43 protein-coding genes, 1 pseudogene and 1 riboswitch (1 of these 45 only partly in view) are annotated in these 54,820 nt (G+C 42.4%); of the genes and pseudogenes, 12 read left to right on the forward strand and 32 right to left on the reverse strand.

Annotated elements, in window-relative coordinates; all coding sequences use genetic code 11:
- Positions 1-794, reverse strand: the 5' portion of a protein-coding gene (gene blaOXA / locus E0H87_RS14055; RefSeq protein WP_413773128.1) for an OXA-1036 family carbapenem-hydrolyzing class D beta-lactamase. 46 nt of this gene lie to the left of the window's left edge; 794 of the gene's 840 nt are visible here — the first part of the coding sequence; its start codon is at positions 792-794; the stop codon falls past the left edge of the window.
- Positions 795-1,863: 1,069 nt separating this feature from the next.
- On the opposite strand from blaOXA, the gene omp33-36 reads away from it, so the two are divergent.
- On the forward strand, positions 1,864-2,742 hold the full coding sequence (gene omp33-36 / locus E0H87_RS14060; protein WP_131324156.1) for a porin Omp33-36: 879 nt from the start codon (positions 1,864-1,866) through the stop codon (positions 2,740-2,742).
- 52 nt (positions 2,743-2,794) lie between these two features.
- On the opposite strand, the gene E0H87_RS14065 is transcribed toward omp33-36, so the two are convergent.
- From E0H87_RS14065 to E0H87_RS14080, 4 genes are all read right to left on the reverse strand, one after another.
- Complete coding sequence (locus E0H87_RS14065) at positions 2,795-4,768, reverse strand: BCCT family transporter (RefSeq protein WP_131324157.1); 1,974 nt, start codon at positions 4,766-4,768, stop codon at positions 2,795-2,797.
- Positions 4,769-4,948: 180 nt separating this feature from the next.
- Positions 4,949-5,620, reverse strand: coding sequence for an ion channel (locus E0H87_RS14070; RefSeq protein WP_131324158.1), 672 nt, complete (start codon positions 5,618-5,620; stop codon positions 4,949-4,951).
- 203 nt (positions 5,621-5,823) lie between these two features.
- Positions 5,824-7,539 (reverse strand): cation acetate symporter, encoded by a 1,716-nt coding sequence (locus E0H87_RS14075; protein WP_131324159.1) that lies wholly within the window; start codon positions 7,537-7,539, stop codon positions 5,824-5,826.
- Positions 7,539-7,871 (reverse strand): DUF485 domain-containing protein, encoded by a 333-nt coding sequence (locus tag E0H87_RS14080; RefSeq protein WP_131324160.1) that lies wholly within the window; start codon positions 7,869-7,871, stop codon positions 7,539-7,541. Before E0H87_RS14080 ends, E0H87_RS14075 begins: the two co-directional genes overlap by 1 nt.
- Positions 7,872-8,056: 185 nt before the next feature.
- On the opposite strand from E0H87_RS14080, the gene E0H87_RS14085 reads away from it, so the two are divergent.
- Positions 8,057-11,548, forward strand: a complete 3,492-nt coding sequence (locus E0H87_RS14085; protein WP_131324161.1) for a PAS domain-containing hybrid sensor histidine kinase/response regulator — start codon at positions 8,057-8,059, stop codon at positions 11,546-11,548.
- Positions 11,549-11,984: 436 nt separating this feature from the next.
- Entirely contained in the window at positions 11,985-12,752 is a 768-nt protein-coding gene (locus tag E0H87_RS14090; RefSeq protein WP_131324162.1) for a hypothetical protein, read from the forward strand.
- A gap of 64 nt (positions 12,753-12,816) precedes the next feature.
- Here the strand turns inward: E0H87_RS14090 and E0H87_RS14095 are convergent, their stop codons facing one another.
- Entirely contained in the window at positions 12,817-13,467 is a 651-nt protein-coding gene (locus tag E0H87_RS14095; RefSeq protein ID WP_131324163.1) for a response regulator, read from the reverse strand.
- Between the two features lie 368 nt (positions 13,468-13,835).
- Here E0H87_RS14095 and msuE point away from each other — a divergent pair, with 368 nt between their 5' ends.
- Positions 13,836-14,570: an FMN reductase gene (msuE, locus tag E0H87_RS14100; RefSeq protein WP_131324164.1), complete on the forward strand. Its 735-nt coding sequence runs from the start codon at positions 13,836-13,838 to the stop codon at positions 14,568-14,570.
- 27 nt (positions 14,571-14,597) lie between these two features.
- Complete coding sequence (gene sfnG / locus E0H87_RS14105) at positions 14,598-15,695, forward strand: dimethylsulfone monooxygenase SfnG (RefSeq protein WP_131324165.1); 1,098 nt, start codon at positions 14,598-14,600, stop codon at positions 15,693-15,695.
- Positions 15,696-15,853: 158 nt separating this feature from the next.
- On the opposite strand, the gene E0H87_RS14110 is transcribed toward sfnG, so the two are convergent.
- The gene (locus tag E0H87_RS14110; RefSeq protein ID WP_131324166.1) at positions 15,854-16,189 is read right to left on the reverse strand and encodes a hypothetical protein; all 336 of its coding nucleotides are present in this window, start codon (positions 16,187-16,189) and stop codon (positions 15,854-15,856) included.
- 212 nt (positions 16,190-16,401) lie between these two features.
- Positions 16,402-18,351 carry an acetate--CoA ligase gene (gene acs, locus E0H87_RS14115; protein ID WP_131324167.1) on the reverse strand — a complete coding sequence of 650 codons (1,950 nt, stop codon included), beginning with the start codon at positions 18,349-18,351 and terminating at the stop codon, positions 16,402-16,404.
- A 290-nt stretch (positions 18,352-18,641) separates the two neighbouring features.
- Between acs and E0H87_RS14120 the strand changes: the two genes are divergently transcribed.
- Both E0H87_RS14120 and E0H87_RS14125 read left to right on the forward strand, forming a co-directional pair.
- A complete protein-coding gene (locus tag E0H87_RS14120) occupies positions 18,642-19,223 on the forward strand; it encodes a DUF805 domain-containing protein (protein ID WP_131324168.1) in 582 nt (193 codons plus the stop codon).
- A gap of 156 nt (positions 19,224-19,379) precedes the next feature.
- Positions 19,380-20,315 carry a mechanosensitive ion channel family protein gene (locus E0H87_RS14125; protein WP_413773129.1) on the forward strand — a complete coding sequence of 312 codons (936 nt, stop codon included), beginning with the start codon at positions 19,380-19,382 and terminating at the stop codon, positions 20,313-20,315.
- Here the strand turns inward: E0H87_RS14125 and E0H87_RS14130 are convergent.
- The 5 genes from E0H87_RS14130 to prfB form a co-directional block, all read right to left on the reverse strand.
- Positions 20,295-21,002: a 16S rRNA (uracil(1498)-N(3))-methyltransferase gene (locus tag E0H87_RS14130; RefSeq protein WP_131324170.1), complete on the reverse strand. Its 708-nt coding sequence runs from the start codon at positions 21,000-21,002 to the stop codon at positions 20,295-20,297. The genes E0H87_RS14125 and E0H87_RS14130 overlap by 21 nt on opposite strands.
- A gap of 214 nt (positions 21,003-21,216) precedes the next feature.
- A complete protein-coding gene (locus tag E0H87_RS14135; RefSeq protein WP_131324171.1) occupies positions 21,217-22,497 on the reverse strand; it encodes a 3-deoxy-D-manno-octulosonic acid transferase in 1,281 nt (426 codons plus the stop codon).
- A 99-nt stretch (positions 22,498-22,596) separates the two neighbouring features.
- A complete protein-coding gene (locus E0H87_RS14140; RefSeq protein ID WP_131324172.1) occupies positions 22,597-23,676 on the reverse strand; it encodes an alkene reductase in 1,080 nt (359 codons plus the stop codon).
- 26 nt (positions 23,677-23,702) lie between these two features.
- Complete coding sequence (locus tag E0H87_RS14145) at positions 23,703-24,002, reverse strand: ArsR/SmtB family transcription factor (RefSeq protein ID WP_131324173.1); 300 nt, start codon at positions 24,000-24,002, stop codon at positions 23,703-23,705.
- A gap of 141 nt (positions 24,003-24,143) precedes the next feature.
- A protein-coding gene (gene prfB / locus E0H87_RS14150; protein ID WP_131324174.1) for a peptide chain release factor 2 occupies positions 24,144-25,239 on the reverse strand; the annotation gives its coding sequence in 2 pieces (ribosomal slippage) (positions 24,144-25,166 and positions 25,168-25,239; 1,095 coding nt in all).
- Between the two features lie 183 nt (positions 25,240-25,422).
- On the opposite strand from prfB, the gene E0H87_RS14155 reads away from it, so the two are divergent.
- Both E0H87_RS14155 and E0H87_RS14160 read left to right on the forward strand, forming a co-directional pair.
- Positions 25,423-26,262, forward strand: coding sequence for a putative porin (locus tag E0H87_RS14155; RefSeq protein WP_131324175.1), 840 nt, complete (start codon positions 25,423-25,425; stop codon positions 26,260-26,262).
- A 310-nt stretch (positions 26,263-26,572) separates the two neighbouring features.
- A complete protein-coding gene (locus E0H87_RS14160; protein WP_131324176.1) occupies positions 26,573-27,349 on the forward strand; it encodes a putative porin in 777 nt (258 codons plus the stop codon).
- Positions 27,350-27,413: 64 nt separating this feature from the next.
- Here the strand turns inward: E0H87_RS14160 and recJ are convergent, their stop codons facing one another.
- From recJ to E0H87_RS14210, 10 genes are all read right to left on the reverse strand, one after another.
- A complete protein-coding gene (recJ, locus tag E0H87_RS14165) occupies positions 27,414-29,114 on the reverse strand; it encodes a single-stranded-DNA-specific exonuclease RecJ (protein WP_131324177.1) in 1,701 nt (566 codons plus the stop codon).
- Entirely contained in the window at positions 29,115-29,771 is a 657-nt protein-coding gene (gene pdxH, locus E0H87_RS14170) for a pyridoxamine 5'-phosphate oxidase (protein WP_131324178.1), read from the reverse strand.
- Between the two features lie 11 nt (positions 29,772-29,782).
- A complete protein-coding gene (gene glmM, locus E0H87_RS14175) occupies positions 29,783-31,114 on the reverse strand; it encodes a phosphoglucosamine mutase (protein WP_131324179.1) in 1,332 nt (443 codons plus the stop codon).
- A gap of 123 nt (positions 31,115-31,237) precedes the next feature.
- Entirely contained in the window at positions 31,238-32,704 is a 1,467-nt protein-coding gene (guaB, locus tag E0H87_RS14180) for an IMP dehydrogenase (RefSeq protein WP_044738887.1), read from the reverse strand.
- Between the two features lie 181 nt (positions 32,705-32,885).
- The gene (locus tag E0H87_RS14185; protein ID WP_131324180.1) at positions 32,886-33,683 is read right to left on the reverse strand and encodes an MBL fold metallo-hydrolase; all 798 of its coding nucleotides are present in this window, start codon (positions 33,681-33,683) and stop codon (positions 32,886-32,888) included.
- Positions 33,684-33,860: 177 nt separating this feature from the next.
- Complete coding sequence (locus E0H87_RS14190; RefSeq protein WP_131324181.1) at positions 33,861-34,436, reverse strand: TMEM165/GDT1 family protein; 576 nt, start codon at positions 34,434-34,436, stop codon at positions 33,861-33,863.
- Positions 34,437-34,521: 85 nt separating this feature from the next.
- A riboswitch (yybP-ykoY riboswitch) is annotated at positions 34,522-34,663 on the reverse strand.
- A 76-nt stretch (positions 34,664-34,739) separates the two neighbouring features.
- Positions 34,740-35,033, reverse strand: a complete 294-nt coding sequence (locus E0H87_RS14195; RefSeq protein ID WP_131324182.1) for a hypothetical protein — start codon at positions 35,031-35,033, stop codon at positions 34,740-34,742.
- Between the two features lie 155 nt (positions 35,034-35,188).
- Positions 35,189-37,156: a 2-oxo acid dehydrogenase subunit E2 gene (locus E0H87_RS14200; protein WP_131324183.1), complete on the reverse strand. Its 1,968-nt coding sequence runs from the start codon at positions 37,154-37,156 to the stop codon at positions 35,189-35,191.
- A 2-nt stretch (positions 37,157-37,158) separates the two neighbouring features.
- The gene (gene aceE, locus E0H87_RS14205) at positions 37,159-39,873 is read right to left on the reverse strand and encodes a pyruvate dehydrogenase (acetyl-transferring), homodimeric type (RefSeq protein ID WP_131324184.1); all 2,715 of its coding nucleotides are present in this window, start codon (positions 39,871-39,873) and stop codon (positions 37,159-37,161) included.
- 330 nt (positions 39,874-40,203) lie between these two features.
- Positions 40,204-40,893 (reverse strand): M23 family metallopeptidase, encoded by a 690-nt coding sequence (locus E0H87_RS14210; protein ID WP_131324185.1) that lies wholly within the window; start codon positions 40,891-40,893, stop codon positions 40,204-40,206.
- A gap of 108 nt (positions 40,894-41,001) precedes the next feature.
- Between E0H87_RS14210 and E0H87_RS14215 the strand changes: the two genes are divergently transcribed.
- Positions 41,002-41,442, forward strand: coding sequence for a DUF721 domain-containing protein (locus E0H87_RS14215; protein WP_131324186.1), 441 nt, complete (start codon positions 41,002-41,004; stop codon positions 41,440-41,442).
- 97 nt (positions 41,443-41,539) lie between these two features.
- On the opposite strand, the gene lpxC is transcribed toward E0H87_RS14215, so the two are convergent.
- From lpxC to gshB, 8 genes are all read right to left on the reverse strand, one after another.
- On the reverse strand, positions 41,540-42,442 hold the full coding sequence (lpxC, locus tag E0H87_RS14220; protein ID WP_131324187.1) for a UDP-3-O-acyl-N-acetylglucosamine deacetylase: 903 nt from the start codon (positions 42,440-42,442) through the stop codon (positions 41,540-41,542).
- Between the two features lie 124 nt (positions 42,443-42,566).
- A complete protein-coding gene (gene ftsZ, locus E0H87_RS14225) occupies positions 42,567-43,751 on the reverse strand; it encodes a cell division protein FtsZ (RefSeq protein ID WP_131324188.1) in 1,185 nt (394 codons plus the stop codon).
- A 161-nt stretch (positions 43,752-43,912) separates the two neighbouring features.
- Positions 43,913-45,175: a cell division protein FtsA gene (ftsA, locus tag E0H87_RS14230; protein ID WP_131264207.1), complete on the reverse strand. Its 1,263-nt coding sequence runs from the start codon at positions 45,173-45,175 to the stop codon at positions 43,913-43,915.
- 64 nt (positions 45,176-45,239) lie between these two features.
- Positions 45,240-46,094: a cell division protein FtsQ/DivIB gene (locus E0H87_RS14235; RefSeq protein ID WP_131324189.1), complete on the reverse strand. Its 855-nt coding sequence runs from the start codon at positions 46,092-46,094 to the stop codon at positions 45,240-45,242.
- A 3-nt stretch (positions 46,095-46,097) separates the two neighbouring features.
- A complete protein-coding gene (locus E0H87_RS14240) occupies positions 46,098-47,027 on the reverse strand; it encodes a D-alanine--D-alanine ligase (RefSeq protein ID WP_131324190.1) in 930 nt (309 codons plus the stop codon).
- 51 nt (positions 47,028-47,078) lie between these two features.
- Complete coding sequence (gene murC, locus E0H87_RS14245; RefSeq protein ID WP_131324191.1) at positions 47,079-48,527, reverse strand: UDP-N-acetylmuramate--L-alanine ligase; 1,449 nt, start codon at positions 48,525-48,527, stop codon at positions 47,079-47,081.
- A gap of 12 nt (positions 48,528-48,539) precedes the next feature.
- Positions 48,540-49,637: an undecaprenyldiphospho-muramoylpentapeptide beta-N-acetylglucosaminyltransferase gene (gene murG / locus E0H87_RS14250; protein WP_131324192.1), complete on the reverse strand. Its 1,098-nt coding sequence runs from the start codon at positions 49,635-49,637 to the stop codon at positions 48,540-48,542.
- A 306-nt stretch (positions 49,638-49,943) separates the two neighbouring features.
- Complete coding sequence (gene gshB, locus E0H87_RS14255; protein ID WP_131324193.1) at positions 49,944-50,891, reverse strand: glutathione synthase; 948 nt, start codon at positions 50,889-50,891, stop codon at positions 49,944-49,946.
- A gap of 122 nt (positions 50,892-51,013) precedes the next feature.
- Here gshB and E0H87_RS14260 point away from each other — a divergent pair, with 122 nt between their 5' ends.
- Both E0H87_RS14260 and E0H87_RS14265 read left to right on the forward strand, forming a co-directional pair.
- Positions 51,014-51,226: a DUF3565 domain-containing protein gene (locus E0H87_RS14260; protein WP_131324194.1), complete on the forward strand. Its 213-nt coding sequence runs from the start codon at positions 51,014-51,016 to the stop codon at positions 51,224-51,226.
- A 531-nt stretch (positions 51,227-51,757) separates the two neighbouring features.
- Positions 51,758-52,628: pseudogene (locus E0H87_RS14265) on the forward strand (IS982 family transposase).
- Positions 52,629-52,844: 216 nt separating this feature from the next.
- On the opposite strand, the gene E0H87_RS14275 reads toward E0H87_RS14265, so the two are convergent.
- Positions 52,845-54,692, reverse strand: coding sequence for a N,N-dimethylformamidase beta subunit family domain-containing protein (locus E0H87_RS14275; RefSeq protein ID WP_165493973.1), 1,848 nt, complete (start codon positions 54,690-54,692; stop codon positions 52,845-52,847).
- Positions 54,693-54,820: the final 128 nt, after the last annotated feature.

Below are 54,820 nucleotides of genomic sequence, written 5' to 3' on the forward strand. Positions count from 1 at the left end.
AGTTGTTTACGCATTGCCAATTGTAGCTCATTTTTTATTTGCATATTTAAGGCAAATGCCAAAATTTTGCCGTTGGGCTGTTCCACCCATCCTACATACCAACCTACCTGAGGCTGTACATGGGTACCCCATCCTGACTTGGCATACAATTTGGCAACACCGCGGTGCTCCACATAAAGCATTTCTTTCACCTCTTGTTGAACCTGTGCATCAAAAGGTAAAGTCTGGGTCGCAAGTCGGTAAGCAAACTCAGCTTCTTGTTGCGGTGTAATCTTTAAGGGTCCATCTAACCAAAAACGGTCGACCTGTGTTCCAATCTGAGCATTTCCATAACCGACACGACCAAGCTCCTTTTGCATCAACGGTAGACCAATACGACGGGCTAAGGTTTGATAGACAGGAACTGCTGACACTTGCATCGCCTCTGCCAAAGTCATGTCCTTTTCCCAGCTTTTCAATGCACGTGCTGTTCCATCCCATACAAATACTTCAGTAGTCGTGGTTTTATGCTGCTGCAAACCAATTAAAGCATTTAACATTTTAAAGGTCGAAGCAGGAATATAGGCTGTTTCGGCACGTTGCAAATCATTGCCAAAACGTTGCAATTTTTCCCCATCATAAGTCACAAAGACCACTGCGCTATCTACCGCTTGAAACATGTGATTTAGCTCAACCAATCGTGGTGGTTGCATTATCGACTGGTGCTGAGTTTGATCCTTAATAGCTTGCTGACTACATGCACTTAACAGCATCCAACTTAAAACCGAACAAGATAACCCTTTGAGCATCCACATCCTGACTCGCTCCCTCATTTTTAGACTTATCATAGCCAAGTTTTGACCAAATGGAATAAACTCAATGGAATTTGTTTACTTTTGATCCATTATGGTGCATAATGCACAACATTAGGGCGTTTTTAATTTCATCCTCAGCAGATATTTTTAAATTTCCCTGTTTTTTGGCGAAAAAATCCCAGTTTATTTATTTAAATTGGGATTTTTTTTGCCTATGCACTTTAATCTCAACATTAATTTCAAGCAAATTCAAAACATAAATGCACCATATTAGTGCATAAAATCAATATAAATTCGGGCTTACTCGGTCTATTTAAGATCGTATCACCCATCGCTAAAATGTCTTTAAACAAGCCGATTGGCTCGCTATAGCGCAATCTCTTACCAACATGCCCCAGCTTAGCCCCTCAATTTTATGTTGCTCTTTTTGAGTCAAAATTCATGTTTTTAAAGGCAAAAAAAAGCCCAACCTTGGGGAAAGCTGGGCGATAAACTAAAAACTTTTTGTGGAGAATCAGGCAGGTATCACACTATTCGCATGAAACATGATCTGATTACCCAATTATTATGTCTCTCTTTTTCTCAGAAGTAAAGCCGATTAAATTCCTTTGTTTTATATAAAAACACTTTTAATACACATTAAGAGAATCAAGTCACACTAATGAGAGAAAATCGCTTATTAAAAATCCAATTGTTACATTTTTTGCACTATTTAATTAAATTTTGAGCAATTATTTGGAGTGAATCACAAAATATTGCTACAATTGAATGAAATTTATCATTGTTTTTGACAATTATTATTAGATAATTAATTCCTTTTTACAATAAATAAGCCAGCTTGTTTTGCACCATTTTTGTACCAAAAAGTTAGAAAAGGAAGAACTTATTCAATTGTAATCGCTATCTTTTTTTAAAGGTTGACACGATTTTTTCTATTTGTCTACTTTCTGTACATCACTTTTCCCACGTCAATACTGATTGCAATCTGTAACACGCGCTTAATTGACTAAATAAATTGTTACAATACAATGCCACTTGTTTAATCCATTCTAACAAACTGGTAACACTCATGAAAAAACTCGGTTTAGCCACTGCATTATTATTAGCCATGACCGGTGCTCAAGCATACCAATTCGAAGTACAAGGTCAGTCTGAGTACATCGATGCATCTGCAGCAAACGACAAAGACTTTACTGGCGGTGTGCAAGGTACTTACTACTTTAAAGATGTAGATTCTTCTAAAGGTCCTTTAGCTGAAGCAGCTTTCTTAAACCAAGCCTCAAACGTTTCTTTGGCATATAACTATGCTGAATTAGGTTCGAACGGTCTTGATGTTACTGCTCATAACTATGGTGCTAAAGCTGAAGCTTATGTACCAACTAAATTTGTACCTGTATACACAAGCGCGTCTTACAGCCATACAATTCTTGACAGCAAAAACAACAATGCATCTGACGATCAAGGCGACCGTTATGCATTAGAAGTTGGTGCTTTAGCTGCACCGAATTTCTTGGTTGCTGTAGGTTATACTAGCGTTGCAGACCAATTTGCTTTAGATGCATTTAATGTAATGAACAAAGGTGTTGTTAGTGCTGTTGGTGAAACTGCAACTATTGGTGAAGACCAAGATGCAATCACTGCACGCACTAAATATGTAGGCAACATTGACGGCACAAACATGGCTGTAGGTTTCGAGTCTGGTATCGTTTATGGTGATGACACAGCTTACCAATTCAAAACTGATTTATATGTAACACCAAAACTTAGCGTTGGTGCTTCTTATGTAAAATCAAGCTTTGACAACACTCCTGACTCTGCTTGGGGCGCAAACGTAAATTACTTCATCACTCCAGCAGTTGCTGTAGGTGCAAGCTATGTTAATGCGAATGCAAAAGCTGTTGATCTTGACACGCAAACTGTTGGCTTAAATGCTAAATTCCGTTTCTAATTGATTAGACACTGAATCAAAAAAGGACGCGATATGCGTCCTTTTTTAGTGCTTATAAGTTCGGGCTACGCACCAAACTCAAGAAATGCAGATGTCGTTCATACTGATCAATAATATCTTGCAGTAAATCTTCCAACGTCCAGTCCATCACATCATAATTTTGTCCGCCTTCACGCAAGAAAACTTCGGCTTGATAGAAGGGCTGATCTTGCTCTCGCGCATCTGCCATAAAACTCGGTGGCTGAGTCTCGCGTGAAACGACTTCATAAATAAAATTAATTTCATTGTGATGATCGACGCGCAATTGTAATCCGTGTTCAATTGGTCGAATGGTGACTTCAAGCTGACGGCGCTGAAATTCCTTTTGTACCTGCAGAAAGGCGTGTTGCACATCTTGCTGTATAAACTGCTGCACTTCTTGTTGGGTATGCGGGTAATGCATAATCAATCCCAAACGCTGCTGCCAACTGCGCGGATTTTGAATGGCACGCGGAGTAATACGGGCTTCTTGTAGCGCTTGCATTTTGGTCAAATCCAAACTGAGTGCTTTGATTAACCCCCAACACATCAGCAACATAATTAAGGTAAACGGTAACGCACTCATAATGGTGGCAGATTGTAATGCCGCCAAGCCCCCTGCCACCAATAGAATAATCGAGAGCAGTGCGATTAAAACCGTCCAAAATAATCGCTGCCATAAAGGTGAGTTTTCACTTTCTGCGGTTAAGTAATCAATCACGAGTGAGCCTGAATCGGCAGAAGTTACAAAGAAAAGGACCACCAATACCGTCGCAATCAGGCAAGAAATTTGTGCAAATGGAAGATGCATCAAAAACTCGAATAGTGCCACGGATGAATCGCGCTGAACCGCTGCAATCAAGGAACTTTGCCCATCGTGAATAATACTGAACAGTGCCGCATTGCCCATAAAACCCATCCAGATTAAAGTAAAACCTGTCGGGATAAATAACACACCAACAATAAATTCTCGGATACTGCGTCCACGGGATACCCGAGCAATAAACATCCCGACAAATGGTGACCATGAAATCCACCACGCCCAATACATAATGGTCCAACCGCCAATCCAACCATTGGGTTGATAGGCGTACAAGTTGAAAGTCATCGTGAATAAGTTAGAGATATATTGCCCTGCATTTTGAATGCTGGTTTGTAAGATATAAATTGAGGAACTCGCGAAAAAAACAAATAAAAGTAACACTAAAGCGAGAAGCAGATTCAACTCAGACAGCCGTTTAATCCCTTTATCCAAACCAAAGCCGACCGATAATGCTGCTAAAAAGCTGACAAAAACAATCAAACCTACTTGAATAGCAACACTTTGCTGAATCCCAAACAAATAATTCAGACCAGAATTAATTTGAGTGACCCCAAAACCTAAAGTGGTTGCCACCCCAAAAATGGTGCCCACAGTTGCAAAGGTGTCGACTGCATCGCCCACAGGGCCATATATTTTTTTGCCAACCAGCGGATACAATGCTGAACGAACTTTAAGCGGTAAATTATGTCGAAAAGAGAAGTAAGCCAGTGATAAGCCCACCAGGGCGTAAATGGCCCATGCATGTAGGCCCCAATGGAAAAAAGTAATCCGCATGGCTTGCTGAGCCGAAGCTAAAGTTTCGCCATCTCCAGTCGGTGGATTGACATAATGCATGACGGGCTCAGCCACGCCAAAAAACATCAGTCCAATTCCCATACCCGCGGTAAACAGCATCGCAAACCAAGAGCTTTTACTGTATTCAGGGCTACTATGATCAGGTCCCAGTTTAATTTTACCCATACCCGACATAGCGATAAAAATAAGTAAAATGAGAAAGAACGCAACGGCTAAAACATAAAACCAGCTAAAAGAATCAATAATCCATTGATTTAAATGCTTGGTTAAGCTTTCAAAACCGCTCGGGTCAAATAAAATTAAAGCCAAAAATAGCCCGATAATTGCGACCGTACTTAAAAATACATTCCGTTTGACATTGGCAAATGGAGACGTCTTGATGGAAGGCATAATTTCCCCCAGAAGATTTTTATAGATGTAAAAAAGATGAAACCAATCAGGTTAATTTCGCGAGTCTTATAAAGAAGTGAATATGCTAAATTTTAACAATTCTTAATAATGATAGTGAATCCTGCGAGCCGAGGCAGTTCAATTCCTGTAACGATTTACCACGTAGCATTAGTCATTATTTTATCTGGGATCATGCCGAATATACTGTAGCGCAATGAGTCGGGAAACGATTAAGGCCAAATACATGACGCCGCAAAACATTTGTAACATTGCTAAAATACGCGCTGCTGGCGTCATCGGCATAATATCGGAGAGCCCTGTAGCCGACTGTAAACTAAAGCTTAAAAACAGCAGATTCAACCAAGATTGCAGACCTGCGGTTGGACTTTGAAAACTATTCGGAATCAAAAGTTGGCAAATATTGTATAAAAATGCAAAGCCCCAAGCGATAAGTGTAAACACCGCTCCTGCTGCAAACATTTCATCTTTGGTTAAATAACGGTCTGCAAACATATAGCGAACCAAACCATAAGCGGCCAAAAAATAAGCCAAACTTTCAAAACTGTGTGCAATCACCTGCATTGTGATGGTGTCGAAACCCAACAAAATAAGAAAGGAAAAAATAAAAGCACCACCAACAAAGCTTAAACCCAAAAAAGTATAAACGGGCGTTTGCCGAATGACTTTGGCAATAATCAGTAAGGCCAAAACGCCTAAGCACCACATAAAGGCCCGATATGACAAACCCCGATGCCCCATCATCGACAGCCACAACATACAGAATTGAACCAACAATAACCATGCCGATGGTAATAAGCGAAATCCTTTCCAGAAATCGATCATCACTTGCATATTGATCTGCCTTTTTTTTGAATAGATCGGGATATTTCCAATATTTGTGTCGGGTTATTTTTAAGTGAAATGTTCTTCTACTTCTTCCGTTTTAGCCTATTTAATCCGCTGGGTCTAGCGGATATTTGCTGTTCATGCTTCGCTTACTTTGAATACACAACAAAAAAGCCCCTAACGGAGCTTTCTTGTTGCTGAATGCAAGATTAGTGATCAGATGCGCCTGAAATACCAATACCTGTCATAGAGCGTACATACTGTGCATCGAATGCTTTACGTTCTGCTTGAGCACGTGCAGAGTTATCTGTCACAGAGAACAACCAGCAGCAGAAGAACGCCAACGGCATTGCAAAGATTGCAGGACCATTGAATGGGTTGATTGGCGTATCAGAAATACCCAATGTATCTACCCAAACTGCTTTCGCTAAGATAATCAGTACCACTGCAGTTACTAGACCGACCAAACCGCCAATCACTGCACCACGTGTAGTTAAACCTTTCCAGAACATTGATAATACAAGTACTGGGAAGTTCGCACATGCCGCTACTGAGAATGCTAAACCTACCATGAAGGCAACGTTTTGTTTTTCGAACAAAATACCCAAAATCATTGCAAAAATAGCTAAACCTAAAGTTGCAATTTTAGACATACGAAGTTCAGATTCAGGAGTCGTTTGACCTTTCTTGAATACGTTTGCATACAAGTCATGCGAGATTGCTGAAGCACCAGACAATGTCAAACCTGCAACTACTGCAAGAATGGTTGCGAATGCTACTGCTGAAATGAAGCCCATGAACAAGTCACCGCCGAGTGCATCAGACAAGTGAACCGCAGCCATGTTGTTACCACCAACAAGCTCTAGCTTGCCAGTCATTGCCATTTTCGCAACATCAAGGAACTGTGGGTTGTTCGATACATAAAGGATCGCACCAAAGCCGATGATGAAAGTTAAAAGGTAGAAGTAACCGATAAAACCTGTTGCAACAACCACTGATTTACGTGCTTCTTTGGCATCTTTAACGGTAAAGAAACGCATTAAGATGTGAGGCAGACCTGCTGTACCGAACATCAATGCAAGACCTAAAGAAATCGCATCAATTGGGTTCGCGGCAAGTTTACCAGGACCCATGATCTTGCCTGCTTCTTCTAAAGTAGTCTCATGTACTTTCGCAAAAACATCAATCGATTGAGAGAACATTTCAGAGAAGCTAAAGCCAACACCTTTCATGACCATGAATGCCATGAACGTTGCGCCAGACAAGAGCATTACTGCTTTAATAATCTGTACCCAAGTCGTTGCCAACATTCCACCGAAGATTACGTAAGCCATCATCAGAAGACCAACGATCACTACCGCAATGTTGTAGTTCAAGCCGAACAAAAGTTTGATTAGCTGACCCGCACCCACCATCTGAGCAATCAGATAGAATGCCACCACAACCAATGAACTGATTGCTGCAAGTGTACGTACTGGTTTTTCCGCTAAACGGAATGACACCACGTCAGATAAGTTGAACTTACCTAAGTTACGTAGACGTTCAGCCACCAAGAACAATACAACTGGCCAACCTACCATGAAACCCAATGAATACAGCAAGCCATCAAAACCTGAGCTGAAAACCATTGCGGAAATACCCAAGAATGACGCTGCGGACATATAGTCACCCGCAATTGCTAAACCATTTTGGAAACCTGAGATCCCACCACCTGCTGTATAGAAGTCCGTGGTACTGGTGGTTTGTTTTGCCGCCCATTTGGTAATAAACAAGGTAAAACCAACAAAAATGGCGAACATGATAATCGCATGCCAGTTGGTCGCTTGCTGTTCAGCTGCACCTAAGTCTGGACTCGCAAGTGCAACACTTGAAGCCAATAGGGTTGTTGCAGCGACTGTAAGTGCTTTCAATGAATTCCATTTCATTAGTGCTGTCCTTTCTCTTGCGCAATTGCTTTAACTTCACGCATTGCTTCTTCATTTAATGCATCGAGTTTGTTATTCGCGATATACGAATACACGGCACATAAAACAAAAGACAATACAATAATGCTTAGACCCAATGGCATACCAATCGTGGTAACACCACCACTAAAGGAAGTCATTAAAAACGCTTTGTTGTAGCCAACCAACAACATGAAACCAACATACACCACTAACATAATGACAGTCAGTGTCCAGCTGAGTTTACTTTTGCGACTGACCATTTCCTTAAATTTGGGATTTTGCAGAATTTGGTTTACCTGAACCTCATCCATAATCTTGCTCCTGTGAAGCGTCCAGCCATAGACGCATTTTTTAATTTGAATTATTTCGAATACAAACTTAACAATGTTGTAGGGTTCTTGTAATTTAGACTTTGGTCGTTAAATTTTAAGCAAATCAAACTGCCATCAACTTGAATAGGCTATGATAAGCCCGTAACTCGGGACAATTCGGCACTATGAACAGTTGGCTTATTATTGGCGTTCTCGCCCTTTACATCGTATTACTTTTTATTTGCGCCTTCTATGGCGAAAAACATGCAACTCGTCTCAGTACGCGCGGACGGATGCTGTTATTCAGCCTAACTTTAGGGGTGTATTGTTCTTCATGGACATTTTACGGTGCAACAGGTGCCGCAGTTCGGGAAGGCATAATCTTCCTGCCAATTTATTTAGGTCCTTTACTGTTTGTTGCCTTAGGTTATGACATTTGGCGCAGACTCGGTCGTGTGCGTCAACACCATGCCATTTCTTCAATTGCCGACTTTATGGCAGCGCGCTATGGGAAAAGTGGACCTTTAGCATCTCTGGTCACCATTTTGGCCGTCATTGCCATTATTCCCTATCTCGCACTACAACTACGTGCAATTGCCTTGAGTGCAACCGTCATTTTGCAGCAAAACACGGGGTTGGAAAGCACCACCAACAGTGTGCTTTTTCTCACGGGGATTCTGGCTATTTTGGCCATGATTTTCGGAACGAGGCAAATTGCCAATACCGAACAGCATGGCGGATTAATGCTGGCTGTGGCGTTTGAATCTTTTGTCAAATTATTCGCTTTGCTGTGTGTCGCCATTTTCTTTGTATTCGCTGAGCCTGAAAACCTTGGGCAAATTTCGCATGATGTCGGCAAAACCTTCAAAGATGTTCAATTGTTTGGCGTACCTGAAACCTTCTGGGTGCAAACGCTCTTGGCTGCCTTAGCCATCATCTGTTTACCCCGCCAATTCCATGTGGCCGTGGTCGAATTACGTGATGAAAAACATATTCGTGGTGCACGTCGCTGGTTTGCCATTTATCTAATTCTAACCACCTTAGCAATTATTCCGATTGCCAGTTGGGCATTGCATGCTGCACCTGAATATTTAGCGATTCCCGATGTTGCAGTGCTGTCTCTACCCATTAGCTACAATCAGGATTGGCTCACCATCTTGGCATTTTTGGGTGGATTTTCTGCCTCGACAGGCATGCTATTGGTGTCTTCAGTCGCCTTGTCCATTATGCTCAGTAATGACCTGATCATGCCTGCGCTATGGCGCTTTAATTTTCTTTCTCGACATGATAAACGCATGCCTTTGGTGCTGAAATTTACTCGTCGCGTCTGTATTTTAGCGGTCATGCTGTTGGGCTTTTTATTCTTCCATTTCTTTAATGATATTGATCAGCTCTCTGTATTTGGCTTATTGGCTTTTAGTGCTGTGGCACAATTTGCGCCTGCCTTGATTGGCGGTTTGTACTGGCGTGGTGGGAGTAAACAAGGCGTTTACGCAGGCTTAATTGTTGGTTTTATGATGTGGGCTTACACCCTACTGCTACCCACTATATTACGCAGCTTCCCCGAAGATTACACCACCTTCACCATGCAGTTCTTACTGCATGGCCCATTCGGTCTGGGCTGGTTACGCCCAGAAGCCCTACTGGGTTTTGAATCTTTTGCGCCATTAACCCACGGCGTGATTTGGGCTTTAGGTCTCAACATTCTGTTATATATCTGGATTTCTCGTATTTTCCGACCAAGTATTGCCGAACAGATTCAAGCCGAAAGTTTCTTTTATTATGAAACCAAACCTTTACCCGCCCAGAATCCATCTTCTGAAATCAATTATTTACACCATGATGTGGCGCGTTTAAAAGTTGCAGACTTAATTACCTTAGCCAAACGCATTACTGGAGATGGGCCTGCAACCCGAGCATTTGAACAATTCTGTCTACAAAACAATGTGGTTTTAAATGCCAACAGCAGCGCGAATGGCATGTGGTGGCGCTTTACCGAACAATATTTGGCAGGCACCATTGGCGCGGCATCTGCACGGACCTTATTAACGACCGCGATGGTCAATAATGGCTTAGCTTTGGGGCAAGTGGCCAATATTTTAGACCAAGCCTCTCAATGGCAACGCTTTAATCAAAACCTGATTATGACCATGATCGATCACATGACCCAAGGCGTGAGTGTGGTCGATGAAAACATGTGCTTGGTGGCATGGAATAATCAATATCTTAAATTATTCGATTATCCTAAAGATCTGGCCTATGTCGGCTGCCCAATTGCCGATTTAATTCGTTATAACGCAGAGCGTGGTGAATGTGGGCCAGGTTCCGTTGAAGAACATGTGCGTAAACGTATTCACTGGATGAAAGTCGGCAGTGCGCACGAATTTGAACGGATTCGTAAAGATGGTCGTGTCATTCAAATGCGGGGTAATCCAATTGAAGGCGGGGGGTTTGTAACCACCTTCGCCGACATTACTGCATTCCGAGAAAATGAAGCGATGCTAGAGGCACGGGTGCAAGATCGTACCCAACAGCTTGCTGATGCTTTGACCGAACAGCAATTGGCACGTGAACAGGCCGATAAAGCCAATATGTCAAAAAGCCGCTTTATTGCCGCAGCCAGTCATGACCTGCTACAACCCATGCATGCTGCACGTTTGTTCAGTACCGCTTTGGAACAAAGTGTTCAATCCGAAGAAGACCGTCAAACCTTACAACAACTCGATCGCGCCTTGCATGGTGCAGAAAGTATGTTATCGGCATTATTGGATATTGCCCGCTTAGAAGGCGGGACTATTCAACCAAAACGTCAAGCCTATCCACTACATGACTTGTTGAGCGACTTAGAATTACAGTTTAAGTCAATTGCCGCACAACGCGGGATTCAACTGCATGTACATGATGCTCAGTTCTGGATTGATACCGACCCGCAATGGATTCGCCGTATTATTCAGAACTTTGTTAGCAATGCCTTACGCTATACTGCCAAAGGACGTGTCATTGTCGGTGTTTTACGTGCTTCAGAACGTCCACAGCATATTCGGATTGGGGTTTGGGACACTGGACCTGGTATTGCCGAAGAGCAACGAATCAAGCTGTTTCAAGAATTCGAGCGTTGCGGACACACCTCCCCTTGGGGGGAACAAGGGCTAGGTCTCGGTCTGGCAATCGTACAACGCATGACGGGACTGTTAGATTATCCAGTACATGTCTATTCTGAACTTGGGAAAGGCTCCTGCTTCATGATTGAAGTGCCTGTAGTCGCAGCACCTAAGATCATTGCGACCCCTATACAAGCAGTACCCTTGAAAACCAAAGCTTATAAGATTCTATGTTTGGATAATGATGAAACCATTCTGGAAGGAATGAGTACCTTACTGACCAAATGGGGCTATCAAGTGTTTAAAGCCACAGAGCCAGAGCACGCCCTTACCCTGATTCAACAAGAAAACATTCAGGTTTGGTTGGTCGATCAACATTTAAATGATGAGAAAATGGGACTAGACTTTATTTTACAAAATCGTCAAGAAAAAGTACCCGTCGCACTCATTACGGCAGACTCTGATCCTGAATTGCCACAGACTTTAAAAGAACTGAATATCGTCTTGTTAAGAAAACCGTTAAAACCTGCATCGCTCAGATCATGGTTATCTGGACTGAAAATTTCTAGCGATTAAATTCCGAGAGCATCATTCTACGGTGCATTTGGCCTGTTCTGAATGCACCGTTTTACTTTAAAATGCCAAATGTGACCTCAGCAACGGCAAAAAAAATTAAACCCATTTCACTTCCAACCCCATCATATAAAATTAAATTATTGAAAATAAGAAAATTACAAAAAATCAGGGAGTCATTCTCGCATTTTGTTTTTTTGGCTATGGCAGATTCATTCAGGTTACATTAATGTACAGTTGTACACTTGGTTACAAAATTTCAAGTTCATCATTTTATTGATATTTATTACTTATTTTTCACCATCTACGACTTTAGTCTTATACATTTTCTAAAGCAGAAATTCCATAAATGAGGACATCCCCGAGCAAAAAAATTCACAAGACAAATCGCTCAATTGTCAATGCTCGCCCACATTGCACAAGCTTTCAGGAGACCTCAATGAACATTTCTGAAATGGTTCCACATGATTTACATCAAGCACAACAGTTTCATCGACTTTATGGTGTGAATGCACTACTGCCCGATATTGATTGGAATCATGTTTTTGAACAAAGTAAAATTACCCCCACTCATGTTGAAGCACTAAATACCCTCTATCAAAATGCCGTCCCACTTGCGTTGCAAGTTTTTGATGAACTCAATTTTGATGTGTTCACCCCTGCCGAATATAAACCACAAGGACTAGGGCTGTTTGAAAAACTCACACTACAAGAGGAAAAACTGTTACAAGTGCTTCAAGCCGAAACACGTAGTTTAAGCCCTGCGATTCGTCACCAAATTTGGAGCATGTTACTACGTGGCGGTGCTGTACTGGTTTTCAAAGCATGGTTAGGTAAAGTCAAAACCAATTTAGACCAGTTAGATACCAGCCAATTTGATGAACTGTCTGACCTGCTCTTTATTAAAACGCCACCGATTGAATTGGCAAATTGGCTCATGGTCGATGTGAATGATCCGTATGATCACATCTTTCTGATGCATGACAATCAAATCTATCTCGACCGCTTTAACAGTTTAGAAACCGCTGCATTGTTTGTAGATTTAGGGGTCTATGACGCCGCATTCTTGAGTCTGCGCGATGATCGCGTCGCAGAATATTTGAAATCGAAAGGTTATATTAGCCAAGAACAAATTGATGAATTGGAATGTGCACTGAATCCACTCTATTGTGACAACACCATGCACAAACAAGACTTTTTGGCTTAATCCCGTTTTATACAGATAAAAATAAAGACCTCTAAAAGGTCTTTATTTTTTGCAATTCATCGCATTACATTTTCTTTTCATCAATATTCAGCGCATTAATTGCCAGTACCGCCTGAGTACGATTTTGCACGCCTAATTTACGGAAAATGGCAGTCACGTGCGCTTTAATCGTGGCTTCTGATACATCCAGTTCATAGGCAATCTGCTTATTGAGCAAACCTTCCGCAACCATCATTAACACGCGGAACTGTTGTGGCGTAAGCGATTGAATACGCTCTGCCAATTCAGTTTCATCTGCTGCACGCGGATCAAAACTCATATTGGTTGGTAAATTTGGTGGTAACCAGATTTCACCTTCTAAGACTTGGCGAATTGCTTCGCCAATATGACTCGGATGCGCTGACTTCGGAATATAACCCATGGCACCATGCGCAATGGCACGCTGAATAATAGACACTTCTTCATGCGCCGAAACCACAATAATCGGCAATGAAGGATGTTGTGCGCGGACATGAACCAATGCAGAAAAACCTGAAGCACCAGGCAAATTTAAGTCTAATAAGACCAAATCAGGTTCAGGGCCTTTTTCTAAACGTTCATAAAATTCATTTACTGCGGCAGTCTCATTAATTTGGGCTTGAGGTAAGCTATAGCGAACGGCTTGAATCAAAGCATGACGAAACAACGGATGATCATCAACGATTAAAATATTCATAAGCAGCGTAAGAGATCTAGTGCACAGTAATTCTTATTCTAACCATACATGTGCCCTTAAGGATATGCAAATATTAACTATTTTTTAAATAACTACAAAAAATAGGGAAATCATCAAGATTCGGTTTTTCAAAAAGTTAAAAAACAAATCTATATTTCCTATAAATCTAATTCACAAATTAAAAATTCTTATTCATTTACAATATAAATTGATAATTCAAGCAATTAATTCCTGTAATTGCTGCGAATGCTCTTATTTTTAGCCATATCTTAAAATCAGATAATCAATCTGCTTTTCCTTATTTTACAGCCGCTTTGCTCCTGTTGATAAATAGCAAATATTCCAAGATTGCTTTTAGGTTATTTGCTATGTCATTTTCTCATCAAACCAAACCACTCAATATTGTCGCTGTGTCGGGCGGTTTAAATACACCGTCTAAAACTGAAGCTTTAGTTCAAGAAATTCTTAATGAATTGAGTGCTGCCACACCAATTAATGTTCATTTTATTAAATTCAGCGAAATTGGGCATTTATTGGGAGGGGCTATTTATCGCCACCAATTGCCACAACGCATTCAGGACGATTTGGCTGCCGTTGAAGCAGCCGATGCATTGATTGTGGGAACACCCGTTTATCGTGCTTCATTTACAGGACTTTTCAAGCATTTTTTTGACTTTGTCGAACAGACTGCATTGGTGGATGTCCCTGTATTATTGGCTGCATCAGGGGGTAGCGATCGTCATGCCTTGGTGTTGGAACACCAACTCCGTCCACTGTTTAGCTTTTTCCAAGCGCAAACACTACCCATTGGCGTCTATGCCACAGACCGTGATTTCACTCCTGAATATAGCATTCACAGTGAACTGCTGCGTGACCGTATTACGCTGGCCGTTGCGCGTGCCTTACCTATTTTGGAATGGGCGCCAGCCAAAGGGCAACGTGCCGATGTCATCAAAGAAAAATCACAACACGCCAATCAAACTTTGGGCATTAACACGCAAATTGAGCAAGCTGAAGTTTTACCTTCTGCCGCAGTGCCTAGTTTAGATGCTGCAGAATCACGCTTGCATGCCAAGAAAACACCACATAGCCATGTCGCATAAACATTAAAATCTTCTGAGGGTTTCCGCATGACACAACATAATGACGTTCTCTTTGCCTATTGGGTGCCCAATGTCAGTGGTGGCTTGGTCGTCAGTAATATCGAACAGCGTACCGATTGGAGCTATGACTACAATGTTCGTTTAGCACAAACGGCGGAACAAAATGGCTTTGCCTATGCATTGACCCAAATTCGCTTTACCGCAGGTTATGGTGCAGAAAATCAACATGAGTCGGTCAGTTTTAGTCAGGGCCTATTGGCGAAAACAGAAAAGCTCAAAGTTATTGCGGCGATTTTGCCCGGCCCTTGGAAACCGGCTTTGGCAGCAAAACAATTGGCCACCATTGATCACTTATCACAAGGGCGTATTGCAATTAATGTGGTCAGTGGTTGGTTTAAAGGGGAATTTGATGCCATCGGTGAGGAATGGCCTGAGCATGATCAACGCTATGTCCGTTCAGAAGAATTTATTCGTACCTTAAAAGGGGTTTGGACACAAAACAATTATCATTTTGATGGGAAGTACTATCAGTTTAAAGACTATACCTTGTCGCCAAAACCCGTACAAAAGCCACATATTGAAATCTTTCAGGGCGGTAGTTCTCGTGCTGCGCGTGACATGGCAGCACGGGTTTCGGACTGGTATTTCACCAATGGCAATACCCCTGAAGAACTGAAAAAACAAATTGATGATATTCGTGAAAAAGCCAAGTTGAATGGTCATCAGGTCAAAATTGGGGTAAATGCCTTCATTATTGCCCGTGATACAGAACAAGAAGCTCAAGCAGTCTTACAGGAAATTATTGCCAAGGCCAATATTCCGGCAGTACACGCCTTTGGTGAAGCCACACGTGAAGCTGGTGCAGCAAGCATAGAAGGCGAAGGCAATTGGGCAAAATCGACCTTTGAAGATTTGGTGCAATACAACGATGGGTTTAAAACCAATCTGATTGGCACACCCGAACAAATTGCCCAGCGGATTGTTGAATTAAAACAAGTGGGGGTAGATCTAATTTTATCTGGCTTCTTACATTTTATTGAAGAAGTCGAATACTTCGGCGCAAAGGTGTTGCCCTTGGTTCGTGAACTTGAAGCACAACAGCGTGTACAAGCAAAGTCTGCTTAGGTGTTACATTACAATTTAAGCAGACTGATTTCATGCACCGATAACAACAATAACATGGCAACACCAAATTTCCCCTGAGGCTCGGCTTAGGGGATTTTTTTGAGTAACGTAGATTTAAATCACCGAAGTAAGCGTAATGTCGGTTTGAATATTCAGTCTTAAAACACTCTAGAACTTTGCATATAATCTGCGGTCACCTGATTCAAACTGTCCAAAATCAGGTCTTTTTGACCCGTCTGAATTGCACTGTCCAATTTTAACATATAGTCCAATAACTGCTGTTTGGCAGCTTGGGCAAACTCAGAGGTGACGGCTTGATCTTCGTAGAGTAAAACGTAATTTTTAGCAAATCCGTAAATTAGAAATAAAGCAGTTTGTTCAGATGAATCTGTCGCAAGTGGAATACTTTGCTCGCAGACCTGTTTGAGTTGTTTGAAGGCATCTGTGCCAGAAGAGAGCGTTTGGAATTGCGTCAAAATCGATTGAAAAATCATTTGAAAAGATCCTCACAAAAACAAAATCTACAGATTTCAATCTGAGGCGTCAACTTAAAAAACTTATATTTACATCTTTTTTCCAAGATCCTAAAAATGATGAATTTTAACCAGATGTTAAATTATTTTTTATCATGATCAGCAAGAAGCAGCGCATGACGCTACTTCTTGCCTTAGATTTCTTATCAATTTAGGACCCAATCCAAGCTGTCTCAAGATGGGGCTTTGGAGTAAACATTGGCGATTAGCACCTCCACCACTTGTGGGTCAGCCAAGGTTGAAGTATCCCCTAGACTATCCAATTCATTCGCAGCAATTTTTCTGAGAATTCGACGCATGATTTTACCCGAACGGGTTTTGGGTAAAGCAGGTGCCCAATGTAAAGCATCAGGTGTGGCAACAGGACCGAGTACTTTGCGCACCCACGCCACCAACTCGGCTCTTAGTTCTTCCGACTCAGGAACATCAGCTTGTAAGGTCACAAACGTACAAATGCCCTGTCCTTTAATCTCATGCGGCATACCCACCACGGCAGCTTCGGCAACCGCTTCATGTGCCACCAAAGCACTTTCAATTTCGGCCGTGCCTAAACGATGCCCTGCGACATTCAAAACATCATCGACACGTCCCGTAATCCAGTAATAACCATCTTTATCGCGTCTCGCCCCATCTCCTGTAAAATAACTGCCCGGATAAGTTGAGAAATAGGCTTCAATAAAACGGGCTGGATCACCCCAAATGGTTCGCATTTGTCCCGGCCAAGAATCTTTAATAATCAGATTGCCTTCGGCTTCACCTTCCAGTTCTTTGCCCTCTGCATCGACTAAAGCGGGTTGAATTCCAAACATCGGGCGTGTAGCAGAGCCCGGTTTTAAATCGGTTGCACCAGGTAATGGAGAAATTAAAATACCGCCCGTTTCGGTTTGCCACCACGTATCGACAATTGGGCAGCGGCTTTCGCCGACAACGGTGTAATACCAATTCCATGCTTCAGGATTAATTGGTTCACCCACCGAACCCAATAAACGTAAACTGCTCCGATCACTCTCTCGTACAAAGGCATCGCCCTCACGCATCATGGAACGAATAGCCGTGGGTGCAGTATATAAAATAGTGACATTATGCTTATCGACGATATGCCCCGTACGTGCCCAACTTGGATATTGCGGTACACCTTCAAACATCACTGTGGTTGCACCATTCGAAAGTGGTCCATAAATCACATAGGAATGTCCTGTAATCCAGCCCACATCGGCCGTACACCAGAAAATATCATCTTGTTTTAAATCGAATACTTCACGGAAAGTACTGTTCACATAGGTCAAGTAACCGCCTGTGGTATGCAATACCCCTTTCGGTTTCCCTGTCGAACCCGAGGTATATAAAATAAATAATGGGTCTTCCGCCTTCATGGGTTCAGGAGGGCAAATGTCATTTACCGACATAATTTCCATGTGATACCACAAATCACGCTGCGGTTTCATCTCAATTGGGTTGCCAGTACGGTGTACCACTATTACATTTTGCACCGACTCTGTACCCGCCAGACTCAAAGCAGCATCAACATTCTCTTTGAGATAAATCGGTTTGCCACCGCGCATGCCAGAGTCAGCCGTAATCACGATTTTCGCCTGACTGTCCTCTATTCGACTGGCCAAAGAATCGGGGGAAAATCCACCAAAAACCACGCAGTGTACGGCACCAATCCGTGCACAAGCCAACATCGAAATTGCAGCTTCCGAAACCATTGGCATATACAGTACTACTCGATCGCCTTTTTTAACCCCATTTTTCTTCAAAACATTGGCAAAACGGCATACTTCATCGTGCAATTCCATATAAGAAATTATTTTATGCCGTGAAGGATGATCTCCTTCCCAAATAATGGCAGGTTTATACGGATGTTCTTTTAAATGTCGGTCTAAACAGTTGGCACAGACATTCAATTCACCATCGGCAAACCATTCAATTTTAAAGTTATCTTTATCAAAATTGGTATTTTTGACTTGGGTGAATGGGGTGATCCACTCCAGTTTGTGAGCCTGCTCTGCCCAAAAATCTTCGGGATGCTCAATGGATTGCTGATAACGTTCAAAATATTCGGCTTCATTGGTCCGTGCCGTTTTCTTAAATTCTTCTGGAACAGGATAGACTTCTTTCATATTCATACTTCCTTGATCTTCTCCATCTCATCACGAGATGCATGCCACGCTATATATTTTTTATTGCTGCATCTGGGCAGTATTACGGCTCTTTTTTAGACACTGCAATTATGCTTTGGTCGTATATTATTTATACAGCTTAAATTCACAAGATGAAATCTAAGTGCTAGAAAAACTTTCGATGAATCAGTGTTTGGTACTTAAATTCGTCTTATAATTTTCCTGAAATGCCACATATCTGCTTTTGCAAAATGCAACATTTCATTACTGAATCCACACTGGGAAAGCCTATGAGCACTCCGCAAACATCCCCATTTTTCTCACGCAATGTCACCCCTCAAAATGAGAATCCCTTATCCACGCAAGGGCGCTTTGGTCGGCTGAGTCTGATTGCATGGAGTGGTTTTCTCAATCTGATCACCTTTTTTGCCACATTGGCATTCAGCCTATTTCTTGGAATTTTTAACTTCAGTACTTATTCCATAGAAAGCAATCTCTTACAAACTTTTTTAAGCGTGGCTGGGCTCGGATTTTGGGTTATTTTTATCCTGTATTTTTATTTCAGCTTTGTGATTATGATCCGACGTCTTCATGACCTGAATAAATCAGGCTGGATGCTGTTGTTATTTTTCATTCCCCTCATTAATTTTTTTATGGCACTTTATGTATTATTGGCTGCGGGTACAGCAGGTTTCAATCAGTACGGTGCCCCGCGTACAACACCTGTTTGGGAAAAAATTCTAGCGTGGCTGATGATCCTTTTATTTGTGTTAAGTTTTATGGCTTCTGGAAGTTTCATCTCTTATATGATGGGAGCAGGTGAACTGGAAACCCCGCAGGAAGTCATTCAACAAGGCACAAAATATTTTTAATCGCTGTCCATATCGCTAAAGCTGTATAACTTCAGTTGCATTTGGTTATCTTTCTGGCACTTTTCAGGCAAAATAGCGACAAATTTAAATTGTTTCGGATCTCCAGTGGCAGAACAGCAACACAACCTGAGCGAAGTTGCTCAGGGTACCTCGCAAATGATACAAGAAGCAGGTGCAAAAACGGCTGAAACCGTGATTGCACATACTGCAAAATATAATGACGCCTACACCACCATTGATAAAATCATGGCCAGTTTTTGGGAGCGCGTACCTTATTTCTGTATCGCACTGATTGTTCTGGTTATTTTCTGGCTACTGTCTAAAGTCTTTAAGTTCTTTGTCCGTAAAACTTTAGAAAACCGTTCGTACACACGTCAAAATCTGGTCTTGGTACTCAACCGTGTCGGCACCAGTATCATTATTTTCTTTGGTTTTCTCATTGCCATGGTCATTGCCATTCCGGGCTTTACCCCTGGGCAACTCATGAGTGCCTTGGGGATTGGTTCGGTGGCGATTGGTTTTGCCTTCAAAGACATTTTCCAGAATATGTTGTCAGGGATTCTGATTTTACTCGGTGAACCGTTCCGTATTGGTGATGATATTATTGTCAATAATATGGAAGGAACGGTTGAAGATATTCAGATTCGCGCGACCTTCTTACGTTCATATGATGGACGTCGTATTGTGATTCCGAATGCAACCGTTTATACCAGTCCCGTCACCGTCAATACGGCTTATCAACGTCGTCGTTGCGAATTTATGGTGGGCATTGGCTATGAAGATGATGAACAAAAAGCCAAAAATATTATTACTGCCATTTTAGATAAAAATCGCAATGTCCTCAGTCAACCGGGTTTTACAGTGAATGTCACTGCCTTGGCTGATTTCTCGGTAAATCTGACGGTACGTTGGTGGATTGATACCACTGAAACCAATATTGCCGCATCGGTCAGTGAAATTCAGGCCGAAGTGAAACAAGCCTTTAATGAACACGACATTAACATTCCTTATCCAGTACAGGAAGTGAAAGTACATCGTGACCAAAACCTGCCTTATATGAAACCTGAAACTTCAGGTAAACAAACGACCTAAAACATAGGAAATTGCAGTTTCCGTTCTTAAAATTCGGTTGCCTAAGCTCACCGCTTGGCAGCCGTTTTTTTCGAGCAAATCAATTTCATAGGGAATAAAGCCACCTTCTGGACCAATCAGCAAGGTACACGCATGTGTAATCGCATAAGGCATGCTTATATCCGCATAAGGATGCGCCACATAAGCAAGTTTTTCAGGGCTAATCCACTTGGGTAAAACATCTTCCACAAAGGGTTTAAAGCGTTTATAAATTTCAATTTTCGGGGCAATGGTGTCTCCCGCCTGCTCTAATCCCAAAGTCACGTATTGATCAATCTGCTGTAAAAATGGTGTTTGCCAATAGCTTTTATCCACCCGATAACTATGTAGCAGCACAATTTTCTCTACGCCCATCGTCACGCTATCCATGATTAAACGACGTAAGACTTTCGGACGTGGCATTGCCACAATTAAAGTCACAGGTAATTTTTCAGGTACGGGTTCTGCCTGAATGGACTTCACTTGAATAAGCCGCTCATCCACCGCCAAGACTTCGGTTAAATAACGTTGCCCTTCACGGATCCCCACTTTTAAGCGGTCTCCCACCTGTAGATTGAGGTGAGTCCGTAAATGCTCTAGCTGCCGAGTGGAGGTAATAGACCAGACTTCAGATTCGGTTTGCCGTGGGTCTAACAGAACGATATTCATAATAAATAGAAAAAATCCAAAAAGGAAAAACTCAATGAACACATGCCATCGTGGATGGGCGACAGGGATGTCGCCCGCGGTGCTGAGGTACAGGACGTACCTTCAGCGCTGCAAAAGATTTTTGCTACTTTTCATCTCAGAAAAGTAGGAATCACCTACGCAAAGGCATTCATAGAATCTACAATATTTACGGTTGTGACAAACTTTTCAAGTTTTATAAATAGCCATCAATTGCTTGAATATGCTTTTGCAGAGATCCAGTATTCAACTGCATAATTTTCTGCGCCGCTTGATTCAATTGTTGTGCTTGTTCAGCATCTTCCAATAACTGCATCAGCACGGCAGCAGCTTGCTCCGCAGTTTCAACCACTTTAACCGCATCCACGTGTACAAATTCATCAACGATGGTTTGGAAATTAAAATAATTTTTACCTAATACCGTCGGCACATCTAAGGCTATCGGTTCTAAAATATTATGTCCACCACCCGGTTCATTCAGCGATCCCCCAACAAAACAGGCATCCGATAAGGCATACCACAGCCACATCTCACCCATCGAATCGGCTAAATACACTTGGGTCTCGGCTGCTATTTTTTGCCCTGCACTACGTCGACTAATGTTCAAATTTAAACTTTGTGCAACGGCAAAGACCTCATCAAAACGCTCTGGATGGCGTGGCACCACAATGCACAGCAGTTCAGGTTGCGCATCCAAATAGGACTTAAACACAGTGAGCATTTTTTGTTCTTCGGGTGCATGGGTACTGGCAAGAGTCACTATCTTACGCCCAGCAAGCGACCATTCTTGTTTCAGCTGAGCCGCCTGTTGAACAAATGATTCAGGCGCATGAATATCAAACTTAATACTGCCCACCACTTGAGTGAGCGACTGCGCTGCACCTAACTGAATAAAGCGTTCAGCCGTTGCTTTGTCTTGTGCCAAGAGCTGGTCTAAGCCGTGTAACATCGCACGCGTTAAGCCCGACACTTTGGCATAGCCTTGTGCTGATTTTTCTGAGAGACGTGCATTCACCAAAATCGAGGGAATCTTAAAGACCTGTGCCTGATCCAACAAATTTGGCCATAATTCGGTTTCAACTAAAATTAAAAGCTTGGGTTGATATTTTTGAAAGAAAGCCTGTACCAAGACCTTTTGATCAGCAGGAAGATACACCGCTTGAAACAAAGCATGATAAGGCGCTTTATCAAATAGCGACTTGGCACGGGCCTGTCCCGTTTTAGTGGTATTGGTCACCAGAACAGAATGACCTTGTTTTAAATAATGTTCAATTAACGGCTGTGCAGCATTGGTTTCACCCACAGAAACTGCATGAAACCAAATTGCATTCAGGTTTTTAGGGGGTTGAAATGGACCAAAACGCTCGAGACATTCCTGATGGTAAGCGCCCTCATCTTGCGCCCGTTTTTTGATTCGCCATTGATACAGCGGTTTAATCATAGCGAGTGCTGCGTTATACCAAAAAGGAGTAGCCAAATATGTGCTCCGAAAAAACGATTACAAATAAAACAGCGCAATTTATCACATTGGGTAAATTGCGCTGTTATCTTGTCGTGAATTTAGCCGAAAAGCAATTTAAACCGCTGCGGTTTCAGTTTCAGCTAAAGTTGGATAATCAATGTATCCTGCTGCTACATCCGTTCCAATCATGTTTTCTAGCTTAAGCTCATTCAAAGGTGCATCTTGAACCAAACGCTCAAACAAATCTGGATTGGCAATATAGTCTTTACCCCAAGACACTGCATCCGCCTGCCCTGTTGCCAACAGATCCATCGCATCTTCACGGCTTAAACGCATGTTAGCAATCAACGGTACGCCACCTGAACGTTGTTTCAAGTACATACTAATACTGTCATCTGCCAAATATTCACGCGTGAAGAAGAATGCAATCTGACGCTGACCCAATTGCTCCAGCGCATAACCAAAGGTTTCACGTGGATCATGATCACCCATGTCATGCTCATCGCCACGTGGGGCCAAATGTACCCCAACACGAGCTGCACCCCAGACTTCAATCAGTGCATCGACCACTTCAAGCAATAAACGCGCACGGTTTTCTACGCTGCCACCGTATTGATCTTCACGTAAATTGGTTGAACTTTGCAGGAATTGGTCAATCAAATAACCATTGGCTGCATGTAGTTCCACCCCATCAAAACCTGCCGCTTTGGCATAAATTGCCGCTTGTTTGTATTGCTCAACAATGGCTTGAATTTCAGCAATCTCTAAAGCACGTGGTGCCACATATTCACGTTTTGGGCGCAATAAGCTGACATAACCTTTTTGTTGTACGTTACTTGCCGAAACAGGCGTTTCGCCATTCAACAAATCAGGATGCGATACACGACCCACATGCCACAATTGCGCCACAATTAAGCCATCTTTGGCATGTACCGCCTGAGTGACCTGTTTCCAGCCTTCAACTTGCGCTTCATTAAATAGCCCTGGGGTATTTAAGTAACCATTGGCTTCTTCTGAAATCACGGTCGCTTCAGAAATAATCAAACCTGCACTTGCACGCTGCGCATAATATTCCGCCATCATGGCAGTTGGTACACGGTCTGCTGTTGCACGACTACGCGTTAACGGTGCCATAATCACGCGGTTTTTTAAGTGTAGATCACCCAGAGTTAAAGGAGTATTCAGTTCAGCCATAGTCGCCTCGATCGCCACTTTTTGTATTAAAGTGAACGTTGCAAATGTTCGATATATTGCTGAATCAAGGCTTCATTGCGGGAAAAATAAGACCATTGCCCATATTTCTCGACTTGAATTAAACCTGCTTGCTGGAGCACCGATAAGTGATTGGACATAGTCGATTGCGAGACTTTACCTAAACGTTCAATGTGCCCCGCACATACGCCTCGCCTAAAGTCACCACATTCGTCGCTCGACAGAAATTGTTCTGGCTGTTTTAACCATTCCAAAATTTGTCGACGGGTCGGATTCGCCAATGCTTTAAAAATTAAATCAATATCCATAGTTCAGACAGGTTCAATCATGTGCAAGCTTGATTCAGCTTTTCTTTAATATATCGTATTTTTTCGATTCTTATATCGAATATTTTAGATATATTGTAAAAAACTGCATCAAACTTAGCTAAGTTATTGATGATAATGGACTTATAAGCCTTGCTTTAAGCTGGCTTCGATAAATCTATCTAAGTCACCATCCAATACTGCACCCGTATTCGAGTTTTCAACACCAGTACGTAAATCTTTAATACGTGAGTCATCCAATACGTATGAGCGAATCTGGCTACCCCAACCAATATCCGACTTAGAGTCTTCAAGTGCTTGCGCAGCTTCATTACGTTTGCTCATTTCCAATTCATACAACTTGGCACGTAACTGTTTCCACGCATGGTCACGGTTGGCATGTTGTGAACGCTGGTTCTGACACGCCACCACAATGCCTGTTGGTGCATGCGTTAAACGTACCGCAGAGTCAGTTTTGTTAATGTGCTGACCACCTGCACCCGAAGCACGATAAGTATCGGTCCGTACATCGGCAGGATTGATGTCAATTTCAATATTGTCATCCACTTCTGGCGATACAAATACGGCTGAGAACGAGGTATGACGGCGGTTACCCGAGTCAAATGGTGATTTACGCACTAAGCGATGCACGCCCGATTCGGTACGTAACCAACCATAAGCATACTCACCTTCTACACGAATTGTCGCTGACTTAATCCCCGCTACGTCACCGTCAGATTCTTCCATCAATTCAGCTTTGAAGCCATGACGCTCAATCCAGCGCATATACATACGCAACAGCATTGAAGCCCAATCCTGTGCTTCTGTACCCCCAGAACCCGCCTGAATTTCCACATAACATGGATTCGGGTCCATTGGGTTACTGAACATACGGCGGAATTCAAGTTTTGCCAATTCTTCTTCGGCAGAAGATAATTCCGATTGCACATCGTCCAACAGACTTTCATCATCGGCTTCTACCGCCAAATCCAGCATGGCTTGTGCATCTTCAAGTTGTGTCGCCAAACCATCCAACACGTTTAAAACGTTTTCAAGTTCGCCTTTTTCTTTGGCCATCGCCTGTGCGCGGCTTTGGTCATTCCAAATTGTAGGATCTTCTAATTCACGCAGAACTTCTTCTAAACGTTCTTTCTTTAGATCGTAGTCAAAGATACCCCCGTAGTGTTTGACCACGGTCGTTTAAATCTTTTAATTGGTTTAAATACGGATTAATTTCCACGGGAGCTACTCTCAAATCAATAATTAGCTTAAATAGCCCTCAATTATAGCACAGAGCATTTGGAGATTTTTAGCCACCCCCCTGTAATTAGGAATTGACGGCTCTGAGGAATTTATCAACAATAACCCCACTTAAAAAAAACATAATACTTTTATAACGACAACCACTTTAGGGGTTTATTACATGAAACAAGTTCTTGCCAGCTTAGCTTTGGCACTTATGGCATCTTCAAGTTTTGCCTATGATGCTCAAATTGATACAGGCTTCAGCTATTTTGACCGCGATGATGATATCACTGATGCAGAGGGGAACTTTAACCTCAAAGGCACTGTCTACTTTAATCCCGTTATGGCCAAAAATGGACCGCTCAATGAAGCAGCATTCTTGGGTCACAATAGCAATGCCTATTTAAGTTATGACTATGATTATTGGGACAGCAAGACTGTCATGGATGGTTTAGGCAACAGTGCTGCTCAAGAAATCCGAGGTCATCATATCGCAGCAGGCATAGAATATTTTGTCGAGCAATTTTATTTGAACGGCCAAGTCGGTTTTGGACAACTCCAAAATGAAATAAAAATTCAATCGGCTTTGGGAAATAATAAACATAAAGAAGATTATGATGTGACGACCTACCGTGCCTTAGTCGGTTATATGCCAATCTCCAACTTACTCCTGGCTACAGGGATTGATGGCTACCAAGGAGATGAAGACAACGACGATAACCGTTTTGCACTAGCTGCCAAATACGTTGCTCCTGTGGGTCAAGGACAGTTTATCAATCTTGAAGCGGATGCTGCTTGGGGAGATGTCGACAATATCAACTTAGCCGCCGATTATTATTTTGATCCTGCTTTTAGCTTTGGACTGGCTTATAACATAGAAGATGATGGTGACGACAATACCGACTTCTTCTCGGTACGCTCTAAGTATTTCCTCAATCCAAACTTTGCAGTCGGTGGTGCAGTGGGTTTTGGCGATGATGTACAAGGCTTTAATTTAAATGCCGCACTACGTTTCTAACGTTTTTCACACACTTTAAGTTTTCGAAAAACACGCCAAAAGGCGTGTTTTTTAGTATCTTCTACTTACAATTTCGTCGATTATTTCACCTATTTCTATGCTATTCATAGAAAATCCACAATTTTAATAAATCACTACAATTATTAAATTTAATATATATCAAATATTTAAAAAAAAGTAATTACATAATATTACGCCTGAAACAATTCGGTAACCTTCACGCTGTTGACGCAATTCAGTTTTGCCCTAGACTAAAAGTGTAACAAAAAATTAATTCATTTTTTAGCCAAATTTCAGAGGGGTCCTTTCCATGAAAAAATTAGCAATTGCCTCAGCGTTGTTCTCTGTCGTTGCCATGACTGGAACAGCTCATGCATACCAAGCCGAAGTGGGTGCTTCTGCTGGACTAATCGATCCTGATAACGGCAGCTCAAGTGGTTCTTTTGGTGTAGATGGCACGTATTACTTCAATCCAGTTCAAACCCGTAATGCACCTTTAGCCGAAGCTGCATTCCTAGACCGCGCAAGCAATGTGAATGCACACTATGCTTATAACGAAATTGGTGATGACAAAGTCAACAATTATGGCGCTGGCGTTGAATTCTTTGTTCCAAACTCAGATTTTTACTTAAGCGGTAATCTTGGTCGCCAAGATGTGAAATTCAAGAACGGGCCTGACTTTGACACCACACTTTACAGTGCTGAAGTGGGTTACTTACCAGCACCTGGTTTCTTAGTTGCTGCTGGTCTTAAAGGTTATGACAATGACCATGATGACGGTGTAGACCCAACAGTTCGTGCAAAATATGTCACTCAACTCAGCAATGGTAAAGACATCAACCTTGAAGCAGGTGCTTCTTTTGGCGACTTAGATGAATACAACCTTGCTGCAGACTACTTCATTGATAAAAGCTTTAGCGTAGGTGCAGACTACTACAGCAACGACCTTAATGATGTAAATGAATTTGGTGTGAATGCACGTAAATTCTTTACGCCACAAGTCAGCCTTGAAGGTCGTGTTGGTTTTGGTGAAGTGGGTAACAATGACTACAACAAATTTGGTGTAGCAGCGAAATACCGCTTCTAATTGCCAAGGTCATGATCATCTTAGATGAGCATAAAAAAACCGCTGAATTCAGCGGTTTTTTTAATTATTGCAAATGCAAAACTCGCAATTGCAAACTCACTTGCCCATTAAAACTATTCTGTTCTAATTCATATACCAAATGCACCGAAGACTGCATGGGATCAAAGCTGAATTTATCCGCAGCATTAAACGCAATGGCATCCACCACTTGCCCATTCTCCAAAGCCAGACGTAATTTCAGATGAACTTCCTTTAACCAACGATAATCCAACACCTGAAACTGCCCTTCAAAGATGGGCGATGGAAATTTCTGTCCCCAAGGGGTCAAATGTTGCAGCAGATGAACCGTATCTAAATTCAAGGCCTCGGTCGGCAATACACCATCAGTCCACAGCGTTGCTTGAAACAGTGCTTCATCCATACCTTGGATGAGTTGAACAAAGTGCTGTTTAAATTCCTCGAAATGCTGTTTCTTAATCGTTAAACCTGCGGCTGCAGCATGTCCACCAAAATGGCTAACCAAATGCGGGAATTGTTCCGCCACTGTTTCTATGGCATCACGAATATGAATGCCTTCAATTGAGCGGGCGGAACCTTTAATATGTTCACCATCTTCATCGGCAGCAAATACAATGGCAGGACGGTGGAACTGCTCTTTTAAGCGTCCCGCCACAATCCCAATTACCCCTTGATGCCAATGCGGTTCAAATAAAATCAACGCGGCAGGTGTCTCGCTCAGCTCAAGTTTGAATTGTGCCAAAGCAGTTAAAGCATCCTGCTTCATTTGGGTCTCGACCTGACGTCGTTCTACATTCAGCTGATTCAGTTGCTGAGCCAAAGCATATGCTGTGCTGTAATCCTCTGCTAACAAACATTCAATGCCAATGTCCATGGTTTCCATTCGTCCCGCAGCATTAATCCGTGGCCCCAAAACAAAACCTAGATCCTGTGCTTTAAGTTGTGCAGCATCACGCCCCGCAATTTCTAATAAAGCCGAAATCCCAATGCGACACTGTTGTTGCTGAATCCGTTTAATACCCGCATCTACTAAAATACGGTTGTTATAATCCAGTGCAGCAACATCCGCATACGTCCCCAAAGCCACCAAATCCAGATACTGCGCCATCTTGGCACTGGATTTACCCTGCTGAGCACGACCACTACTTAAATTTGCCAACAGATAGAATGCAACCCCGACTCCTGCCAAGGCTTTGCTTGGAAATTCACAGTCCAATTGATTGGGATTCACCACCGCCTCAGCAGCAGGAATCTCTTTGGTGGTGAGATGATGATCGGTAATCACCACCTGCATTCCGTGCGCTTGCGCCTGAGCCACACCCGCATGGCTGGAAATCCCATTGTCCACCGTAACCAAAACATCAGGCTGGAACTTGGCAAAAGCCAAATCTGCAATCGCAGGGGTTAAGCCATAGCCATATTTAAAGCGGTCGGGCACCAGATAGTTCACCTGTGCGCCCATCTCCCGTAAAGCCAAAACCATTAAGGCCGTACTGGTGGCACCATCGGCATCATAGTCGCCGACAATCACAATCTTTTTTTGCTGATCTAGAGCTTGATCGAGCAGTTCAACCGCCTGAGGCAATCCTTTTAAATTCGGGGCGAAGAGATGTTTTAGCTTAAATTCAAGTTCTTGTTCCGATTGCACCCCACGGCGCGCCAAAATTTGTGCAATAAAAGGTGACACGCCCTGAATATTTTCAGGGCGTGTTAAATAAGGTCGTTGTTTAATTTGTATCTGTGTCATTTAAGGCATCAGTCGTTGTAATTTCCATATGCCATCGATTCTTTCATAACTCAGGCGGTCATGTAAACGATTTGGTCGTCCTTGCCAAAACTCATAATAATCTGGCTGCAAACGGTAGCCGCCCCAAAAAGCAGGCTTATCCAATTCAGGCTGATCCACCACCTGATCTTGCAAATTTTGGAAACGTTGCTGAAGCTCATCACGGCTGGCAATCACACCACTTTGCGGCGTACTGATATGCGCAGCAATCTGGCTGTCACGTGGGCGCTTTAGATAATACGCGGTTGCTTCATCTTCCGTAATTTTTTCGACTCGACCACTGACACGAATTTGGCGCTCTAATTCGGGCCAGTAAAACAACAACTCAGCATAAGGATTCTCAACCAAATCTAAGCCTTTTTGGCTGTCATAGTTGGTATAAAAATCATAACCTGCTTCCGTTGCACCGCGTAATAGTACCGTACGAACGTGTGGACGACCTTGGCTGTTGGCAGTCGCCAAATACATCGCATAAGGTTCGTGTAAACGTGCTTCTAAGGCAATATTAAACCAATTGAGAAATTGCTCATGCGGATGCTGTTCAACCTCCGACTCAAGCAATTCCCCTTTTTGATAACTTAACCGCAATTCACTTAAATCTTTAATTAAATCGCTCATGACATAATTCCTTAAGCGGCTTGGGTACGAACAACATCAGCAAGATGGTTTGCCAAAGCAGTGACTTCTTCTAGTTGATCACCTTCCACCATGACCCGAATCACAGGTTCTGTGCCTGATTTACGAATCAATAGACGGCCACGACCTGCCAACTGTGCTTCCGCTTTTTCAAATTCAGCCACCATTGCTGGGTTTGCATATGGGTCGATCATGTGTTCTAAACGCACATTAACCAACACTTGCGGGAATAATTTAAAGTCTGCAACCAATTCATGCAGCGCTTTTTTCTGTTCAACCATCACCGTCAACACTTGTAATGCCGCAATAATGGCATCCCCTGTGGTACTTTTATCTAGTGTTAAGATATGACCTGATGGCTCACCGCCTGTAACCCACTGATTTTCTTCAAGGGCTTGGAGTACATAACGGTCACCAACTTTGGCACGTACAAATGGCACTTGAGCCTGTTTTAACGCCAATTCCAGCGCCATATTGCTCATGACCGTACCGACAATACCTTCTGGTTTTTTACTGGCCTGTGTCGCCAAAATATACAGAATATGATCGCCTGTGATTTGTTCGCCATTGCGATCCACCATAATCACACGATCCGCATCGCCATCGAAAGCAATCCCTACATCGGCTTTGTGTTCCACAACTGCTTTTTGTAAGTTTTCAGGATGGGTTGAACCACAGCCCTTATTAATGTTAAGACCATCAGGCTCATTATAAAGTGCAACCACTTTAGCACCGAGCTCTTTAAACACGGCTGGCCCCACGTTATACGCAGCACCATTGGCACAATCCACTACCATTTTTAAATTCGATAAATCATAATGATACGGGAAAGTCGATTTACAGAATTCAATATAACGGCCATTCGCATCTTTCACACGGACACTTTTCCCTAAGTTGGCAGTGTCTTCAATCAGCAAGTCATTTTCTAATTCTTGATTAATCGCTTCTTGCAATGCATCAGGTAGCTTTTTGCCTTCGCCAGAAAAGAATTTAATCCCGTTATCAAAATAAGGGTTGTGCGATGCAGAAATCACAATCCCCAAACTGGCATGTAGTGCACGCGTTAAATGGGCAATTGCAGGGGTAGGCAATGGACCCAATAAATGCACATAAACACCCGCAGCATTTAGTCCCGCCTGTAAAGCCGCTTCTAAAATATAGCCCGACAATCGGGTATCTTTACCTAACACTACAATTGGCTTATCTTTCTGCGAGATTTTTTTTAAGACTTTCCCCGCCGCAAACCCTAATTTTAGTGCGAATTCAGGCGTAATTGGTAATTCTCCAAATTTCCCACGAATACCATCTGTGCCAAAATAACTCATGTTTTACTCACTTCTTATAGCTAGGTGCTGTTATCCACCTTTTGTCATAGTGAAATACTTTACACCAAAACAAAAAAGACCGTCATAGTGTTGACGGTCTCTTTGGATCTAAATTACTAAAAATCAACCAACGCGATAGTTGGGTGCTTCTTTGGTAATGGTGACATCATGCACGTGAGACTCCGACATACCTGCTGCCGTAATCTTCACAAATTTTGCATTTTGACGCAGATCTTCAATCGTCGAAGAACCTGTATAGCCCATAGAAGAACGTAAGCCGCCCATCATTTGATGCACGATATTGCCCATTGGTCCTTTGTACGGTACACGACCTTCAATGCCTTCTGGAACCAACTTCTCAGCACCCGCTTTAGAGTCTTGGAAGTAACGGTCAGCCGAACCAGTCGCACCAGCCATTGCACCCAATGAACCCATACCACGGTAAGCTTTGTAGTAACGACCTTGGAAGAATTCAACTTCACCCGGTGCTTCTTCAGTACCCGCAAGGAGTGAACCCACCATAATCGTGCTCGCACCTGCACCAATCGCTTTCGCCATATCGCCAGAGAAACGAATACCACCGTCAGCAATTAAAGGAATTTGTTCTTTTAATGCATTGGCAACGCTGTCAATTGCAGAGATTTGCGGCATACCAATACCCGCAACAATACGAGTAGTACAGATTGAACCTGGACCAATACCGACTTTTACAGCATCTGCGCCCGCATCAAGTAAAGCTAATGCCGCATCACCTGTTGCAATGTTACCGCCAATTACTTGAACTTGTGGGTAGTTTTGTTTAACCCAACGTACGCGCTCGATTACGCCTGCAGAGTGACCGTGTGCTGTATCGACCACAATCACGTCAACACCCGCATCAACCAATGCTTCTACACGGCTTGGTGTTTCCACACCCGTACCAACTGCAGCACCTACGCGTAAACGACCGAGGTCATCTTTACAACTGTTTGGATAAAGTTCTGCTTTACGGAAATCAGTGACCGTAATGAGACCTTTCAATTCGTTGTTTTCGCCAACCACCAATACTTTTTCAATACGGTGTTTCTGTAATAGCGCTTGAATCTGTTCTTTAGATTCACCTTCGCGTACAGTCACTAAACGGTCTTGACCCGTCATAATGCTGCTTACAGGTTGCTCAAGATTGGTTTCAAAACGCGTATCACGTCCTGTCACTATCCCAACTACTTTCCCATCTTTGACTACAGGTACACCACTGATATTGTTGGCTTGCGTAATCGCAATCAACTCACGTACTGTGGTTTCTGGTGTTACTGTAATTGGGTCTTTGACCATACCTGCTTCAAATTTTTTCACACGGCGTACTTCTGCAGCTTGGGCAGCAATATCCATGTTTTTGTGCAAAATACCAATACCACCGTTTTGTGACATCGCAATTGCCATACGTGATTCAGTCACGGTATCCATTGCTGCTGAAACGAGAGGGATATTTAAGTTAATGCCACGAGTCAGGCGTGTCTTTAGAGAGACATCTTTTGGGAGGACAGTAGAATAGGCAGGGAGTAATAAGACATCATCGAAGGTTAACGCTTCTTGAACGATGGTCAACATAACAGTCTCACTGGTAATTTCCGTGCGCTATTATAAACAAATTTAGCTTTAAATTTCATTTTTTATTAAAAAAATATCATTTAAAAAAATAGGCACACGGAAAAGCATGTTTCAACTGCTGTTACACCCAAGAAAATTAGCATCAAGCATCTGCTAATTTTCTTTTTGAGTTGATGTCCGTTTAAGTTGGGCAGGTAAACACACTTTCATCCATTAAATCGATGCCACATTCCAAGGTTTCAATCCAATCCAAGAATTGGTTGATCATCTCTTTGCCGATAAATGGCGTGCCATGTTGCGGCACAATCATTTCGACATCCATGCTACGCACCATCTTCACCCATAAGCGAATGACTTTATTGGAACACATATAACGTTGATGAAACCCTTTCATTTTCGGAATATGTGAAGAAAAATTTTCCAATGGCTTATTGGCATCATCCACCATCGAAGCGCCCATATCGCCTGAAAATAAAATTTTTGCAATTGGATCGTAAAATTGAAAATTCCCAACTGAATGTAGAAAATGCGCAGGAACGACAACAATATTCGATTCACCCAAAGGAATGATTCCACCGTGGTCTGGCAATTCGATCAAGCGCTCTAACCAGCCACCTTTCATGCGGTCACTCATAAAAGCAGAATTCAAATGCGGTAAAAAACGCGCCCAAAGTTTGGATGCCACAACTTTAGCCTCGGTATACACCAACCAACGTGGCATAGAAGTAATAATATCAGGGTCTTGGTGTGATGCCATTACATAGTCGAGATTGGTCAAACGCGTATATTTGTTCAACTCCATGGTTAAGGGAACATAGGTCAAATCTCCCCCTGGGTCTAATACCGCAGCGCGCTCATGATCTAAAATCAGAAACTGGTTCGCTTGTACACCCTCGCCTTTAACCAGACTGGTAAAACTGATGCACTTATGTGTGCCATTATCAAATAGCACTTGTGATGTGGTGCGATCAAACGCCATAGCAAAACCCCAATAATTCTATTCTATTAAGTACAATTTTTAATTCCCTATAACATAAATGGAATTTGTTTAACTTACAATAAATAGGCAGGGTAATTCTTTAATTTTATAGGCTTATTTATATGATTTATATAATGAAAAACCCAACTGTTTTGCTGGGTTTTCCGCAAAAAGTGCTTATAGCAAATAATGCTGCACCAAGGTAGAGACACCAATAATTAAGAAAATGATTGCACCAATTTTATGAATTAATGAAATTGGTAACTTGTCTGCCAATTTATTCCCGACAAAGACTGCAGGTGCATTGGCCATCATCATGCCCACCGTGGTTCCTGCCATCACCCAAAAGATACTGTCATAACGCGCAGCTAATGCTACGGTCGCAATTTGGGTTTTATCACCAATTTCTGCCAAAAAGAACAGGACAAAGGTTGCACCGAACACACCAAATCTCTGCCACTTATTGATGCTATCGGTCTCATCATCCAATTCATCTGGAATCAACATCCAAGCCGCCATACCAATAAAGCCAAGTGATAACACCCAGATCAGTACTTCAGGACTCAAAACCGTGGTAATCCATTGACCCAATACTGCAGATAAGCCATGGTTAATCAGCGTTGCGGCTAAAATGGCAATTAGAATAGGAACAGGTTTACGGAAACGCGCAGCCAATAATAAGGCAAGAAGTTGGGTTTTATCACCCATTTCAGCGAGAGCAACAATTGCTGTCGAAATTAGGAACTCATGCATAACGTCTTTTCTCTGGCTAGCAAAATTTGCCTATGACTTACCCCTCCTGCTAGCCAAAATCAAATAGATTGATGCAGAGTGGTAAATCAAAGGTCTTGCCAACAAAAAAAGCTGTTTGATGAGCTTATTTGGTTCTTTGCTATGATGACCATGTTCTGTGGAACAATTATGTTGATCATCACCTTTTTACAGAGCGTAAAAAGCGGCTACTCCCCAATGAATCACAGCCATTATACAAAATTAACTCAAATTTTCCAATCTTTCATTTTGTTTTATCATGCTGTGGTTGTATTCTGTTCGCGCTTAAAACTGAAATTCAAAGCGTTGGTAGAGCCAAATGGCGATTCGACACACTCCCAACAACATCGCCAAACCGATATTAAAACCGAGCCAGCCAAAACTTCCCCAACCGCTGGCACCACCAACATGCTGTGCTTGATATTCCATTGAGAATACAATGGTTGCAGTGAAAATTTCCATGCCCATCACCAAATAGGTAATCCATTGCCATGGAAAATGTAACACACTCAGCCAAAGCCCCATTAACACCAGAACCAGCAACAATAGCGGCAGCATAAACTTAAAAAATGCAAACATTTGTATGCGACTCCCTGCATTCAATTCTACTTTTCTCATCATTTTAACCAAATCAATCAGGTTCTCTAGACTTCACAACAGATTTTTACGATTTACCCAAATCCATCACAAAAAAACCCCGCCGAAGCGAGGTTTTAATGATTCATTTCAAAATATTAGATTAATAAAGTACGAATATCTTTAAGAAGTTTCGTAAGTTTATTGGTAAAGCGAGCGGCATCCGCCCCATTAATCACACGATGATCATAAGACAATGACAGTGGAAGCATGAGTTTCGGCTCAAAGCCTTGGCCATTCCACACAGGCTGCATCGTTGCTGGCGAAATACCGAGAATCGCAACTTGTGGCCAGTTCACCAACGGTGTGAATGCAGTACCACCAATCGCACCAAGGCTTGAAATGGTGAAGTTTGCACCTTGTAAGTCTTTCGGCGACAGTTTCTTGTCACGTGCTTTTTGACCCAAGATACCCAATTCAACTGCAATTTGCTTAATGGTTTTTTGATCTGGATTACGTAACACTGGAACAGTTAAGCCATCTGGAGTCGCTACAGCAATCCCCATATGGATTTCATTACGCAATAACACAGACTTACCATCATCAGCCAAGTGACCCGCAAACTCACGCTCTTCTTTCAACAAATGCGCAACCGCTTTGATGATGAAGGCCATAATGGTCAAGCTAATGCCTTCTTTCTTAAAGTTACCTTTAAGGTCATTACGCCAATCTTCCAATTCAGTAATATCAGCCAAATCAAACTGCGTAACTTGCGGAATAAAGTTATTCAATGACAATTGTGGAATAGACACTTGCTGCAAACGTGTCAGCACCTTTTCTTCCACGCCACCAAAAGCAGTGAAGTCAGGAAGCTTCGGCAAACCTGAAACCGCTGGTGCAGCCGCAGCCACTGGTGCGGTTTGTGGTGCAGTTAAACGTGCTTTCACATAGGCAAACACATCTTCTTTCATCAAACGACCATGAGGACCTGAGTTTTGTACCTGTGCCAGCACAACACCCAACTCACGTGCCAATTTACGCACTGCAGGACCTGCATACACTTTTGCATTTTCAGCACTTTGTTCTTTGGTCAGCTTATCTACCCCTGTTGTTTGCACTGGTGCAGCTTCAACTTTGGCAGCAGACACAACAGGAGTCGTAGCCGTTTGTGGTTGAGCTTTTGGTGCTGCAACAGGAGCTTGTACAGCTGGCGCTGCCGATTCGCTTTCAATGGTCACTAAAGGCATACCTTGCGCGACACTTTGTCCAGCAGAAACATGAATAGCTTTAATCACACCTGCAGTCGTACTTGGTACTTCTACTGTCGCTTTATCAGATTCAACCACGATAATGCTTTGATCATTTTCGACACGATCGCCCACGCTCACCAAAATCTCAGCCACAGCAGCTTTGTCGACACCTAAGTCTGGCACTGTGATTTCTACAGCACCTGTTGCAACTGGAGCGGCCGTAGTAACGGCTGCCTGTAGAGATTCAACTGCTGGTGCTGACGCTGCAACGCTCGTTGGTGTTGTTACTGTTGGAGCTGTAGCACCTGCCACTTTCACTTTTAACAGCACTACGCCTTCTTTAACCGTATCGCCTGCTTGAATTTCAACACTTTCAACCGTGCCAGCAACCGTACTCGGTACTTCAACTGTGGCTTTGTCTGATTCAACCACCACGATACTTTGATCAACTTCAATCGTATCGCCAGCTTTGACCAGGATTTCACCTACAACCGCTTTTTCAACGCCAATGTCTGGTACTTGTACATCAACTACAGCACTTGACGTTGATTGAGTCGCAGCAACAGGAGCTACTACTTCTGGCGTTGCAACCACTGGAGCAGGCTCAGCGATTTTTTCTTCCGCTTTTGCTGCGACAGAAGACGCAGCAACGTCTGATTCAAGCTCGATCAGTACAGCACCTTCTGAAACTTCATCACCGACTGCAACACTGATGCTCTTGACCACACCCGCTGAAGTGCTTGGCACTTCAACAGAGGCTTTGTCTGACTCAAGTAGAACCAGACTGTCATCAACAGCAATCTGGTCGCCCACTTTCACTAAAATTTCTGCAACCGTGGCTTTATCTACGCCAATATCAGGTGTTGTGATTTGCATGCTTAGTTCTCCTCACCTGATTGTTCTTTGTAGTCTGCAACTGCATGAACTTCAGGGTGTGCCTGAGGAGCCCATGCCACTGGACGATCAGTATCTAACTCAAAGTTAGAAATTGCATCTTTAACTAAACGTGCATCTACTTCACCTTCGTCAGCTAATTTTTTCAAAGTAGCAACAACGATATGTGCAGCGTCAACACCAAAGAAACTACGTAAGTTAGCACGTGTATCTGAGCGACCATAACCATCTGTACCCAACGCAACAAATGGGCGACCATCTGGAAGATAGGCACGGATTTGTTCGCTATACGCACGCATATGGTCAGTTGCTGAAACAACAATACCTTCTGTACCACGTAACTGTTTAGACACCCAAGACTCTTTCACTTCTTCAGTAAGTGGGTGTAAGCGGTTGTATTCTTCACATGCCATACCATCACGCGACAACTCATTGAAGCTTGTTACACTCCAAACGTTTGAATGGATTTGGTATTCATCACGTAAGATTTTCGCAGCTTTAATTACTTCACGAAGAATGACACCTGAACCCATCAATTGGACAGTTGCTTTTTCATCTTCTTGGAACAAGTACATGCCACGTTTGATGCCTTCCTCAGCGCCTACTGGCATTTCAGGATGCTCGTAGTTTTCATTCATTACGGTGAGGTAATAGAACACTCGCTCTTGGTTCACATACATACGTTGTAAACCATCATGGACGATCACAGCCAATTCATAACCAAAGCATGGATCGTAAGACACACAGTTTGGAATCGTGTTCGCAAGAATGTGAGAATGACCATCTTGGTGCTGTAAGCCTTCACCGTTTAGTGTAGTACGACCAGCAGTTGCACCCAACAAGAAACCTTGCGCCTGCGCGTCACCAGCTGCCCATGCAATGTCCCCAATACGTTGGAAACCAAACATTGAGTAGTACATGTACATCGGAATCATTGGCAAGTTATTGGTTGAATAACTGGTTGCCAACGCAGCCCATGCGCTCATCGCACCCGCTTCGTTAATCCCTTCTTGAAGCATGTGACCATCACTTGCTTCACGGTAATGCATTAACTGTTCTTGGTCTTCTGGGGTATATTTTTGACCGTGAGCGGCATAAATACCCAACTGACGGAACATACCTTCTAGACCAAACGTACGCGCTTCATCTGGAACGATTGGTACTACACGGTCTTTAATTGCTTTTTCTTTCAATAAAGAAGCAATTAAACGAACCATCACCATGGTGGTTGATTGTTCTTTGCCTGCAGAACCTTTTAATACCGCATCAAATACCGACAATTCAGGAATGGCTAATTGCTCACTCTCTTTACGACGTGCAGGTAGATAACCACCTAAAGCTTCACGACGCGCCTTCATATACTTCATTTCTGGAGAGTTTTCACTTGGGCGGTAGAATGGAAGCTCTTCTAATTGATCATCTGTAAATGGCAGGTTAAAACGGTCACGTACATATTTCAAAGAGTCGATCTGCATTTTTTTGATTTGGTGAGTTTTGTTCACCGCTTCAATTTCTTCAGACAAACCATAACCTTTAACAGTTTTCGCAAGAATCACTGTTGGTTGACCTTTGGCTTTCATTGCTTCTGCATAGGCAGCAAAAACTTTGTACGGGTCATGACCACCACGGTTGAGATTATCGATGTCTTCATCGCTTAAATCTTTTACAAGTTCCGCAGCTTCTGGGTACTTGCCAAAGAATTTCTCACGTGTATATGCACCACCTTTCACTTGATAGCGTTGGTATTCACCATCAACTGTTTCTTCCATGACCGCTTTTAAAGCGCCTGTGCTGTCTTTTGCAAGTAGCGGATCCCAATGACGACCCCATACCACTTTAATGACACGCCAGCCCGCACCACGGAATAAAGATTCTAATTCTTGAATGATTTTACCGTTACCACGTACAGGACCATCTAGACGCTGTAAGTTACAGTTCACCACCCAGATCAAGTTATCCAGTTTTTCACGACCAGCAAGTGAAATTGCACCCGTACTTTCTGGCTCATCCATCTCACCATCGCCAAGATAAGCCCAGACTTTACGATTTTCTTCTTTAATCAAGCCACGGTTCATCAAATATTTTTGAATGTGCGCTTGATAAATCGACATGATTGGACCAAGACCCATTGATACCGTTGGGAACTGCCAATAGTCCGGCATTAAATATGGGTGTGGATAGCTTGGTAAACCGTTACCGCCCACTTCACGACGGAAATTACTTAACTGGTCTTCAGTTAAACGACCTTCCAAGAAAGAACGTGCATAAATACCAGGAGCACAGTGACCTTGATAATAGATCATGTCACCGCCAAAGTTATTACTATTGGCACGGAAGAAATGGTTAAAGCCTACATCATATAAGGTTGCTGAAGAGGCAAAACTTGCCAAGTGACCACCTAGGTCATCACCTGTTTTATTCGCACGTAATACCATAGCCAAGGCATTCCAACGGATCAGCGCACGAATACGGCGCTCCATATCCTGATCACCTGGCATGGCTGGAGTTTCTTCAACAGAAACTGTATTTAAATAAGGAGTATTTAAGCGCTGAATAGGAACATGTTTCGCGATTGCACGTTGATATAATTTTTCTAATAAAAATGCAGCACGTTCTGTTCCCATGTGTTTTAGAACCGAATCAAAAGCATCTTGCCATTCTTGGGTTTCTTGCGCATCTGTATCGCCATAAAACGCCATAATCCACCTATTCCTTGAGCTTAATCTATTATGTATATGTACCATACTTTGGTATTAGAAGTTATCGCTATAGCTGAATACGCACAGGCACCACTATTTATAAAATAAATAATTGATGACGATTTAACACTCAAATTAACAAAAAATCGCCAATAACGTTGTTTTTTTATACAAACAAAATACTTTTGCCTGATAGTATGAAAAAAGATGCAGAAAACATCCCTATTTTGGTGCAAGTATTGGAAACAATAAAAAGGCAGCACATGGGAAAGAGGTGGAACCCAATGCACTGCCTTTGGACGAATTTTTAGCTTAAATAATCAGGTGCGATTACGGCAACATGGCTAAATAAGTCGATGGATTTTTACGCTGACCATCTTTCACAACTTCATAATGTAAATGGGGACCTGTACAACGACCCGTACAGCCCACATTGGCAATATGTTCACCCGCATCTACGCGGTCACCGACACGCGCAATTAAACGTGAAGCATGGGCATAACGCGTGATATAACCATTACCATGGTTAATTTCAACATATTGGCCATAACCAGAACCCCAACCCGATTTGGTTACAACACCAGGTCCTGTGGCATAAATTGGCGTACCACTTGGTGCCGAAAGATCTAAGCCAGAGTGATGTTCAGCACGTCCGCCCATGGTACGACCACCAAAGTCTGAGCTGATGCGTTTCATATCTGGTAATGGATGAGACACTAACCATGAATAAGGGCTATTTGAAGATACAGAATACGAAGTTTTAGTGCCATATTTTTTAGCAATCGATTCGTTGTTTAGTTCAACTGTTTTTTCACGCAATCTGACTGATAACTCTGTAGTTGCAGGAACATCAATGTCTTCAGGTTCAGCATATGAACCTTGCGCTAAAGTTTGAGTCAGTTGCTCAATACGATCTGGTGAAGCAGTGGAATTAGAATTTAATTGAACTAAGTCAGCAAAAGCGACCGAGGCGGTCGAAGCTGCGAAAGAAAACGCCAATAAAATACGTCTTGTGTGCATAAAAAACCTCTTTAAACTGTTCTTACAAAAGTTCCTTGCGTGATCTCTTCCTTGATATCTACCGAAAGGAGCGCATAAGATTAAGACACAAATATGAAGGTAATATGTATGTCTGAACCAGAGAATCTCTTTCAACAAACAAGAAAACGCATAAAAACAGGAAACTTATCGTTTCTCTCAACGCAAGTTGCTGCATGGCAGAAACTTAGCAAACTCATTCAACCGTTATTGCCTCAACCAGAGCAATGGCAGGTTGCTTGTTATCAATATGGTGTTTTGACCGTAACGGGTGAAAATCAAGCCATGGTGAGTCAGCTTGGTTACTTACAAAAGCAATATATTGTTCAATTGGCTCAACTAGAAGAACTCAAAGATTTACAAAAAATACAGGTTCGCTTAAGAGTTTCCTCAACCACCACACCTGTTACTGAAGCATCTTCACGATCTCTTAGCCCAGAAACCCAAGATTTATTAAAAGGGGCTGCTGACTTTGTGAGCGACCCTAAGCTTAGCCAAGCGATGCTACGTTTGGCAAGCAATAAAAAGTAACCTAGGACGGTGTTTGGAAAATGTTTCAGGCCACAAATGTGACTCAATTCTCGTTTTTATTTGTTATATTATAACGTAGCCCATATAAGACAATGACTTATGTCACACTTACATACGGGATTGGACATTGATCTATGTCATCAAATGTTACAATTTCATAGCTGGTTGGATCACTTTGAACATTGCGTAACAACTGATTATTCAGGGCATGACCTGACTTATATCCATCAAATTTCGCAATAATTTGATGTCCTAATAAATATAAATCACCCACAGCATCTAATATTTTGTGACGAACAAATTCATCTGAGAAGCGCAAGCCTTCTTCATTGACCACACCAGTATCATCGACCCCAATGGCATTATCTAAGCTCGCCCCTAAAGCCAAATTGTTGGCTTTTAAGTAATCCAAGTCCTTCATGAAACCAAATGTACGCGCCCCACTGACTTCGTAGACAAAAGTTTCAGTTGAAAAATCAATGGTGGCAGACTGATATTCTTTTTTGAATGCAGGATGGTCAAAATCAATGGTGAAATTGAGTTGAAAACCTGAATGCGGCGTAAAAATTGCACGCTTATCATCGATTAATGCCTCTACAGGCTTTAAGATTCGAATGAATTTTTTAGGTGCATTTTGCTCGACCAAGCCACCTTGCATTAACAGGTAAATAAATGGACCAGCACTGCCGTCCATAATCGGCACTTCTGAAGCTGAGACTTCAATAATTAAATTATCAATGCCCAAACCTGCGATTGCACTCATTACGTGCTCAATCGTGCCTACTTTGGCATCTTCCTGAACCAAATTAGAGCACATAAAGGCTTCTTGAATTAGCATTGCATCGGCTTGAATGTCCACAGGTGGATCCAAATCGATACGACGGAATACAATACCCCCATCCACATGGTGCGGCACAAAGTTCATTAATACCTTTTGCCCACTATGAAGACCAATACCGCTCGCTTTCACGACACGTTGCAGGGTACGCTGTTTCAACATGCTCTTTCTATCATCTGCCCATAAATCCGCTATACGTTAGCATATTTAGCCATTGATAAAAAACAAAAAGGTAGCGATAACGCTACCTTTTCTAGTATTTCAAAAGCAAGTTATTAAAAAATAATTACTTACGTTGCTGATTTTTCAAATAATCTTGAATGCTCATTGGCGTTGGGCGTGACGCACCCGCTGATGAAGCAGCATTGATTGCTGGAGCATCCGCCTGCTGGCGCTGAATTGCAGGAACGTCATCTTCTTCAACCACAGCATGTGTAGATGCAGAACGTGAGACCTGTGTATTTGGACGCTTCACAGGTTCAATCGCATCTGCCGAATTGCGGGTTAAACCCGTTGCAATCACAGTCACGCTAATTTCATCACGCGCATCTGGGTCAAATACCGTACCGTAGAAGACTTGACCTTCATCCAAGTCTACAATCTGGTTTACGACATCGGTGATTTCTTCAATTTCACCAAAGGTAACATCATCACCGCCAGTGACGTTAATCAAAATGCCCTTCGCATTCATAATGGTCACGTTATCTAATAACGGACTACGAATCGCCTGTTCTGCAGCTTGACGCGCACGATGTTCACCACGACCTGAGCCTGCACCCATCATGGCATAACCACGAGTACTCATTGCAGTTTTCAAGTCAGCAAAGTCAAGGTTAATGTGACCCGGGCGAACCACTAAATCGAAAATACTACGTACTGCATTCAACAATACATCATCCGCTTTTTTATAGGCATCTTTCATCGAGATGTCGCGGAATACTTTTAACAAGCGCTGGTTTGGAATAATAATGAGCGAGTCTACATGTGCTTCTAAAGCTTCAATGCCTTTTTCAGCAGACTGTTGACGGCGCTTCCCTTCAAAATTAAACGGTGTTGTGACTACACCCACCGTTAAAATCCCCATTTCTTTGGCAATTTCTGCAACGACTGGCGCAGCACCTGTACCCGTACCGCCCCCCATACCAGCAGTGACAAACACCATATCGGTGCCTTCTAAATGCTGGCGGATCAACTCACGGCTTTCTTCGGCCGCTGTTTGACCCACTTGAGGATTCGCACCTGCACCTAAACCACGGGTACTTTGTTCGCCTAACTGGATTTTAAACTGTGCATTCATACGGTCTAACGCCTGTTTGTCCGTATTGGCACAAACAAATTTTACACCTTGAATATCCGATTCCAACATGTGTTGAACGGCATTACCGCCTGCACCACCTACACCAAATACAGTGAAACGGGCTTGACCGTTGCTATCGTTCTGATCATCTTCTAAAAATTCAAATGAGGCCATGACCTTTAAATTTCCTAATTCGTAATTGGCAGTCACTTAAGCCCGTATACTGCCTTGATCTGCATAAATAAAATTGGTTTTAGAATGCTGTTCAATGTTTAGCTTGTCAAGTCTTGACCGCTTAACGTACAACTTCCAAACAATATTCCTTAAAAATACCACTAAAAAATAGACTTCAACTTATCATTTAGTCCCGACCATGCTCGTCCAGCACGTTTCCAGAACGAAAGTGTTTCTGGGTCTACAGTCTCGACCAAGGTTTCTTGCGGATCCCCTTGGCTGAACATCAATAAGCCCGCCGCCGTTGCGTATTGGGAACGGCGCAGTGAAGCCAAATAAGGTTCATCGGCATAAACTTGTACAGGTGGATTGCCTAAATGCGCTGAAATACCCAACATTCGACGTACCAAGCTGACCATTCCTTCAATTTGGCAAGCATCACCCGTCAAAACAACACCATGGTATAAACCATGAATGGCACCGCTACGCTCAAGTGCTTCTCGAACTTGGGTCAAAATTTCTTCATAGCGTGCAATCATGATGTCAGACAATTCAATTCGGCTAATGGTTTGCGGACCATCAATCCCTTGAATTTGAATCATATGATCAGGTTTGACCACTTTTAAATCGACACAACCATAAAGCAACTTAATTCTTTCTGCTTCTTCTGTCGTGGTCTGTAAAACGGCAGCAATATCACGTGTCACATGTTCACCGCCACGCTGCAACGTTTCCGCCATCGCCAGACGGCCATCTAAATAGACAGCAAGATTGGTGGTTCCCGCGCCCATATCGAGCAAACAAACCCCATATTCTTTTTCGTCTTTCAGCAAACTGGCTTCTGCCGTTGCCAAGCAAGAAACCACCATTTTTTCAACGGTGATGTTTGCGCCTTTCATGGCACGATCCAGATTTTGCATGGTACTGATAGGTAACATCATCAATTGATAATGCCCTTTCATACTGTGCGCGGACATCCGAATTGGGTTCTGTACCCATTCTGGGGAATCATCCAGTTCGAAACCAAGTGGGACTGCACTCACCAAATAATGGTCTGAAGTGACATGGCTGGCTTTAGCCAACTCTAATGCTCTGACCACTTCATTGGTGCTAATACTATGTTCAGCGTTTTCAATTGGGGTACGCCCCGAAGCATAAAAACTTTTTAATTCTGCACTTGGAATTGAGACCCACGCCGAATGCACACGGCACTCAGCCATATCTTCCGCTTCCTGAACGGCATTTTTTATCGCTGTGATAACTTTGTCCAAGCTCACGATTTTGCCTTTGTTCATGCCGCGGTTACGTGCAGTCGCCATCCCAATGACTTGAATCTTGTCTGGGGCGTGCACCTTACCAATCAAAACTGAAACTTTATGTGTCCCAATGTCAATCGCAACAACTGAGGGAACAGCTTCACTCATTATTTACTACCATTACATGTTTGTTTAATTTATGGCTTTACGCCTCTATTTATAAAGCCAATCATTATGGCTTTGCATTTATCCCATCCGCAATGCTTGTGTCATTAATCGTTACAACAAAGTGACCATTTACAATTTTGGGTGGGGCTGCGCTTTTCCATTGAATCGCTAGGCCGTTCCTATAGCGTAAATCGATTGCAGAGATTTGTGACCATACTGGTTTCAAATCACTTTGTGCGAGATGACTCAAACGTTGTAGCTTACTCATGGTTTGATCTTGATCAACAATAACACGTAATCCAGAATCAAACTGCATAAACCAAGTCATACGCTCCGTTAAATATAATTCTTTTAGCCGAAGGTTGACTGGAAGGAATAATTGATTAATTTCATTATAGCGACGCATCATGGTTTTGGATTGGCTGATCGGCCCATGAAGCAATGGCAATTGTTGATAATTTTTGGGTGTCACTTCAGCAAAAACATCGCCGCTATCGCTCAGCAAGCGCCCGGTTCCCCAACGAGCAATTGCATGGCGAGGCATCACTCGAACGCGAATCGCATTCGGCCATGCACGAGAAACTACGACCCGATCCACCCATGACAGCTCTAAAGCGCGGTCACGGATTTGCTCTAAGTCAGAGGTAAAATAATTATTTTGTAAAGTGGGGGCCACATGCAGCATCACTTGACGATGCTCTGCATCGGAACGCGTTCCGACCACATCCAGATCTGCTACACGCGCATCAGTCATCACTTTGTAGAAGCCAAATATTCCAGCAGCCAAGACCAAAAAAGCAATGACCAAGAGCAACCAACCACCCACGTTCGTCAGTTGTTCCTTTCGCGTGGGTGGTTTGTCATGAATCGAGGTTATTGCAGCGCGTTTGCGCCGCATCGATGCTGGAAGTTGAGCCATAACTTAGTGTGCTGCACCTGTAAGTGTTTGTTCTAAAATGGCAACACATAACGCATCAAAACTATAACCTACCGCATTGGCTGCTTTTGGCACCAATGAGTGGCTGGTCATGCCGGGTACTGTATTCACTTCAAGTAACCAGAAGTTGCCTTGTTCGTCCTGCATAGCATCAATACGTCCCCAACCACTTGCCCCAACGGCTTGGAATGCGCGTAAACATAATGCTTGTAGACGTTGTTCTTCCGCTTCCGTTAAACCGCACGGAATACCATATTGCACATCATTACGTTGATATTTCGCCTCATAATCATAAAAAGCGACATCGGCAGGAGGCTGCAAACGAATCACAGGTAAAGGTTGGCCATTTAAAAAGGAAATGGTGAATTCACGCCCTGTAATCCATTTTTCCGCCATCACCACAGCATCGTGCTGAGTGGCTTTAGCAATTGCAGCAGCCAAATCTTCAGCTTTTTCGACCTTACTCATGCCCACGCTAGAGCCTTCATGTACAGGCTTAATAATGAGCGGCAAGCCTAAGCTTTCAACCACTTCAGCTAAATCACTGTCTTTATCAATAATGCGATACGGTGCAGTAGGTAAATCTGACCCTTGCCAGATTTGTTTGGTTTTAACTTTGTCCATACCAATGGCAGAACCTTGAACACCAGTTCCTGTATAAGGAATGTTTAACCACTCCAATACCCCTTGGATCTGACCATCTTCACCACCACGACCATGCAATACAATAAAGGCACGATCATAATGGACCAATTCTGTCACACTACGGCTCTGAGGATCAAATGCCTCAGCATTTACCCCAGAACGAATCAATGCTTCAAGTACAGCCTGACCACTATCGAGAGAAACCTCACGCTCAGCTGATTTACCACCAAGCAACACGGCAACTTTGCCGAACTTTGAAGCATTTGACACGTTTTTATCCTTAAACTGTTATAACTTTTTAATTGAAACCGAAGACGACAATTAATCTACATATAATTGATGCTGCGCCAGCTCAACTGAGATAGCTCCCACATTACCTGCGCCTTGTGTTAATAACAAGTCATTCGCTTGTAACACTTTACGCATTACATTCGGTAGGTTCCCTTCTACTGGATCGACCAAGATGGGTTCAACTTCACCACGTAAACGAATACTACGCGCCAATGCTCGACTGTCTGCACCCACAATAGGTTTTTCCCCAGCAGGATAAACTTCTAATAACAACAATTGATCCACTTGTGACAACACATCAACAAAATCATCAAAACAATCACGAGTACGACTAAAACGGTGCGGTTGGAACAACATCACTAAACGACGGTCTGGATGGCTAGCACGTGCTGCTTTAATGGTCGCTTCTACTTCTTTCGGATGATGTCCATAGTCATCCACCAATTTCACATTGCCTTCACCCAACTCAAATTCACCCTGAACTTGGAAGCGACGACCTACACCACTGAAACCTTCGAGTGCACGTGCAATCGCAGCATCAGATACGCCTTCATCAGTGGCAATACCAATCGCAGCAAGAGCATTTAAAATGTTATGCAAACCAGGCAAATTAATGGTCAGACGCAGAGGTTCACGATCTTTACGCAATACGGTAAAGTGTGACTGCATACCTTCTTGTGCAACATCTACCGCACGAATGTCATTGTCTTCATTAAATCCGTAGGTCACCAATGGGCGACCAATGCGCGGCATAATTTCACGGATGTTGGCATCATCACCACACACCACTGCCAAACCGTAAAACGGCATTTTTTGTAAAAACTGAACAAAAGTGTCTTTGAGGACATCAAAGCTACCACCATAAGTATCCATATGGTCAGCATCGATGTTGGTCACAATGGTGGCCATGGGCTGTAAATACAGGAAAGATGCATCTGACTCATCTGCTTCGGCCACAATAAAACGACTTGCACCTAGTGCTGCATTAACGCCTGTACGATTTAACAAACCACCAATCACATACGTTGGATCGAGGTTTTCTTCAGCCAACATACAGGTCACAAGACTGGTGGTGGTGGTTTTACCGTGGGTTCCCGCAACGGCAATCCCATGACGGTAACGCATCAATTCACCCAACATTTCTGCACGGCGCACCACAGGTGTGCGATGTTCAATCGCTGCCTGAATTTCAGGGTTTTCTGGGTCAATCGCCGTTGAAACCACCAAAACATTGGCGCCTTGAATATTTTCAGCAGCATGCCCGATATAGACTTTAATGCCATTTTCTTCAAGCTGTACCGTGGTTTTCGATGCTTTGATATCCGAACCAGATACTTTATAGCCTTGGTTTTTCAACACTTCAGCAATGCCACACATCCCAGCACCACCAATACCCACGAAATGGATGTGCTTAATACGACGCATTTCTGGGATTTTAATTAACTTTTTTGCTTGATCAGCAGGTGTAGATGGAGACATAGCTTACTCTAATCACAATTCTTGAATTAGCTCAACGACATGTTGAGTTGCATCGGGTTGAGCCTGTTGACGCGCTTTGACTGCCATTTCAGACAATAATGAACGGTTCATTAACGGCACTAACAATTCTTTTAAACTTTCAGGCGTCATATTAGCTTGCGGACAAATTTTCGCAGCCCCAATATTCGCTAAAAACTTGGCATTGACAGTTTGATGGTCATCCACAGCACTTGGCAACGGTACAAATATTGCCGCGACACCCGCTGTGGCAATTTCAGTCACCGTTAATGCACCTGCACGGCAGATAATCAGGTCTGCATTTGAATATGCTTGTGCCATATCCTCAATAAAAGGATGCACTTCAACATCTAAATTCGCAGGTGCATTGGCATACCGTGCCTGTGTTGCTTCTGTATGATTCTGCCCACATTGATGATAGACACGAAGTGGGACGTTTAATAGCTTTAAGGCTTCGGGTACACATTCATTTAATGCTTTTGCACCCAAAGAACCGCCCACAATTAAGATTCGTAAGGCTTGATGGGTTTTTTCACGCTCTTGGTAACGCCAAGATGGATTTAAAATTTCGGTAATTTCTTTGCGTACAGGATTGCCTGTGGTGACAATTTTGGCTTGTTCTGCGAAGGTTTGTGGAAAAGCCTGACACACCGTGGTCGCTACGCGTGATAATTGGGTATTGGTAAATCCAGCGATGGCATTTTGCTCATGAATCAGAACAGGAATACCCAAAACCCGTGCCGCCAAGCCACCAGGCCCCGCTACGTAGCCACCAAAACCAGCAACAGCGTCAATATTCAACTGTTTCATATAGCGCATAGCGCTTAAGGTGGCTTTTAAAATTTTAAAAGGCGCCAATAATTTTCGCACTACGCCATTACCGCGCACACCTTGAATATCAATTTGGTAAATTGGAATGTTTTGATTTTTTAATAAACGATTTTCCATGCCTGTAGGTGTTGCCAACCAAGACACTTGTGTTCCTTGTTGTTGCAATTGTTTTGCAACGGCAAGTGCTGGAAAAACATGTCCACCAGTACCAGCGGCCATCATCATTACGCGTTTGGGCTTTGTTTGCTGTACATCAGTCACGGTTTAATTCTTCAATTCAAAAAAATAGGCAAAAAATTCGTTTAAGTTAACAATTGTAATCACAAACGAGAAGGTGCGAAAGTTTATTTACTTTGTTTCACCTAGCGTTTCATTGTTTTTTTCTTCAGTTTTGTAAGTTTAAACAAGTTTTATTATTAATCTAGTACAAAAAACCGCTATCTTTGTTAAAAACAGCAACCGCCTTGTATTTTCAAGCACATCTTGCACCAAGATCTTGAACCTAAAAATACTGCACCAACCTCAACCACACGCAAGTGATTGAGGGTTTATTGTATTGAAATTCAGTTAAACGCTTGGGCGACCTGCTTCTAATACAGCAAATAAATCGTCCGCAATTTGGGTACCAAACTGGTTGTCAATTTCACGAATACAGGTTGGGCTGGTGACATTAATTTCGGTCACGTAATTACCAATCACATCTAAACCAACAAAAATCAGTCCTTTTTCACGCAAGAATGGACCCACTTTTTCAGCAATGCTACGGTCATTTTCAGTCAGTGGACGGGCTTCACCCAAGCCACCCGCAGCCAAGTTGCCGCGTACTTCACCATTTTGTGGAATTCGCGCCAAACAATATGGTACAGGCTCACCATTGATCATCAAAATACGCTTATCCCCTTCGACAATTTCAGGAATATAACGCTGTGCCATAATCGGCTGAGCACCATGATTGGTTAAGATTTCAATGGTTGAGCCAATATTCACACCATCTTGATAGAGGCGGAAAATTCCCATGCCGCCCATACCATCAAGCGGTTTTACAATCACATCGCCTTGTTCTTTAATAAATTCACGAATCAAACCTTGCTGTGAAGTGACCAATGTCGGCACTTGCAGTTCTGGAAACTGGGTTGCGAACAGTTTTTCATTACAGTCACGCAGGCTTTGTGGTTTGTTAATAATCCACGCCCCTTCGCGTTCTGCCTGCTCTAAAATATAGGTGGTATAGACAAAGTTCATATCAAATGGCGGGTCTTTTCGCATCAACACCACGTCATACGCCGCGATGGATTCTTTGTTCTTTTCACCCAATTCATAATAATGGTCGTAATCTTCAAACACCTTTAACGGTGCAATTAAACCAAAAGCTTTACCCTGCTCGATATATAAATCCTGTTGTAATGCATAACCCAGTTCATGCCCGCGACGGCTTGCCGCCCACAACATGGCCATAGTTGAGTCTTTTTTCAAATTGACACTTTCGATGGGGTCCATCACAACAAGTACGCGCATAATCAAAACTCTTGTTTAAAGATATAATCAGCTAGGAGTATAACGGAGATTATTCGGTTCTATTTCTGAATTTCTATTTTCGCTTATGGATAATTTTGTATAACTTCATTCAGGTTTCCGCTATGCAACAAGCCATTATTGGTTTTCATTTAGATGATGAACAACATTGGGTCGCAGATTTAGCCTGTGGACATACTCAACATGTACGCCACACTCCGCCTTGGCAAAATCGCCCTTGGGTGATGACTGAACAAGGGCGCAAAGAGAAATTAGGCGTGATGCTGGAGTGTAAAAAGTGTGATAAAGACGATTTCGTAGCAGAGATTTTATGTTAAATGAATATTTGGAATATTGAAGAGAAGGCTAAATTTTAAAACTTAAATTTTTCAACTTTCGTTTTTCGTTTTTCGTTTTTCGTTTTTCGTTTTTCACAAAGTAAAGTTTGGTTTGACTAGGGCACATATACCTTTAGTTTTATATTCAGACCAACAATGCTCTGCTAGTTTTCCATACAAAATATTAGAAATCCACAATAGTGCGCAAACAAATATTCCGATAATAAATGATTTTATCACGCTTATTTTGTTATATGTGCAAGTATAGAAAATTGCAGGGAAAATTAAAAAATTTTGAAGAACTGTTACCCCACAAACTATAGACACAATGAAAACTGTAATATATGTATAAATGGAAATTTTCTTCGGTTTAGATTGAGATTTAAGCATCTAATAATTCCTAAATTATTTTTTACTTATAATTTCTTGCTTTTAAAATTAACCCGAATCTCGGATAAGCGATTGCCTTGAAAAAAGAAGGACTAGAGCCATCAGTTGAGTTACCACACCAAACTCACAGCCCTAGTCCTTATGCTTGATAGTATCCAATTATTCTATGTCATTGATGATTTTTTTAAGAAATTTGAATCAACCTACTGGAAATTTCTTAAACAAAACCATTTCCGTCTAAGAATCCGAAGTGCACAACTGCATATTTCTGAAATTGCATTCATCGCCATTTGGTATAAATGCTCTCATCTCAATAACTTCAAAGCATTCTTTGCAACCTTAAAACACAATCATCGTCATCTGTTTAAACGTCTTCCATATTATCAGCGAATGGTTCATCTTATCCAATCACAGCAACTCGCGTTACATGCCCTGCATTATGCTCTGATGAAAAATCAGCAAAGTGCTTATCTATGGATTGATTCAACCTCACTACCTGTGTGTAAAAATCAGCGTATTCAGCGCCATAAATCTTTATCAGCTATTGCTATGCGTGGCAAAAGCTCAATGGGATAGTTTTTTGGCTGTAAATTACATTTAATCATGAATCAGTCTGGTGAAATTTTCAGAATGACTTTGTCTAATGGGCATACAGCTGATATCAAAATGGTTGAGCACTTAGTCGAAGGATTACAGGCAAAACTCTATGCTGATCGGGGCTATATTAGCCATGAACTTAAGAGTAAACTTAAAAGCCAAAATATTGATTTAATTACTTATCATCGTAAAAATATGCAGTTAATTCATTTATCGAAAGAAGATGAATATCACTTAAAACAACGCAATAAAATAGAGACATTATTTAGTTTACTGAAAAGGGACATACAATTTAGTCACGAGCAAAGCTCGAAGTGTTGCCGGCTATTTGGCAGGCATTTATGCCTCTTTATGTGCATATCAACTATGTCATCAGAACAAGCCAATGATTCGGCTTATGGAAGCATCTGCTTAAACAGGATTCGGGTAAAATTAAGATACTGATTAACCCGAATCCTGCTTAAGCCAATAATTCCATTATACGGATAGTTGGCTTGTTCTGATGGCATGTCAGGCACACAAGGTAATGTGTTATTGCGTTTGAATTATCAGTTCTAAGTAAAAATATTAAAAAGGCATCCCTCTATTTAAAGGTCTGCCTTTTTATTAAATACTATACATTTGTACGATCTTAAGGCTGACGAAGTCCATAAAGATCAATTTTCCAAAGAAGATTTTGGGTTGTAGCAACAAAGAGGATTGATTCAACTACTGCCAGACCAGCAGAGTAGTTACAGTGATGAATATATACCCAGGCAGTACTTTCACTAATATAGTCAGAATTTGTACGTAATAAGCGATTATCTGTAGTTGAGGCGAATAGGATATCTCCATAAGCAGCCATTGCATTAACAGTTGCATCCTGCGTGAATGCCGTCATTGCTAGCCATGATGGCGTTGTTCTCGTTGCTGGCGCCCTCCATAATGCTCCCAGACTATCAACTGCATAAAGCATTCCACCCGTAGCAGCTAACGCCTTAGTCCCACCAGTAGGTCCAGTTCCCATTGAAGTCCAGAAGTGACCAACTTCTGAAGCAGGATACCACCAGAGCTGATTATCGCTTGTAATGCAATAAAGCGTATCTCCAAGAGCAGCCATTGCAGTGACATAATTTGCCTCACTAATGTCACGCCAAACTATATCTGCACTAACAGGATACCGTTGTGCAAGTATATTTTCTGCTGTTGCTATGAAAAGTTTGCCATTTAATGCAGTAAGTGCCTGACAATCATACGCATATCCAATATTTTCCCAATCCCAAGTTATACGTTGTTTAAGACCTGCAAATACATTACGGGTGATGGTAGTTACAACAGAATCACTTCCCAAAACAGAGATCCAATCCGTTGTCCCAGCATTAAAAACTGTACCATTACGAGAAAATATACTCATTGTTGCTCGCCCAGTCTTGCCAGTCCATAAACGTAAGTCTGCTGAGGCAAGTACTGTCGTAGTCAGTGGTGTATTTTCATCTCCAGTAACACGTGGATAACCCTCTACTTCATCTATATAAGCGGCTGCATCAGTTTCATAGATCATGAAGGCTGATGTTGTAGTTGCTGGCGAAATACCATTGAAAACCCAATGATCTGGAAATCGAATCGTGTATGCTGTTGCTGTTCCATCGTAAGCACCCTCGGTGAAACCAACACCAAGAAATGAATTCTGCGGCCGATTCAATGGTGGTTCTGCCCATGCTACAGTCGTATCATAAGCATTTTGGTTTGGATCATTACCAGCATACTTGTAAAAAACAACCATGCGATTCCCTTGTTCCAACCTTACGGCTCGATAACAAGTGTTTCCAGAGAGTACGATCATATTACCGCCATTAGCAATGAACTGCTCTGTCTGGTCTCGCATTGCTCTTGTCCAGTACTCATCATGTCCTGCAATGATCAGACACTCATAATTCGTGAGTAAATTTGAAATACTATGAAGATCTACACTTGAGCAATACTCAATCTGTATTCCTTCGGTTTCGAGCCAATGAATAAGTATGGACTCAGGCCCATCACTTAATGGAGTACCTCCTGATCGGTCAAACGAAACTTTACTGGCACGAGTTCCCACTCCGCCACTGTTAAAATCATATAAACTCTTGCCACCCGCTGAATTGTAAGCAGTTGGTGTCAGAAACGAAATTTGTAAAAGTACTTTAGAAATAGCCGCTGGAGTAGCTGGTCGAATTACAAAAGTAAGTACATCCTGTCCCGAATAAGCTAGACGATATAGCCCAGAAGGCCAGGTCGAAGGAATATTAAACGTTGTTGAAACTGGCCAGCCAAATCCTTCCCATGGATTTGTCGTAGGAAGTGACCGAGTAGAAAGAGTTGCAGAGATTGTTGTTGATACTGAAGTTGTTCCTATACGTTCTATGGTTAAACTGGTTACCCCAGGCGAATCAGTACTAAGATAAAAACTTATTGAACTTCCAGGTACTACTGAAGTTACTGATGAATATCCAAAAACTGCCATATCCCCACCTCTTATCCTTATGAAATGAAAAACTGGAAAACTGGAAAACTGGAAAACTGGAAAACTGGAAAACTGGAAAACTGGAAAACTGGAAAACTGGAAAACTGGAAAACTGGAAAACTGGAAAA

The organism is Acinetobacter sp. ANC 4178, from assembly GCF_004331175.1.
Classification (GTDB): Bacteria; Pseudomonadota; Gammaproteobacteria; order Pseudomonadales; family Moraxellaceae; genus Acinetobacter.

What these genes read in the sequence shown, in the direction of transcription:
- E0H87_RS14140 (WP_131324172.1), bottom strand. Translation starts at nt 23,676, where the DNA reads ATGGCTGAACTGAATACTCCTTTAACTCTGGGTGATCTACACTTAAAA.
- E0H87_RS14160 (WP_131324176.1), top strand. Translation starts at nt 26,573, where the DNA reads ATGAAAAAATTAGCAATTGCCTCAGCGTTGTTCTCTGTCGTTGCCATG.
- E0H87_RS14155 (WP_131324175.1), top strand. Translation starts at nt 25,423, where the DNA reads ATGAAACAAGTTCTTGCCAGCTTAGCTTTGGCACTTATGGCATCTTCA.
- E0H87_RS14235 (WP_131324189.1), bottom strand. Translation starts at nt 46,094, where the DNA reads ATGGCTCAACTTCCAGCATCGATGCGGCGCAAACGCGCTGCAATAACC.
- E0H87_RS14145 (WP_131324173.1), bottom strand. Translation starts at nt 24,002, where the DNA reads ATGGATATTGATTTAATTTTTAAAGCATTGGCGAATCCGACCCGTCGA.
- E0H87_RS14080 (WP_131324160.1), bottom strand. Translation starts at nt 7,871, where the DNA reads ATGGATGAGGTTCAGGTAAACCAAATTCTGCAAAATCCCAAATTTAAG.
- ftsZ (WP_131324188.1), bottom strand. Translation starts at nt 43,751, where the DNA reads ATGGCCTCATTTGAATTTTTAGAAGATGATCAGAACGATAGCAACGGT.
- aceE (WP_131324184.1), bottom strand. Translation starts at nt 39,873, where the DNA reads ATGGCGTTTTATGGCGATACAGATGCGCAAGAAACCCAAGAATGGCAA.
- E0H87_RS14070 (WP_131324158.1), bottom strand. Translation starts at nt 5,620, where the DNA reads ATGCAAGTGATGATCGATTTCTGGAAAGGATTTCGCTTATTACCATCG.
- E0H87_RS14185 (WP_131324180.1), bottom strand. Translation starts at nt 33,683, where the DNA reads ATGGCGTTTGATCGCACCACATCACAAGTGCTATTTGATAATGGCACA.
- E0H87_RS14085 (WP_131324161.1), top strand. Translation starts at nt 8,057, where the DNA reads ATGAACAGTTGGCTTATTATTGGCGTTCTCGCCCTTTACATCGTATTA.
- pdxH (WP_131324178.1), bottom strand. Translation starts at nt 29,771, where the DNA reads ATGAGCGATTTAATTAAAGATTTAAGTGAATTGCGGTTAAGTTATCAA.
- E0H87_RS14075 (WP_131324159.1), bottom strand. Translation starts at nt 7,539, where the DNA reads ATGAAATGGAATTCATTGAAAGCACTTACAGTCGCTGCAACAACCCTA.
- E0H87_RS14095 (WP_131324163.1), bottom strand. Translation starts at nt 13,467, where the DNA reads ATGAATATTTTAATCGTTGATGATCATCCGTTGTTTCGTCATGCTTTG.
- E0H87_RS14210 (WP_131324185.1), bottom strand. Translation starts at nt 40,893, where the DNA reads ATGCACACAAGACGTATTTTATTGGCGTTTTCTTTCGCAGCTTCGACC.
- glmM (WP_131324179.1), bottom strand. Translation starts at nt 31,114, where the DNA reads ATGAGTTATTTTGGCACAGATGGTATTCGTGGGAAATTTGGAGAATTA.
- acs (WP_131324167.1), bottom strand. Translation starts at nt 18,351, where the DNA reads ATGAAAGAAGTCTATCCTGTTCCAGAAGAATTTAAGAAAACGGCACGG.
- E0H87_RS14065 (WP_131324157.1), bottom strand. Translation starts at nt 4,768, where the DNA reads ATGCCTTCCATCAAGACGTCTCCATTTGCCAATGTCAAACGGAATGTA.
- guaB (WP_044738887.1), bottom strand. Translation starts at nt 32,704, where the DNA reads ATGTTGACCATCGTTCAAGAAGCGTTAACCTTCGATGATGTCTTATTA.
- E0H87_RS14260 (WP_131324194.1), top strand. Translation starts at nt 51,014, where the DNA reads ATGCAACAAGCCATTATTGGTTTTCATTTAGATGATGAACAACATTGG.
- E0H87_RS14195 (WP_131324182.1), bottom strand. Translation starts at nt 35,033, where the DNA reads ATGTTTGCATTTTTTAAGTTTATGCTGCCGCTATTGTTGCTGGTTCTG.
- E0H87_RS14130 (WP_131324170.1), bottom strand. Translation starts at nt 21,002, where the DNA reads ATGAATATCGTTCTGTTAGACCCACGGCAAACCGAATCTGAAGTCTGG.
- E0H87_RS14110 (WP_131324166.1), bottom strand. Translation starts at nt 16,189, where the DNA reads ATGATTTTTCAATCGATTTTGACGCAATTCCAAACGCTCTCTTCTGGC.
- E0H87_RS14125 (WP_413773129.1), top strand. Translation starts at nt 19,380, where the DNA reads ATGATACAAGAAGCAGGTGCAAAAACGGCTGAAACCGTGATTGCACAT.
- E0H87_RS14090 (WP_131324162.1), top strand. Translation starts at nt 11,985, where the DNA reads ATGAACATTTCTGAAATGGTTCCACATGATTTACATCAAGCACAACAG.
- E0H87_RS14275 (WP_165493973.1), bottom strand. Translation starts at nt 54,692, where the DNA reads ATGGCAGTTTTTGGATATTCATCAGTAACTTCAGTAGTACCTGGAAGT.
- msuE (WP_131324164.1), top strand. Translation starts at nt 13,836, where the DNA reads ATGTCATTTTCTCATCAAACCAAACCACTCAATATTGTCGCTGTGTCG.
- murC (WP_131324191.1), bottom strand. Translation starts at nt 48,527, where the DNA reads ATGTCTCCATCTACACCTGCTGATCAAGCAAAAAAGTTAATTAAAATC.
- recJ (WP_131324177.1), bottom strand. Translation starts at nt 29,114, where the DNA reads ATGACACAGATACAAATTAAACAACGACCTTATTTAACACGCCCTGAA.
- ftsA (WP_131264207.1), bottom strand. Translation starts at nt 45,175, where the DNA reads ATGAGTGAAGCTGTTCCCTCAGTTGTTGCGATTGACATTGGGACACAT.
- gshB (WP_131324193.1), bottom strand. Translation starts at nt 50,891, where the DNA reads ATGCGCGTACTTGTTGTGATGGACCCCATCGAAAGTGTCAATTTGAAA.
- E0H87_RS14190 (WP_131324181.1), bottom strand. Translation starts at nt 34,436, where the DNA reads ATGCATGAGTTCCTAATTTCGACAGCAATTGTTGCTCTCGCTGAAATG.
- lpxC (WP_131324187.1), bottom strand. Translation starts at nt 42,442, where the DNA reads ATGTTGAAACAGCGTACCCTGCAACGTGTCGTGAAAGCGAGCGGTATT.
- sfnG (WP_131324165.1), top strand. Translation starts at nt 14,598, where the DNA reads ATGACACAACATAATGACGTTCTCTTTGCCTATTGGGTGCCCAATGTC.
- omp33-36 (WP_131324156.1), top strand. Translation starts at nt 1,864, where the DNA reads ATGAAAAAACTCGGTTTAGCCACTGCATTATTATTAGCCATGACCGGT.
- E0H87_RS14200 (WP_131324183.1), bottom strand. Translation starts at nt 37,156, where the DNA reads ATGCAAATCACAACACCTGATATTGGCGTAGATAAAGCCACGGTTGCA.
- E0H87_RS14215 (WP_131324186.1), top strand. Translation starts at nt 41,002, where the DNA reads ATGTCTGAACCAGAGAATCTCTTTCAACAAACAAGAAAACGCATAAAA.
- E0H87_RS14120 (WP_131324168.1), top strand. Translation starts at nt 18,642, where the DNA reads ATGAGCACTCCGCAAACATCCCCATTTTTCTCACGCAATGTCACCCCT.